At 48.5% G+C, this 57,671-nt stretch carries 57 protein-coding genes, 7 tRNA genes, 2 rRNA genes and 1 riboswitch (2 of these 67 cut by a window edge); of the genes, 46 read left to right on the plus strand and 20 right to left on the minus strand.

Features of this window, described 5'->3' with window-relative positions:
* The 19 genes from EXW93_RS00565 to EXW93_RS00655 form a co-directional block, all read left to right on the plus strand.
* A 23S ribosomal RNA gene (locus EXW93_RS00565) occupies window positions 1-1,210 on the plus strand; it begins 1,704 nt to the left of the window's first position.
* Between the two features lie 47 nt (window positions 1,211-1,257).
* A 5S ribosomal RNA gene (gene rrf / locus EXW93_RS00570) occupies window positions 1,258-1,373 on the plus strand.
* An 11-nt stretch (window positions 1,374-1,384) separates the two neighbouring features.
* Window positions 1,385-1,459 (plus strand) — tRNA-Asn (locus EXW93_RS00575).
* Between the two features lie 2 nt (window positions 1,460-1,461).
* Window positions 1,462-1,536: transfer RNA gene (locus EXW93_RS00580), tRNA-Glu, on the plus strand.
* A gap of 13 nt (window positions 1,537-1,549) precedes the next feature.
* Window positions 1,550-1,622: transfer RNA gene (locus EXW93_RS00585), tRNA-Thr, on the plus strand.
* A 38-nt stretch (window positions 1,623-1,660) separates the two neighbouring features.
* Window positions 1,661-1,744: transfer RNA gene (locus EXW93_RS00590), tRNA-Tyr, on the plus strand.
* Between the two features lie 4 nt (window positions 1,745-1,748).
* Window positions 1,749-1,821, plus strand: a tRNA-Lys gene (locus tag EXW93_RS00595).
* 6 nt (window positions 1,822-1,827) lie between these two features.
* Window positions 1,828-1,899 (plus strand) — tRNA-Gly (locus tag EXW93_RS00600).
* 9 nt (window positions 1,900-1,908) lie between these two features.
* Window positions 1,909-1,984: transfer RNA gene (locus EXW93_RS00605), tRNA-Ala, on the plus strand.
* A 211-nt stretch (window positions 1,985-2,195) separates the two neighbouring features.
* Window positions 2,196-3,104: an arginase gene (gene rocF, locus EXW93_RS00610; protein ID WP_023466659.1), complete on the plus strand. Its 909-nt coding sequence runs from the start codon at window positions 2,196-2,198 to the stop codon at window positions 3,102-3,104.
* 125 nt (window positions 3,105-3,229) lie between these two features.
* Window positions 3,230-3,793: an RNA polymerase sigma factor SigW gene (gene sigW / locus EXW93_RS00615; RefSeq protein ID WP_023466660.1), complete on the plus strand. Its 564-nt coding sequence runs from the start codon at window positions 3,230-3,232 to the stop codon at window positions 3,791-3,793.
* Between the two features lie 16 nt (window positions 3,794-3,809).
* The gene (locus EXW93_RS00620) at window positions 3,810-4,430 is read left to right on the plus strand and encodes an anti-sigma factor (protein WP_174315881.1); all 621 of its coding nucleotides are present in this window, start codon (window positions 3,810-3,812) and stop codon (window positions 4,428-4,430) included.
* Window positions 4,431-4,509: 79 nt separating this feature from the next.
* On the plus strand, window positions 4,510-5,370 hold the full coding sequence (gene cdaA / locus EXW93_RS00625) for a diadenylate cyclase CdaA (RefSeq protein ID WP_023466663.1): 861 nt from the start codon (window positions 4,510-4,512) through the stop codon (window positions 5,368-5,370).
* Entirely contained in the window at window positions 5,370-6,656 is a 1,287-nt protein-coding gene (locus EXW93_RS00630; RefSeq protein ID WP_174315882.1) for a CdaR family protein, read from the plus strand. Before cdaA ends, EXW93_RS00630 begins: the two co-directional genes overlap by 1 nt.
* Window positions 6,657-6,685: 29 nt before the next feature.
* Entirely contained in the window at window positions 6,686-8,041 is a 1,356-nt protein-coding gene (gene glmM, locus EXW93_RS00635) for a phosphoglucosamine mutase (protein WP_023466667.1), read from the plus strand.
* A 412-nt stretch (window positions 8,042-8,453) separates the two neighbouring features.
* On the plus strand, window positions 8,454-10,250 hold the full coding sequence (gene glmS / locus EXW93_RS00640) for a glutamine--fructose-6-phosphate transaminase (isomerizing) (RefSeq protein WP_023466669.1): 1,797 nt from the start codon (window positions 8,454-8,456) through the stop codon (window positions 10,248-10,250).
* A 75-nt stretch (window positions 10,251-10,325) separates the two neighbouring features.
* Window positions 10,326-10,892, plus strand: a complete 567-nt coding sequence (locus tag EXW93_RS00645) for a hypothetical protein (RefSeq protein WP_023466671.1) — start codon at window positions 10,326-10,328, stop codon at window positions 10,890-10,892.
* A 23-nt stretch (window positions 10,893-10,915) separates the two neighbouring features.
* Window positions 10,916-11,683, plus strand: a complete 768-nt coding sequence (locus EXW93_RS00650; protein ID WP_174315883.1) for an alpha/beta hydrolase — start codon at window positions 10,916-10,918, stop codon at window positions 11,681-11,683.
* A gap of 38 nt (window positions 11,684-11,721) precedes the next feature.
* Window positions 11,722-12,321: a short chain dehydrogenase gene (locus tag EXW93_RS00655; protein WP_174315884.1), complete on the plus strand. Its 600-nt coding sequence runs from the start codon at window positions 11,722-11,724 to the stop codon at window positions 12,319-12,321.
* Window positions 12,322-12,360: 39 nt separating this feature from the next.
* On the opposite strand, the gene EXW93_RS00660 is transcribed toward EXW93_RS00655, so the two are convergent.
* Window positions 12,361-12,534 (minus strand): hypothetical protein, encoded by a 174-nt coding sequence (locus EXW93_RS00660; protein ID WP_023466676.1) that lies wholly within the window; start codon window positions 12,532-12,534, stop codon window positions 12,361-12,363.
* A 129-nt stretch (window positions 12,535-12,663) separates the two neighbouring features.
* Here EXW93_RS00660 and EXW93_RS00665 point away from each other — a divergent pair, with 129 nt between their 5' ends.
* The 4 genes from EXW93_RS00665 to EXW93_RS00680 all read left to right on the plus strand — a co-directional run bounded on the left by EXW93_RS00665 (window position 12,664) and on the right by EXW93_RS00680 (window position 15,667).
* The gene (locus EXW93_RS00665) at window positions 12,664-13,224 is read left to right on the plus strand and encodes an isochorismatase family protein (RefSeq protein ID WP_174315885.1); all 561 of its coding nucleotides are present in this window, start codon (window positions 12,664-12,666) and stop codon (window positions 13,222-13,224) included.
* Between the two features lie 13 nt (window positions 13,225-13,237).
* Window positions 13,238-13,720, plus strand: a complete 483-nt coding sequence (locus tag EXW93_RS00670; RefSeq protein WP_174315886.1) for a GNAT family N-acetyltransferase — start codon at window positions 13,238-13,240, stop codon at window positions 13,718-13,720.
* A complete protein-coding gene (locus EXW93_RS00675) occupies window positions 13,717-14,610 on the plus strand; it encodes a phosphotransferase family protein (protein WP_174315887.1) in 894 nt (297 codons plus the stop codon). The genes EXW93_RS00670 and EXW93_RS00675 overlap by 4 nt, the downstream gene beginning before the upstream one ends.
* A 64-nt stretch (window positions 14,611-14,674) precedes the next feature.
* On the plus strand, window positions 14,675-15,667 hold the full coding sequence (locus EXW93_RS00680; protein ID WP_174315888.1) for an NAD(P)/FAD-dependent oxidoreductase: 993 nt from the start codon (window positions 14,675-14,677) through the stop codon (window positions 15,665-15,667).
* A 51-nt stretch (window positions 15,668-15,718) separates the two neighbouring features.
* Here the strand turns inward: EXW93_RS00680 and EXW93_RS00685 are convergent, their stop codons facing one another.
* Window positions 15,719-16,060, minus strand: a complete 342-nt coding sequence (locus tag EXW93_RS00685; RefSeq protein ID WP_255999198.1) for a winged helix-turn-helix transcriptional regulator — start codon at window positions 16,058-16,060, stop codon at window positions 15,719-15,721.
* A 122-nt stretch (window positions 16,061-16,182) separates the two neighbouring features.
* Between EXW93_RS00685 and EXW93_RS00690 the strand changes: the two genes are divergently transcribed.
* The 11 genes from EXW93_RS00690 to manA all read left to right on the plus strand — a co-directional run bounded on the left by EXW93_RS00690 (window position 16,183) and on the right by manA (window position 24,486).
* The gene (locus EXW93_RS00690) at window positions 16,183-17,037 is read left to right on the plus strand and encodes an SDR family oxidoreductase (protein WP_058713383.1); all 855 of its coding nucleotides are present in this window, start codon (window positions 16,183-16,185) and stop codon (window positions 17,035-17,037) included.
* Window positions 17,038-17,111: 74 nt separating this feature from the next.
* Entirely contained in the window at window positions 17,112-17,966 is an 855-nt protein-coding gene (locus EXW93_RS00695; protein WP_050676896.1) for a PPK2 family polyphosphate kinase, read from the plus strand.
* A 193-nt stretch (window positions 17,967-18,159) separates the two neighbouring features.
* A complete protein-coding gene (locus EXW93_RS00700) occupies window positions 18,160-18,585 on the plus strand; it encodes a DMT family transporter (protein ID WP_023466686.1) in 426 nt (141 codons plus the stop codon).
* 12 nt (window positions 18,586-18,597) lie between these two features.
* Window positions 18,598-19,260 (plus strand): Crp/Fnr family transcriptional regulator, encoded by a 663-nt coding sequence (locus EXW93_RS00705; RefSeq protein ID WP_035399306.1) that lies wholly within the window; start codon window positions 18,598-18,600, stop codon window positions 19,258-19,260.
* Between the two features lie 12 nt (window positions 19,261-19,272).
* A complete protein-coding gene (locus tag EXW93_RS00710) occupies window positions 19,273-19,743 on the plus strand; it encodes a DMT family transporter (RefSeq protein ID WP_023466690.1) in 471 nt (156 codons plus the stop codon).
* 2 nt (window positions 19,744-19,745) lie between these two features.
* Window positions 19,746-20,447, plus strand: coding sequence for a YjjG family noncanonical pyrimidine nucleotidase (locus EXW93_RS00715; RefSeq protein WP_174315890.1), 702 nt, complete (start codon window positions 19,746-19,748; stop codon window positions 20,445-20,447).
* A 107-nt stretch (window positions 20,448-20,554) separates the two neighbouring features.
* Window positions 20,555-20,992: a GNAT family N-acetyltransferase gene (locus EXW93_RS00720; protein WP_082487279.1), complete on the plus strand. Its 438-nt coding sequence runs from the start codon at window positions 20,555-20,557 to the stop codon at window positions 20,990-20,992.
* 37 nt (window positions 20,993-21,029) lie between these two features.
* Entirely contained in the window at window positions 21,030-21,512 is a 483-nt protein-coding gene (locus EXW93_RS00725) for a GNAT family N-acetyltransferase (RefSeq protein WP_055969848.1), read from the plus strand.
* Window positions 21,513-21,610: 98 nt separating this feature from the next.
* On the plus strand, window positions 21,611-22,678 hold the full coding sequence (locus tag EXW93_RS00730; protein ID WP_035399298.1) for a YcjF family protein: 1,068 nt from the start codon (window positions 21,611-21,613) through the stop codon (window positions 22,676-22,678).
* A 40-nt stretch (window positions 22,679-22,718) separates the two neighbouring features.
* Window positions 22,719-23,360, plus strand: coding sequence for a peroxiredoxin-like family protein (locus EXW93_RS00735; RefSeq protein ID WP_174315891.1), 642 nt, complete (start codon window positions 22,719-22,721; stop codon window positions 23,358-23,360).
* A 175-nt stretch (window positions 23,361-23,535) separates the two neighbouring features.
* A complete protein-coding gene (gene manA / locus EXW93_RS00740) occupies window positions 23,536-24,486 on the plus strand; it encodes a mannose-6-phosphate isomerase, class I (RefSeq protein ID WP_174315892.1) in 951 nt (316 codons plus the stop codon).
* A gap of 41 nt (window positions 24,487-24,527) precedes the next feature.
* On the opposite strand, the gene EXW93_RS00745 is transcribed toward manA, so the two are convergent.
* Complete coding sequence (locus EXW93_RS00745; RefSeq protein ID WP_174315893.1) at window positions 24,528-25,862, minus strand: sugar phosphate nucleotidyltransferase; 1,335 nt, start codon at window positions 25,860-25,862, stop codon at window positions 24,528-24,530.
* 40 nt (window positions 25,863-25,902) lie between these two features.
* Here EXW93_RS00745 and EXW93_RS00750 point away from each other — a divergent pair, with 40 nt between their 5' ends.
* Window positions 25,903-26,514 (plus strand): response regulator, encoded by a 612-nt coding sequence (locus EXW93_RS00750; protein ID WP_174315894.1) that lies wholly within the window; start codon window positions 25,903-25,905, stop codon window positions 26,512-26,514.
* Here EXW93_RS00750 and EXW93_RS00755 read toward each other — a convergent pair.
* Genes EXW93_RS00755 through EXW93_RS00765 form a run of 3 tightly spaced genes read right to left on the minus strand, consistent with a single transcriptional unit; the run spans window position 26,498 to window position 29,680 of the window.
* Complete coding sequence (locus tag EXW93_RS00755; protein ID WP_174315895.1) at window positions 26,498-27,364, minus strand: glycosyltransferase family 2 protein; 867 nt, start codon at window positions 27,362-27,364, stop codon at window positions 26,498-26,500. The genes EXW93_RS00750 and EXW93_RS00755 overlap by 17 nt on opposite strands.
* Window positions 27,361-28,500 carry a glycosyltransferase family 4 protein gene (locus tag EXW93_RS00760; RefSeq protein ID WP_174315896.1) on the minus strand — a complete coding sequence of 380 codons (1,140 nt, stop codon included), beginning with the start codon at window positions 28,498-28,500 and terminating at the stop codon, window positions 27,361-27,363. Before EXW93_RS00760 ends, EXW93_RS00755 begins: the two co-directional genes overlap by 4 nt.
* A gap of 1 nt (window position 28,501) precedes the next feature.
* Complete coding sequence (locus tag EXW93_RS00765; RefSeq protein ID WP_174315897.1) at window positions 28,502-29,680, minus strand: MATE family efflux transporter; 1,179 nt, start codon at window positions 29,678-29,680, stop codon at window positions 28,502-28,504.
* Window positions 29,681-29,729: 49 nt separating this feature from the next.
* Between EXW93_RS00765 and EXW93_RS00770 the strand changes: the two genes are divergently transcribed.
* Window positions 29,730-30,902, plus strand: a complete 1,173-nt coding sequence (locus EXW93_RS00770; protein WP_174315898.1) for a glycosyltransferase — start codon at window positions 29,730-29,732, stop codon at window positions 30,900-30,902.
* Between the two features lie 55 nt (window positions 30,903-30,957).
* Here EXW93_RS00770 and EXW93_RS00775 read toward each other — a convergent pair whose 3' ends face one another.
* Window positions 30,958-35,403, minus strand: a complete 4,446-nt coding sequence (locus tag EXW93_RS00775; RefSeq protein ID WP_174315899.1) for a polysaccharide biosynthesis protein — start codon at window positions 35,401-35,403, stop codon at window positions 30,958-30,960.
* Between the two features lie 183 nt (window positions 35,404-35,586).
* On the opposite strand from EXW93_RS00775, the gene ypfJ reads away from it, so the two are divergent.
* Together ypfJ and EXW93_RS00785 are read left to right on the plus strand one after the other, a co-directional pair.
* Window positions 35,587-36,429 (plus strand): KPN_02809 family neutral zinc metallopeptidase, encoded by an 843-nt coding sequence (ypfJ, locus tag EXW93_RS00780; protein WP_023466707.1) that lies wholly within the window; start codon window positions 35,587-35,589, stop codon window positions 36,427-36,429.
* 82 nt (window positions 36,430-36,511) lie between these two features.
* Window positions 36,512-36,679 carry a hypothetical protein gene (locus tag EXW93_RS00785; protein WP_156357225.1) on the plus strand — a complete coding sequence of 56 codons (168 nt, stop codon included), beginning with the start codon at window positions 36,512-36,514 and terminating at the stop codon, window positions 36,677-36,679.
* A 61-nt stretch (window positions 36,680-36,740) separates the two neighbouring features.
* Here EXW93_RS00785 and EXW93_RS00790 read toward each other — a convergent pair whose 3' ends face one another.
* Window positions 36,741-37,109: a nuclear transport factor 2 family protein gene (locus EXW93_RS00790; protein WP_174315900.1), complete on the minus strand. Its 369-nt coding sequence runs from the start codon at window positions 37,107-37,109 to the stop codon at window positions 36,741-36,743.
* 22 nt (window positions 37,110-37,131) lie between these two features.
* Entirely contained in the window at window positions 37,132-37,614 is a 483-nt protein-coding gene (locus EXW93_RS00795) for an Rrf2 family transcriptional regulator (protein WP_174315901.1), read from the minus strand.
* Window positions 37,615-37,822: 208 nt separating this feature from the next.
* On the opposite strand from EXW93_RS00795, the gene cydD reads away from it, so the two are divergent.
* The 3 genes from cydD (at window position 37,823) to EXW93_RS00810 (ending at window position 42,023) form a co-directional block, all read left to right on the plus strand.
* Entirely contained in the window at window positions 37,823-39,553 is a 1,731-nt protein-coding gene (cydD, locus tag EXW93_RS00800; RefSeq protein ID WP_174315902.1) for a thiol reductant ABC exporter subunit CydD, read from the plus strand.
* Complete coding sequence (gene cydC, locus EXW93_RS00805) at window positions 39,550-41,259, plus strand: thiol reductant ABC exporter subunit CydC (RefSeq protein WP_058713397.1); 1,710 nt, start codon at window positions 39,550-39,552, stop codon at window positions 41,257-41,259. The genes cydD and cydC overlap by 4 nt, the downstream gene beginning before the upstream one ends.
* 125 nt (window positions 41,260-41,384) lie before the next feature.
* Complete coding sequence (locus EXW93_RS00810; protein WP_174315903.1) at window positions 41,385-42,023, plus strand: cyclase; 639 nt, start codon at window positions 41,385-41,387, stop codon at window positions 42,021-42,023.
* 40 nt (window positions 42,024-42,063) lie between these two features.
* Here EXW93_RS00810 and kynB read toward each other — a convergent pair whose 3' ends face one another.
* The 4 genes from kynB to kynU are packed head-to-tail and all read right to left on the minus strand — an operon-like array spanning window position 42,064 to window position 46,231.
* Window positions 42,064-42,687, minus strand: coding sequence for an arylformamidase (kynB, locus tag EXW93_RS00815; RefSeq protein WP_035399239.1), 624 nt, complete (start codon window positions 42,685-42,687; stop codon window positions 42,064-42,066).
* Window positions 42,688-42,700: 13 nt separating this feature from the next.
* Window positions 42,701-43,540, minus strand: coding sequence for a tryptophan 2,3-dioxygenase (gene kynA, locus EXW93_RS00820; protein WP_174315904.1), 840 nt, complete (start codon window positions 43,538-43,540; stop codon window positions 42,701-42,703).
* A gap of 23 nt (window positions 43,541-43,563) precedes the next feature.
* Window positions 43,564-44,943 carry an amino acid permease gene (locus EXW93_RS00825; protein ID WP_035399235.1) on the minus strand — a complete coding sequence of 460 codons (1,380 nt, stop codon included), beginning with the start codon at window positions 44,941-44,943 and terminating at the stop codon, window positions 43,564-43,566.
* A 10-nt stretch (window positions 44,944-44,953) separates the two neighbouring features.
* Entirely contained in the window at window positions 44,954-46,231 is a 1,278-nt protein-coding gene (kynU, locus tag EXW93_RS00830) for a kynureninase (RefSeq protein WP_174315905.1), read from the minus strand.
* Window positions 46,232-46,339: 108 nt separating this feature from the next.
* Here kynU and EXW93_RS00835 point away from each other — a divergent pair, with 108 nt between their 5' ends.
* From EXW93_RS00835 to EXW93_RS00845, 3 genes are read left to right on the plus strand one after another with little or no spacing between them, the layout of a single operon-like run.
* The gene (locus tag EXW93_RS00835; RefSeq protein ID WP_064300475.1) at window positions 46,340-46,969 is read left to right on the plus strand and encodes a TetR/AcrR family transcriptional regulator; all 630 of its coding nucleotides are present in this window, start codon (window positions 46,340-46,342) and stop codon (window positions 46,967-46,969) included.
* Window positions 46,970-47,018: 49 nt separating this feature from the next.
* Window positions 47,019-47,471 carry a DUF4385 domain-containing protein gene (locus EXW93_RS00840; protein ID WP_023466724.1) on the plus strand — a complete coding sequence of 151 codons (453 nt, stop codon included), beginning with the start codon at window positions 47,019-47,021 and terminating at the stop codon, window positions 47,469-47,471.
* Window positions 47,472-47,506: 35 nt separating this feature from the next.
* Window positions 47,507-48,034: a DM13 domain-containing protein gene (locus EXW93_RS00845; RefSeq protein WP_055969882.1), complete on the plus strand. Its 528-nt coding sequence runs from the start codon at window positions 47,507-47,509 to the stop codon at window positions 48,032-48,034.
* Window positions 48,035-48,086: 52 nt separating this feature from the next.
* Here the strand turns inward: EXW93_RS00845 and EXW93_RS00850 are convergent, their stop codons facing one another.
* From EXW93_RS00850 to EXW93_RS00870, 5 genes are all read right to left on the minus strand, one after another.
* A complete protein-coding gene (locus tag EXW93_RS00850; protein ID WP_023466726.1) occupies window positions 48,087-49,283 on the minus strand; it encodes an MFS transporter in 1,197 nt (398 codons plus the stop codon).
* Between the two features lie 222 nt (window positions 49,284-49,505).
* Window positions 49,506-50,063: a nitroreductase family protein gene (locus tag EXW93_RS00855; protein ID WP_023466727.1), complete on the minus strand. Its 558-nt coding sequence runs from the start codon at window positions 50,061-50,063 to the stop codon at window positions 49,506-49,508.
* A gap of 121 nt (window positions 50,064-50,184) precedes the next feature.
* Window positions 50,185-50,742 carry a hypothetical protein gene (locus EXW93_RS00860; protein ID WP_023466728.1) on the minus strand — a complete coding sequence of 186 codons (558 nt, stop codon included), beginning with the start codon at window positions 50,740-50,742 and terminating at the stop codon, window positions 50,185-50,187.
* A gap of 130 nt (window positions 50,743-50,872) precedes the next feature.
* Complete coding sequence (locus tag EXW93_RS00865; RefSeq protein ID WP_023466729.1) at window positions 50,873-52,564, minus strand: DHA2 family efflux MFS transporter permease subunit; 1,692 nt, start codon at window positions 52,562-52,564, stop codon at window positions 50,873-50,875.
* A 12-nt stretch (window positions 52,565-52,576) separates the two neighbouring features.
* Window positions 52,577-53,233 carry an HlyD family secretion protein gene (locus EXW93_RS00870; protein ID WP_023466730.1) on the minus strand — a complete coding sequence of 219 codons (657 nt, stop codon included), beginning with the start codon at window positions 53,231-53,233 and terminating at the stop codon, window positions 52,577-52,579.
* A gap of 192 nt (window positions 53,234-53,425) precedes the next feature.
* On the opposite strand from EXW93_RS00870, the gene EXW93_RS00875 reads away from it, so the two are divergent.
* Complete coding sequence (locus EXW93_RS00875) at window positions 53,426-54,031, plus strand: TetR/AcrR family transcriptional regulator (protein WP_023466731.1); 606 nt, start codon at window positions 53,426-53,428, stop codon at window positions 54,029-54,031.
* Window positions 54,032-54,076: 45 nt separating this feature from the next.
* On the opposite strand, the gene EXW93_RS00880 is transcribed toward EXW93_RS00875, so the two are convergent.
* Window positions 54,077-55,168 (minus strand): diguanylate cyclase, encoded by a 1,092-nt coding sequence (locus tag EXW93_RS00880; RefSeq protein WP_235147612.1) that lies wholly within the window; start codon window positions 55,166-55,168, stop codon window positions 54,077-54,079.
* 137 nt (window positions 55,169-55,305) lie between these two features.
* A complete protein-coding gene (locus EXW93_RS00885; protein WP_023466733.1) occupies window positions 55,306-55,761 on the minus strand; it encodes a MarR family winged helix-turn-helix transcriptional regulator in 456 nt (151 codons plus the stop codon).
* Between the two features lie 165 nt (window positions 55,762-55,926).
* A riboswitch (Lysine riboswitch) is annotated at window positions 55,927-56,115 on the plus strand.
* Window positions 56,116-56,247: 132 nt separating this feature from the next.
* Between EXW93_RS00885 and EXW93_RS00890 the strand changes: the two genes are divergently transcribed.
* Window positions 56,248-57,671: the 5' portion of an amino acid permease gene (locus EXW93_RS00890; protein WP_029343164.1), read on the plus strand. Its footprint extends 58 nt past the window's final position; 1,424 of the gene's 1,482 nt are visible here — the first part of the coding sequence; the start codon lies at window positions 56,248-56,250; its stop codon lies beyond the right edge, outside the window.

Raw genomic sequence — 57,671 nt, forward strand, 5'->3', positions numbered from 1 at the left:
TAAGGAACTCGGCAAAATGGTCCCGTAACTTCGGGAGAAGGGACGCTCTACATGAGTAGAGCCGCAGTGAATAGGCCCAAACGACTGTTTAGCAAAAACACAGGTCTCTGCTAAATCGCAAGATGACGTATAGGGGCTGACGCCTGCCCGGTGCTGGAAGGTTAAGGGGATGGGTTAGCGCAAGCGAAGCTTTGAACCGAAGCCCCAGTAAACGGCGGCCGTAACTATAACGGTCCTAAGGTAGCGAAATTCCTTGTCGGGTAAGTTCCGACCCGCACGAAAGGCGTAACGATTTGGGCACTGTCTCAACGAGAGACCCGGTGAAATCATAGTACCTGTGAAGATGCAGGTTACCCGCGACAGGACGGAAAGACCCCATGGAGCTTTACTACAGCCTGATATTGAGGCTTTGTGCATGATGTACAGGATAGGCGGGAGACGTCGAGCCCGGAGCGCCAGCTTCGGAGGAGTCACCCTTGGGATACCGCCCTTCATGCATAGAGTCTCTAACTCGCAGCCGTGATCCGGCTGGAGGACCGTGTCAGGCGGGTAGTTTGACTGGGGCGGTCGCCTCCTAAACAGTAACGGAGGCGCCCAAAGGTTCCCTCAGAATGGTTGGAAATCATTCGTAGAGCGCAAAGGCAGAAGGGAGCTTGACTGCGAGACCTACAAGTCGAGCAGGGACGAAAGTCGGGCTTAGTGATCCGGTGGTTCCGCATGGAAGGGCCATCGCTCAACGGATAAAAGCTACCCTGGGGATAACAGGCTGATCTCCCCCAAGAGTCCACATCGACGGGGAGGTTTGGCACCTCGATGTCGGCTCATCGCATCCTGGGGCTGGAGTAGGTCCCAAGGGTTGGGCTGTTCGCCCATTAAAGCGGTACGCGAGCTGGGTTCAGAACGTCGTGAGACAGTTCGGTCCCTATCCGTCGTGGGCGCAGGAAATTTGAGGAGAGCTGTCCTTAGTACGAGAGGACCGGGATGGACGCACCGCTGGTGTACCAGTTGTTCCGCCAGGAGCATCGCTGGGTAGCTACGTGCGGACGGGATAAATGCTGAAAGCATCTAAGCATGAAGCCCCCTCCAAGATGAGATTTCCCTTTGAGTAATCAAGAAAGACCCCTCAGAGACGATGAGGTAGATAGGTCACGGGTGGAAGCATGGCGACATGTGGAGCTGAGTGATACTAATCGGTCGAGGCCTTGTTCTAGCAGATGCTTGTTGATGACTTCAGTTTTGAGGGCGCGAGCCCGATCGTCTGGTGACGATAGCCAAGTGGTCACACCCGTTCCCATGCCGAACACGGAAGTTAAGCACTTGAACGCCGAAAGTAGTTGGGGGCTTCCCCCTGTGAGGATAGGACGTTGCCAGGCATTTAATTTATTCCGCAATAGCTCAGTGGTAGAGCAACCGGCTGTTAACCGGTAGGTCGTAGGTTCAAATCCTACTTGCGGAGCCAATGGCCCGTTGGTCAAGCGGTTAAGACACCGCCCTTTCACGGCGGTAACACGGGTTCGAATCCCGTACGGGTCACCATTATACTTTTTGTGCCGGTGTAGCTCAGCTGGTAGAGCAACTGACTTGTAATCAGTAGGTCGCGGGTTCGACTCCTGTTGCCGGCACTGTTTTTTCTCAATCGTATAAGTTTCCTAGACAAACTGGGGGGGTAGCGAAGTGGCTAAACGCGGCGGACTGTAAATCCGCTCCCTCGGGTTCGGCGGTTCGAATCCGCCCCCCCCCACCATGTCGAGCCATTAGCTCAGTTGGTAGAGCATCTGACTTTTAATCAGAGGGTCGCAGGTTCGAATCCTGCATGGCTCATTTCTTGCGGAAGTAGTTCAGTGGTAGAATACGACCTTGCCAAGGTCGGGGTCGCGGGTTCGAATCCCGTCTTCCGCTTTTTCTTTCGGGGCCTTAGCTCAGCTGGGAGAGCGCCTGCCTTGCACGCAGGAGGTCAGCGGTTCGATCCCGCTAGGCTCCACCAATTTTATTTAAAGATCTTAAGCGAGTTTCGTTCGTCTTAAGTTTTTTTTATATGAAATGCCAAGCATAACCAGAGTACGTACGCAAGAACACCGTGATTCCCTTCACGGTGTTTTTTTGTATATTCATGCGTTTTTTTGTTGAGTTGAACCACTTGTTTGTTACCGCTTACAATACATGTAGAAGTGACTATGACATAGGGGGAATAACGAATGAACATCGCGTATATCAGCGTACCGTACCGTTATGGACAAGGAAAGCCAGGCACTGAACACGGACCTGCTGCTGTCGAAAAAGCCGGTCTACTCGCGACACTTGAAGCACGGGGACAAGAAGCAGTACGCTACGGGGAAGCGGCTGTCTTATCCGAGGATGCAGTCCGGGAAGAAGATCCGAAGCTAAAACGTCTTGAAGGCGTCGTCCATACGACGAATGACTTGCACCTGATCGTACGTGACGCGTTATCGGAGCAACGTTTTCCGTTATTAGTCGGTGGCGATCACAGCATGGCGATCGGAACGATTGCAGGGTTACGTCAGACTGTACCCCGTCTTGGTGTCATCTGGTTCGATGCACACGGTGATTTGAATACACCGGAAACATCACCGTCTGGCAATATTCACGGCATGCCGCTCGCTGTCGCCCTTGGGGAAGGACATCAGCGTTTAACGGAAGTCGGAGGAACCGATGTCAAACTGCAACCGGAACATCTCGTCTTCATCGGATTACGTGACGTTGATCCAGGCGAACAAGAGCTGATTGATCGTCTTGGTATTCGTGTCTATGATATGGAAGCGATCCGAACTCGGGGAATGGACGCGATCATGGAAGAAGCGATTGCCTATTTGAAGGAAACGACGGATGCGTTCTATCTTAGCTTTGATATGGATGGTCTCGATCCATCACTCGTCGTCGGTACCGGAACACGTGTCGCCGACGGTATTTTCTTAGACGATGCGAAGACAGTGCTCCAGCATTGCGCAACGGCAGAAGACTTCATTGCAGCTGAATTCGTTGAAGTGAATCCGTTGCTTGAAGAAGGAAACGGAACAGCAGAACTTGCGAATGAACTAATCGGAGATCTACTTTTGGCAATGGAAACACATCGCTTAGTAAAATAATGGATAGAACTTGAACTCTTTTCATCGGGGTTCAAGTTTTTTTTGTTACAATTTAAAAGGAGATGAAACATTTATCGGTCGACTTCGTATAAGAGATTGACCGCATAGAGCGGGGGGTATTCAAAGTGGAAGAAACGACACTACGCTTAATTGAGCGAGTGAAACAGGGAGACCGTGATGCATTCGCGGCACTTGTTGATCTATATAAGGAAGGTGCCTTTCTTGTGGCTTTCCGTGTCTTGCGCGATCGAATGGAAGCGGAGGATGCGACACAGGAAGCCTTCATCCGTGTATTTACGAAAATTGATTCGTATAATGCACAATGGAAGTTCCGGACTTGGTTGTACCGAATCGTCACGAACGTATCGATTGACCGATTACGGAAAAAGAAACCTGATTATTCTCTTGATGCTGAGATGTCAGGTACTGAAGGACTGACATTGTATTCACAACTCGAGAGCAAGGACACCTTGCCGGAGGACCAAGTGGTCGATAACGAGCAACGAAACGAAGTCGGGGACGCGATTGCGGCTTTACCAGAAAAATACCGTGTCCCACTCGTCCTGAAATATGTAGAGGATCTTTCGCTAAAGGAAATCAGTGAAATGATCGAATTACCTGTCGCTACTGTCAAAACTAGAATTCATCGTGGACGAGAAGCGCTGAAGAAGCATTTTGCCAAACGATGAGAAGGAGGAACTCACCATGTCACGAGAGCATGTACATGAACGGATCCAGGATTATTTAGACCAAAACCAACCACCTGAGGAATTCGAGCGATTAGAAGCAGAGTTACGAGAAGTAGACGCGATGGACGAGTTCGAAGAGTATCGGCTCCTTGATGCTCGACTGCGTCAACTTCCAGCGCCTAAATTATCGGCAGATTTTACATCCCGCGTGCTGGCACAATTGCCTGAACAGGTGGAGACGCCAAGCGCTGCTTTGCTGCAACAACCGCAACCGTCTCGTTTTGGAGGGAAGATGAAGCAATATCCATTGCTCGCGGCAGCGGCTGTTTTCTTACTTTTGTCGGTCGGTAGCCTTGGTGGTTATATGGCACAGGAAGAACATGACTTATCTTATACGAATGCACCAGGCATCGTCGCTCAAAATGGTGAGGTCGTTGTCCCGAAAGGTGTCACAGTCGATCAAGATCTCTATGTCGAAGGCGGGAACGTCCGCATCGAAGGGAAAGTCAATGGCGACGTCATGACCGTTGACGGGAAAGCGTACACGGCGAGTGCTGGTAGCGTGACCGGAGAAATCAAGGAAATCGATCAATTATTCGAACGCGTATGGTACGGAATCAAGCGTCTATTTCAATAATCAGCTGGGACGAGTCGAACTCGTCCCTTTGTGCTATAATGGAAACTGTTTAAATCAGATGAGTTAGGGGGCACGGTTGGTGAATTACTTCAGCTGGCAACCACTTCAATTTCAATTGTTGAAACTGGGAGAAAACGTACATTGGTACGATTATATTAATGACGTGATTGATATTGCGGTCGTGACGTTCGTCATTTACCGTCTCATGATCATCGTCAAAGGAACAAAAGCGGTCCAGCTCATTAAAGGGATCTCGGTCATTTTGATCAGTTGGTTCCTGAGTGGCTTTTTTGGACTCAAAACACTGCAATTCTTACTGAATCAAATCATCACCTATGGGTTACTAGGGATTATCATCATCTTCCAACCCGAACTCCGGCGTGGACTGGAACATTTAGGACGAACGAGTAAATTCTTCTCGCGTAGTGCGGTCAGTGATGAAGATGAACAAATTCGAATCGTCGATGCGCTCGTATCGTCTGCTCAGTACATGTCAAAACGGCGTATTGGGGCACTCGTGACGATTGAACGGGAGACTGGACTGAGTGAATACGTGGAGACGGGTATTCCGCTCGGCTCACAAATCACGAGTCAGTTGCTGATCAACTTGTTCATTCCGAATACACCCTTACATGATGGTGCCGTCATCGTCCAGCAAGGCAAGTTAGCAGCAGCCGCTTGTTACTTACCGCTGTCTGAGAGTGCACATATCTCAAAAGAGCTTGGAACACGTCACCGCGCAGCAATTGGTGTCAGTGAGGTGACGGATAGTGTCACGCTCGTCGTCTCGGAAGAAACGGGTGGTGTCTCACTCGCCATCAATGGACGTCTATACCGGGAACTCGACGAAGAATCCTTGCGGACGAAGTTACTTGAGACAATCGTCAAGGCCGAACCGACGAATACTTCCTTCTTGAACTGGATGGGGGCGAAAAAATAATGTTCGAAAAGTGGTTCAATGAACGCTGGTTTTTACGTATCGTTGCCGTTGCCTTAGCCGTCATGTTGTATTTGATGGTCGCAGGTTCGAATACGACGGGAAAAAGCGATGCGGCTAGTCTGTTACCGATCGCAGGACAAGGCTCGACGAAGTTTGACGTACCGGTCACGGTCCAGTATGATGAATCGCAATGGGTCGCCTATAATATTCCAAATACGATGGAGGTCACCGTTAAAGGTCCTTCGAGTAGCTTGACGATGCTCCGGCTTGTTCAGGATTTTGGATTATCGATTGATTTGAAAGGTCTCGACCCGGGCTATCATCGTGTCCGTGTCACACCGACTGGCTTTGGAAAAGATGTCGAAGTGACGCCGAAACAACAGACGATCGAAGTCTTCTTCGATAAGAAGATTACGAAAGAAGTACCGGTACAAGTCGCCTTACTCAATAAAAACAAAATCGCTGAAGGATATGTCGCTGGGGAAGCGCAACCGAACCAACAAACTGTTGAAGTTACGGGAGGCGCGGAGAAGTTACAGGCGATTTCAGCAATCCAAGTACCGATTGATGTGACCGGTCGGGCAGAGACGTTCAAAGAGACGTTCAATGCTAAAGCGACTGATGCGAACGGGAATACGATTAGTGCATCTTATCAACCGGAGCAATTAGAAATCACAGTACCGATCTATAAGGAAAGTAAGACGGTACCAATCAATGTGAAGACAAAAGACAACGTCAAAAAAGGGTATACCGTTGTCAAAATCGTTCCTGTCACGACGGAAGCTCGTCTATATGGAACAAAAGAAGAGTTGGAACGGATTGGTTCCGTTGATACAGAAGCGGTCTCGCTTAAGGGATTGACGAAGACGACGGAAAAAACCGTCAAACTCGTGGAACCGGAAAACGCGACGGCGATGGATCCAACACAGGTTACCGTCAATATCGTCGTTGAAAAGGAAAATGCGAAATCGACGACAGAAACCGTCGAGGATCGAGCAGAGAAAACGATCCCGGGTGTGACGGTCACGTTGAATGGGTTTGATGAGTCGAAGTATACGATTGATTATAACCAAACGATGGATGTCGTTGTCCGTGGGAAAGAATCGGATCTAGCATCGATTGATGCGACGGACATTAAAGCGGTCATCGACGTGACAGGACTAAAAGAAGGAACACATGGATTGCCGATTTCATACCAGACGTCGAAAGCCTTCGATGTCTTGCGTCCGGATAACATGGATGTCACGTTAAAAGCCGTGCCTCGGACATCCGTTCCGACCAATTAAAACAAATTAGTGAAATGAGGAAATAACATATGGGTAAGTATTTTGGAACTGACGGCGTACGCGGCGTCGCAAACGTAGAATTGACACCGGAACTGGCGTATCGCCTCGGTCGAACAGGTGGTTATGTGTTAACAAAACACGAAAGTACACGACCTAAAGTCTTAATTGGACGCGATACACGTGTTTCTGGTCAAATGCTTGAGAACGCACTTATCGCGGGTCTGTTATCGATCGGTGCAGAAGTCATGCGTCTAGGTGTCATCTCGACACCAGGTGTCGCGTATCTGACAAAAACAATGGATGCGACAGCAGGAGTCATGATTTCCGCGTCGCACAATCCAGTAGAAGATAACGGGATCAAGTTCTTCGGATCAGACGGCTTTAAGCTTGACGACGCAACAGAACTTGAAATTGAAGCATTACTCGATGAAGCAGAAGATACATTGCCACGCCCAGCCGGAAAAGAACTCGGCTTCGTTCATGATTATTTTGAGGGCGCACAAAAGTATCTGCATATGCTTCGTCAGACATCGGATGAAGATTTCTCAGGCATCCATGTCGCGATTGACGGTGCACACGGAGCGACGTCAAGCCTCGCACCACGTCTATTTGGTGACTTGGAAGCAGAAGTATCGACGATCGGAACGAATCCGAACGGACTCAACATCAATGATGGTGTCGGTTCGACACACCCTGAACACCTTGCTGCCTTCGTCAAAGAAAAGAGCGCAGATGTCGGTTTGTCATTTGATGGCGACGGCGATCGCTTGATTGCAGTCGATGAGAACGGCGATATCGTCGATGGTGATAAAATTATGTTCATCTGCGGGAAATACTTGAACGAACTTGGTCGTCTGAAAGACAACACGATCGTTGCGACGGTCATGAGTAACCTTGGTTTTCATAAAACCGTCAAAGAAAACGGGATGACGGCGCTTCAGACAGCAGTCGGTGACCGTTATGTCGTCGAAGAGATGCGTAAGAACGACTATACACTCGGTGGCGAACAGTCGGGGCACATCATCTTCATGGATTACTCAACGACAGGAGACGGCATGTTGTCAGGCGTCCAGTTGTTGCAAATCATGAAAGCGACAGGGAAGAAGTTATCAGAACTCGCAGCTGAGATGCCGATCTTCCCACAACGTCTCGTCAACATCCGTGTCTCAGATAAAAATGGCGCAATGAGCGGTCCTGCTGTACAAGCAATCATTGCGGAAGTTGAAGCGGAAATGGCGGGGAACGGACGGATTCTCGTTCGTGCGTCAGGAACAGAACCACTCGTTCGTGTCATGGCGGAAGCTCCGACACAAGAAGCGTGTGATGCGTACGTCGAGCGGATCGCGAACGTCGTTCGTGAGAACTATGCGTTACAAGAAAACTAAGAAACCCGAAGCAGAGCGATTGCTCTGCTTCTTTTTTTACAATTATTTTAGAAAAACAGCTTGAGATTTTTACAAAAAATAGGGATTATACGTATTGATTAGTGAAATATCGGGAATAGTTACAACTACGTTACCTTTCTTGCTTTTTCAAAGTAAAGTTCGTATGATGGTGAAGTCGGACAGAAACGGGGTCAGACGGAACTAAAAAGCGCCAGGGCTTTCTTCGTAGATTGAAAGCTGACGAGGTGGAGGTTTATCGAATCATTCGGCGGATGCCTCCCGGTACCAGATCCATACCGTAAATCGTTCTGAAATCGTCCAAGTGATTGGACGGACAAACAGACCGATCGGGATCCTCTCAACAAGAGCCGTTTCCTCTTTAGGGAAATACTTGTAAATGGAGAGATGTAACATGTGCGGAATCGTAGGTATGATCGGACAGGTCAACACGAAAGAAATTTTATTAAAAGGTCTCGAAAAGCTCGAGTACCGCGGCTATGACTCGGCAGGTCTTGCGTTCGTCAACGACGGCGTCCAAGTCCACAAAGAAGTTGGCCGGATTGCTGCGCTACGCGAAGTCGTTCCTGCTGAGGCAGACGGCACAGTTGGAATCGGACATACACGTTGGGCGACACACGGTGTCCCAAGCGTACCAAACGCGCACCCACACCAAAGTGCGTCAGCACGTTTCACACTCGTGCACAACGGTGTCATCGAAAACGATGAGCAACTAAAAGCAGAATTGAACGTCGATCTCCTGAGCGACACGGATACAGAAGTCATCGTTCAGATGATTGAAAAAAACTTCAACGAGACAGGTGACGTCGCGGAAGCATTCCGTCAAACACTCCGTGTCTTGCATGGTTCGTATGCGCTCGCGTTGATCGATGCTGAAAATCCAGACGTCTTATACGTCGCGAAAAACAAATCACCACTTCTCGTCGGTCTCGGTGATGGTACGTTCAACGTCGTCGCTTCAGACGCAATGGCAATGTTGCAAGTAACGGATCAATTCGTTGAGTTGCATGATGGTGAGATGATCATCTTGACGCGTGATAGCGTGACGATCCAAGATCTCGACGGGAACGTCCAAGAGCGTGAAGCGTACACGGCTGAAATCGATGCATCAGATATCGAAAAAGGAACGTACGCGCACTATATGCTCAAAGAGATGGATGAGCAACCAGCAGTCATCCGGAACATCGTTCAAAAATATCAAAACGAAGCAGGCGACATCACACTCGATCAATCAGTCCGTGATCTCGTACTTGGTCGTGACCGCGTCTACATCATCGGTTGCGGAACAAGCTACCATGCTGGTTTGATCGGAAAACAGTTGATCGAACAAATCGCAGGCATCCCGACAGAAGTGCACATCTCTTCTGAGTTCGGATACAACATGCCATTATTGACAGAGAAACCGCTCTTCCTCTTCCTTTCACAATCAGGTGAAACAGCGGATAGTCGTGCCGTTCTCGTCGAAGCGAAGAAACTTGGTCACCCGGCACTGACGATCACGAACGTTCCAGGATCAACATTGTCACGTGAAGCAAACGCAACATTGTTGCTCCACGCGGGTCCAGAAATCGCCGTTGCTTCAACAAAAGCGTATACAGCTCAAATCGCTGTTCTCGCTGTCCTTGCGTTTGACCTTGCTCAAGCAAAAGGGGTTGCCGTCAACTTTGATCTCATGAAAGAACTCGGTAAAATCTCAAGTGCGATGGAGTCGGTCATGTCTCAAAAAGATCGCTTCCAAGAAATCGCGACAGAATACTTGTCTGAGTCACGCAATGCGTTCTTCATCGGTCGTGGACAAGATGCATACGTCGGGATGGAAGGTGCATTGAAACTCAAAGAGATCTCGTATATCCAAGCAGAAGGATACGCGGGTGGAGAGCTTAAGCACGGTCCGATCGCTTTGATTGAAGACAACACACCGGTCATCGCGCTCGTGACACAACCACACGTTCATCTCAACAACCGTGGGAATATCAAGGAAGTCGTCGCACGTGGGGCAAATGCGTGTGTCATCGCAGCAGAAGGTCTTGAATTGCCAACAGATGCATTCGTCATTCCAGCAGTCGAGCCACTCTTGTCACCACTCTTGTCGGTCTTACCACTTCAATTAATCTCATACTACGCGGCACTCGGTCGCGACTGTGACGTCGATAAGCCACGTAACTTGGCGAAGTCGGTAACGGTTGAATAAGGAAACAAATCGACTCCAAATGACAGGCGTGTAAGCGTCTGTCGTTTGGAGTTTTTATATTAGGAGGAGAACGAGATGAACCGCTGGATCACCGCATTTCCTAAGAGATATGAACAGGACGTTCGGGTCGTTAAAGCATGTCTACCGTTTGGATGGACACGATTATCACCAGGGGCGATCGAAGTAAATATAGAACAGGAACACATACAGATTCCGATGCGTTTGTATTTATCAGAAATCGACTCGGAGCGGATCAAGCAACTGACGTCGACTCAGCAGACGATTTTATATTGCCTTTACACCCGTCACCATGATGGTCATGTTCGTGAGCAGTATCTTCAGCAGTTACTTAAAAACCATCCACACGACGGATGGGTTCTTGCCTATATCATCGAACTTGCTAGTGAATACGTCCGTGACATCGTCGACATCATCGTACCCGCAATCGAGCAATGGGATCCGGAAGTGAAGCGGCGATTCGTCGAGGATGATCCGGCATACATGAAGCGAATCGAAGACCGGATGATCAGTTACTGGAATGCTTATTATCGGTCAAGTGGCGAACGACGATCCGAAGCGAACTACCCAGGCTTTCGGATTATAGAGTCGTTACGGGAGGATGCTTCGGTGGAGGAAGTGTGAAGAGATGAAAAGGAGGGGCGCACTTGATTACGAAATCAAAGGATCTGTACTTAGAAGGACCCGGACCTGCTATTTTGTTGTTACATAGTTTTACGGGAAGTGCGAATGAGATGCGGGGACTCGCTCGTTTTTTACATGCAGCCGGCTATACCTGTTACGCGCCCAATTACGCCGGGCACGGGGAATCGCCGGAGCGCTTGTTTGAGACGACGATCGAAGACGTCTGGCAGTCCGCGCAAGTCGGACTCGCGTTTTTACAAGATCGAGGACACAAAGACATCTTTTTGATCGGACAATCACTCGGTGGAGTAATGGCACTTCGACTAGCAGAACAGTCAGGATGCGCTGGACTCATCTTACTCTCGACGCCGATTCTTGAGCGGACGATTGCGGGACTCGAGCACCGCGTCCTTCGTTATACAGAACGGTATTTTCAGTTTGACGATCGTTCACCGGAGTGGATCGTAGACTTTGTCGACCGTCATTTTCCACGCCCAGAAAAAGACTTATGGGCACTACAACAGTTCATTCTCGACACAGGAGTCGTCTTGCCGAAGATCACGCAGCCCATCGCCTTGTTCCTTGGCGCCTTAGATGATGCCGTCTATCATGCGAGTCTCGAGCGAATCGAAACGACGGTGCCGAGCCGAGATCAGAAAAAGGTTCTTCTTCCGAACAGTAAACATCTACTGACACTCGATCGGGATAAACAACGTTTGTTCGAAGAAATCCTCATCTTCTTGAAGACGCATCCGGTAGATTCCTTGAAACCACCATCTGCTGTGCAGTAGGCTAGATAGGTAAGTTAGACGAGAAAGGGGAAAGGATCATGCGAATTTTAGTAGTAGGAGCAAGCGGAACGATTGGGCAGGCAGTCGTCGAACGGCTGAGTGAGCGGCATGACATCATTCGTGCCGGACGAAGCGGAGCGGATGTACAAGTCGACATCACATCAGAGGAAAGTATTCGGGCGATGTATGAAACAGTCGGTTCTGTTGATGCCGTCATCAGTGCCACAGGTGGTGCTCATTTCGGTCCATTGACGGACTTAACACCGGAGCTTAATCAAATCGGAATCGACAGTAAACTAAAAGGTCAGGTCAATCTCGTCTTGCTTGGTTTAGAGTCCGTACGAGACGGCGGAAGCTTTACGCTGACGACCGGCATCATGATGGACGATCCGATTCGCCAAGGCGCATCCGCTGCGCTTGCGAACGGTGGGGTCAAAGCGTTCGTTCACGCATCAGCGATCGAGATGCCACGAGGCATTCGGATCAACAGCGTCAGTCCGAACGTACTGATCGAGTCGCTTGAGAAGTACGGACCCTTCTTCCGTGGTTTTGAAGCCGTTCCGGCGTCACGTGTCGCGACGGCGTTCGAAAAGAGTGTCGAAGGGGCACAGACGGGGCAAAATTACGAAGTCTATTAACTAAAAAAGCAGATAGCGAAAAATCGCTATCTGCTTTTTTTACAGACCGGATAGGACATAACGTTCGATCCCGAATAATAAGAGAGTGATCCCGAGACAAATGAGTAAGTTGCGGACGAACCAGCGACCTGTCATCGTCCGGTTCATGATCAGCTTCTCCAGTGTCAGATTGACGAGAAGCACACATAAGAAGATGACGCCAAACCAAATCATCCAGACACATCCTTTCCTTCTTCTTAACGAATCCAACAGCTAAAAAGTTTCGTGTCTGTCAGGAGCAGGAAATCATTCAGATGAACGGGAAGGAAACAAACAGTCGATTTTACAAGGAGGAACATGATGATGAAACAAGCAGTCCTAGTGATTGATTTTCAACAGGAACTCGTCGACGGGAACACGGAAGAACGTCCGGTATACTTAAAAGAGCAAGTCGCGCATGTCATCGAAGCGGTCGTACTTGAAGCAGACGAACGAAACGTTCCGGTCGTTTTCATTCGGGATTTGGACGTCGCTGGCGGAACAGGACCTGGGTTTGCAGTCCATGACTCGATTCCCGTTCCAACGTCCAGTGTCACGTTCGATAAAGCGGCGACGAATGCGTTTCATGGTACCCCCTTGCTCGATCATCTACGCCAAGCATCGATTGAACATCTGATCGTCTTAGGCTGTAAGACGGAACACTGCATCGATACCGCGGTGCGCAGTGCGACGGTGCATGGCTTTGATGTCACACTCGTTGCCGACGGGCATACGACGAACGGCTCCGATATACTGACGCCGGAGCAAATGATCGCTCACCATAATCAAGTCTTGCACGGTCATTATAACGTCGAACACTTTGCGATTGTTCGTCCGTCGACGGAAGATGTCTTCACCCCAATCCACAATGACTACCGGACATGAAGAGGAGAATAAGATGATTGAATTACGAAAAATAACAGCGTCCGATTACGATCGCTACGCGACGCTCGTCCAAGACGAACGTGTCATGCGTTACATCACGGAACAGGCATTAACAGATACGGAAACGAAACAACGCTTTGACCGAATCCTTGAACAACAGCAGCACGACCGACTCGGATCGTATCTGATTTATACCGAAGAGACATGGATTGGAATCGGGCACATGACCCGGAGTCAAACGCAACCGTTTGAAGCAGAGCTCGGTTACATGCTGTTACCCGATCAGTGGGGACGTGGATACGGCACAGCAATTGCAGAGCGTCTCTTACAGTTAGCGACAGAAGAAGAGCTACAGGTCGTCACGGCAACGATTGATCCAGCACATGAAGCGTCGCGCCGTATTTTGATCGGATTAGGTTTTGAATCGACCTATGTTGGACCGATTGACGGTCTACCAGGTGAAACGCTACAGAAAATAGTGGGGACGACAACATGACACGAGACGCATGGATTGAACATTTTCAACTCGACGTCGCAGCATGCGCGACTGTCGACGAATCGTATAGTTCTGAAGTCGATCGTCTCGTCCTAACGGATGGTCAGGTCGTTTTCTTAAAGCGCCCCTATACGGCTGAAAAGTGGTACCGGGAACGTGGCTGGATTCATGCACTAGAAGGGTTTGTACCCGTGCCGCACCTCTTAGCTGAAGCAGCTCCCGGGCAGACGACCGGGGCGTTCGTGCTTGCTGCCTTACCGGGACAGACACCGGTCACGATGACTAAAAAATTGGCGTACGAAATTGGTCGAACGCTCGCAATGCTGCATACGTGTACAGGAGAAGCTTACGGCGAGTATACGGAAGATGGATTTTATGCCTATCCGGTTCAAGACTGGCGACGCTTCCGGAATGAAAAGCTCGATGGATTCATGCCGTTCATCACATCCGAACTCGATTCCGTTTTTTTAGAGAACATCCAAACAGAGTTAGTCAGAAGAGAACAGTCGTTACCGGAGCCTTCACGTCCCGTTGCCACACATTGTGATTTCCGCCTAGCAAATTTACTGACGGTAGGTGATCAAGTCACAGGGGTGATCGATTTCGAGACGACCCGCTACGGGGCCGTCGAGATGGACTTCACGAAGATCGTCCGTAATCTCAATACGTTCGGTTCCATTTACGTCACGGCATTTCAAGAAGGATACGCGATGTTACACCCAGACGTGCCGATCGAGACGTATCTAGCATACTATCGTTTGTGGGAAGCACTCACGGCCGTTGGGTGGTGCATCAAACGTGGACTAGAAGAGCACCGGGCGTTCTTTGAGGAGAACATCGTACTTATCGAGCAGGAATTACAGACGACGAGCATATCGGACGGGTATTGATTCACCCATGTCTTGGAAGAAACCTCTATACTTAGGGAAATGAGGAATATGAGGGGGAAGCGAGATGACAGGGAAACGAATCGGAATCATCGGTGGTGGACTCGCCGGAATCTTTGCGGCACGTCAATTGCAGGCAGCAGGACATGCTGTTGAAATCATCGAAAAAAGCCAGAGCGTCGGGGGGCGAATGGCAACTCGTCGGATTGATCAAGGAACAGCGGATCATGGTGCCGTCTTCTTCACAGTTCGGACGGAAGAGTTGGAACGCGAAGTCGACGAATGGCTTGAGAAGGGATGGGTTCGTAAGTGGTTTGGAACGGATTTTCCACGCTATGTCGCAACGAATGGCATGAATCAACTCGTACAAGCGATTGGTCGAGGGATTCCCGTCCAGTTGAATGAACAGGTCACGCATATTACGGCAACAGAGGACGAACTCGTCACACAAGCGACGGATCATCAAGGTACGTATGATGCCTTACTCGTGACGGCGCCTGTGCCGCAAGCATATGAACTGTTGCAGTCTTCTGATCTGGCGCTTGGAGATGACGATCATGAGCAGTTGCGCCAAGTGACGTTCGAGCCGACATTCGTGGGTCTGTTTGAAATCAAGGAGCGACTGACGATCGGAGAAGTTGGTCTACAAGACGAACAACTCGTCGATGGGATGTTAAAACTCGTCAATAATGCCGAGAAGAAGATTTCGAAGACGACACTCTTGAGCGTCTATATGACAGCCCGCTTCAGTGAAGACTGGTACGAGCGTCCGGAAGAAGAGACACTCGCTGAAGTCGAGCGGCTGTTACAACAGCAACTCGGACCGGTGACGATTGTTTCGCGTCAGCTCAAACGTTGGCGTTACGCTCAGGCACGCGCGGTTTACCGGACACCGCATTTGAAACTGACGGCACACCCGCTTTGGCTTGCTGGTGATGCGTTCCTTGAAGCTGATGATGCGTCAGGGCGGACGCGCGTCGAGAGTGCTGTCATCTCCGGATTACGCGTCGCTGAAGCCATCGACACCCACTTACGTCAGACGGTGACAGCGACGGAATGAACGACAACATGCACTTCTTTTCTAAATTGAGAAGAAGCGCATGTTTTTTTGTTACTCACGATCATTCCCCTGGAAGTGCTGCTCACTCCAAGCTGCCATTTGGTCAAGAATCGGTAAAAAACTATGTCCGGCATCCGTCAGTGAATATTCAACGCGAGGAGGAACTTCGCCAAAGACGTGTCGTTGAATCAAACCATCCGCCTCGAGCTCGCGAAGCTGACGCGTCAATGTTCCTTTAGAGATACCTGTTAATTGTTGCAGTTCATGAAAACGATGCGTCCCGTGTGTCAGGTGCCACAGCAAGATGATCTTCCATTTGCCAGCGACCATCTGTTGGACCCGAGTGACTGGACAAGCCGTCCGTTGATTGGTCGTTGAATCAAATACAGCCACGTTCATCCTCTCCCATTGGTTCGTTTTGAGGGACCTAGTTTCAGATAAGTGCCTACTTTTTTTAGTGTATCACCTGGCGTATCATGAAGAACAACATCAAACTTAAAAGGAGTGGTTTCATCATGAAATGGTTAATTACAGGCGCAACCGGAAAATTAGGTGCGCGCATCGTGCAACATCTCAGTGAACAAGTCGGCAACGAACATGTAGCGGTTAGTGTCCGTGACGTTGAAAAAGCAGCGTCGCTTGCAGCGCAAGGAATCGACGTCCGGCATGGTGATTTCGATCAGCCAGAAACACTCGGACACGCGTTTCAAGGCATCGATCGTCTGCTGATCATCTCGACGGACGGTGAAGAAGCAACACGGATCCGGCAACACCAAGCCGCTGTCACGGCAGCACAAGCGGCAGGCGTCAAGCTGATCGGCTATACGAGCATCGCTAATGCGGCACACAGCACGAACGGACTTGCGCGAACACATCGGGTCACAGAAGAAGCGATTCAAGCGACAGGTATCCCGTATGTCTTTTTCCGCAACAACTGGTATCTCGAAAATGAACTCGGAACGATGGATGCCGTCGCACAAGGTGCAGACTGGTTAACAGCAGCAGGTGAAGGCAAAGTCGGATGGGCGTTACAAGAGGAGTATGCGCTAGCGATTGCGACGGGACTGACGCTCGAGCATCCAAAAGCGATCTATGAACTATCAGGTCCGTTGCATACACAAGCAGAACTCGCGAATGCAGTCGGAACAGTACTTAACCGATCGGTCGCTGTAGATGAAGTAGATAGCGCGACCTATGGCGAGCGGATGCAAGCAGCTGGCTTACCTGACTTCTTGATTCCAATGTTGACGGGTATCCAAGCAGATATCGCAGCCGGAACCCTTGCGGTGGAAAGTACTGATTTTAAAGAATTACTCGGTCGTCCTGTGACGACGCTAGAAGAGGGAGTCCGTCTCCTTTTGAAAAGATAAGTTCATCTGAACGTTTTCAGGATGAACGAGTAGGGTAAATCCCCTTTAGAAGCAATTAAAGGAGGAGCCCTACCATGAAACTGTCATCCTATCGTGTCAAGGAAGGCGAGCAAGTCTCGTTTTCGAATTACCCGACATCAGAAAAACATGAGATTTCGGAAGCGGAATTGCGAGAGAAGCGGATTCCGAAAAGTGTCGAGACGTTACAAGAGTTACACTGGCGTTTACATGCCGAAGAGAAGAACGGCGTCCTCGTCATCCTGCAAGCGATTGATGCAGCGGGGAAGGATGAGGCAATCAGCTACATCTTTTCTAATCTAAACGCACAAGGACTCCGGACGATTTCCGTCAAAAAACCGTCGGATACGGAGCAAAAACATGACTATCTATGGCGGATCCACGAAGGACTACCGGAAAAAGGCGAAGTCGGCATCTTGAACCGTTCCTATTATGAGGAAGTCATTGCGCCACGCATCCATGATTTGCTCGAGGAAGAGGAAAAGCCGGATGACGGAGATGTATGGCAGATGCGCTATCGCCAAATCAATGACTTTGAACGCTATCTCGTCGAGAACGGCTTCCGGGTCGTCAAGTTTTTGTTCCATGTCTCAAAAGAAGAGCAACGGCAACGATTATTGACTCGTCTGAAGGATCCAACGAAAAACTTTGAATTCTCGTTCAGTGATATTGAAGAACGCAAGCACTGGGACGAATACCATGAGATTTTTGCTGAACTCGTCTCGGCGACGTCGACATCGTATGCACCATGGTACATCTTGCCGGCAGATGACGAATGGTATTCTCGCTATATCGTCACCGAAGTCATGAATGACGTTTTGAAGGAAATTGATCCGCAATATCCGAAGTTGTCGGAAGAGGATCAGGAACAACTAGATGAAGCGATTAAACGATTGGAAGAAGAAGCATAAATCATTTACACCAAAAGCGATTGTTCTCTTGCTGAGAAGAATCGCTTTTTTTTTTGATGCATTTGGCTTTGTATGAATTTTTTTCAGTTATCCTGAAGCATGAACTTATTCACATCTCAGGACAAATGTCCTGTTCAAATCAGAAGGACTCTCGTTAAATGAAAGTATCATGGAACAAGAGAGGAGTATGCACATGCGTGGTGTCTTATTTGCGATTGCTGGTGGCTTTTTCTTGACGCTCCAAAGTGTCGCCAATGCCCGGATCAGTCAAACGATCGGGACGTGGCAAGCGGCGACGATCACTCAGATGACTGGGTTCATCGTTGCGATCCTCTTAGCAATCGTCTTACGGGATCGCAGTTTTTCAGCGATGCGACGTGTCAAACCACTCTATCTGGCAGGGGGAGCCTTTGCGGCGATCATATTATTCAGCAACATGACGGCTGTCCACCGGATGGGCGTGACTTTGACGATTTCGCTCTTTTTATTGGCGCAATTAGCGCTGGCACTCTGGATTGACGGAAGAGGCTGGTTCGGCGTCATGAAACGTCGACTGCGGGGTCCGCAGATCATCGGCATCTTGATGATGGTAGCAGGCATCTTCATCTTAAAGAGCTAAGGAGGAGAAGAAGTGACGGACATTGTGACCTATTTGGAACGGTATCAGTTAATGCATGTCTTTGATGCATCACTACGCAAGGCGATGCACATCCAGACGTTCGCACCGGGTGAGGCTTTATGCCGACAAGGCGATGTTGCGCATGAACTCTACCTGCTCGTCGAAGGGAAATTGAAGATCACGCATATGTCGGCAACGGGGAAACGTCTCGTGTTGTCCTTCAAGCATCCGTTTGATCTCGTCGGTGATATTGAGTTCGTCCGAAAGATTGATTTGATGAACACGGTCGAGGCAGTGACACCAGTGACCGTCTTACGCATTGCCTATCCGGATTTGGAAGAAGCACGTGTCCATCATTCTGCCTTTTTATTATTTTTACTCGAGACGATCACGAAAAAGTTTGAATTAAAATCGCATACGCTCAGCTTCAATCTGTTGTACCCGGTTGAAGTTCGGCTCGCCAGTTATTTGCTGTCGATGACACCTAATACGGATGCTTTTGCGAGTAAGGAACTCGTCGATGCGGCAGATTTGATCGGGACGAGTTATCGTCATGTCAATCGTGTCTTACGCCAGTTCGTCGATGATGGGTTGATTCGCCGGACGCAGCATACGATTGAAATCATTGATCGAGACGGATTGATGGAGCGCGTTGGAGAAAGCATTTACGAATGAAAGAGGTGTGATATGGTTACAGGAATCATTCTTGCCCTTTGTGGGGGCATGCTCGTCTGTATTCAAAATACGTTTAACGCAAAAGTCAAAGAACACGTCGGCGCTTGGGCGACGACAACGTTAGTCCTTGGACTCGGGTTCCTCGCTTCACTGACGATTGGTTTGATCGTCGAAGGATCACAACTGTTTGCACTAAAAGAGGCACAAACCTGGTTTTGGTTCAGCGGGATCATTGGTGTCGGTGTCGTCCTCTGTGTGACGCAAGGCGTTCAACAACTCGGACCGAGTCGAGCGATTTCGATCGTCATGGTATCACAAATCCTGTTTGCCTTACTCTGGGATACGCTCGGCTGGTTTGGTTTACAGACCGTTCCGTTTACGTGGACGAAAGCACTCGGCGTGCTATTGATTGGTGGTGGCGTGCTATTATTTCAACTAGGTGGCAAAACAACGACTGTACAACACGTACGAAAAGGAGCTTGACTATGTTTTACACGACGGTATTATTCGATATTGACCATACATTACTCGATTTTGAAGCGACGGAACGGATTGCCTTTCGCCGCCTGCTCGAGCAACAAGATTTGCAGTGGACACCGGAGCGAGAAGCGCGCTATAAAACACTCAATCAAGCGCTTTGGAAAGCACTCGAACGAGGAGAGGTGACACGCGAGGAAGTCATTCACTCACGGTTCGTGACGTTCTTCGCGGAAGAAGGACGGACGGTCGACGGACGAGAAGTTGACGAAACGTATCGCGGCTATCTCGCACAAGGAACAGAATTGATTCCGGGTGCGACGGCGCTGCTTGAGCAGCTAGCCGGAAACGTCACGATGTACGTCGTCACGAATGGTATCTCGAAGACGCAACGCGCACGGCTCGAGGGCGCCGAATTAACGGACTTCTTTGAAGCGATTTTCGTTTCAGAGGAGACGGGTTTTCAAAAGCCGATGGCAGGATTCTTCAATCATGTGTTTGCGCGAATTCCGCAATTCGACCCAGCGCGAACGATCATCGTCGGGGATTCCTTGTCAGCTGATATCGCAGGTGGCAATCAAGCCGGTATCGCAACATGTTGGTTTAATCCAGAAGGAAAATCAGCGACGGATATCAAGCCGACGTTTACGATTACGTCGTTAGCCGAACTACCTGCGGTGCTTGAAAACGCAGCAGTCCTTCAACAATGAATCAAACCAACCGATAGGAAAGAGAAGGAAAGGGGGCGATCACTGTGCAACGATGTGATCAACAGACGCTGGAGGCAACTCCCGTCTAACTAAAAGGGGAAATGAACATGATTCAACTTGTACCGGTAACAGCAGAAAACTGGGAAGCGTGTTGTGAGCTAGCACTGACAGTAGAACAGCAAGACTTCATGGAAGCGAATGTCTACTCGATCGCGCAAGCGAAGTTCGAACCGAGCCTTGTCCTTCGGGCGATCATTGCAGGTGAAGCCGTCGTTGGTTTTGTGATGTACAACACGGAGCTAGAAGAACTCAACGGCTACTGGATTTACCGCATCATGATTGATCAAGCGCAGCAAGGGAACGGAATCGGACGATTGGCGATGCAAGCCGTAATTGACGAGATGCGCGTGTTACCTGCAGCTAAACGAATCGTCGTCGGCTATCGGCCGGATAATCAGGCGGCACACCGTCTGTATGCAAGTCTCGGCTTCATCGACCACGGGGATCGATTCGGTCGGGAAATGGCAGTGCGATTAGAAGTATAAAACTTGATGAGATGATAGAACGAATAGAGGAGACACCATGCACATTCGACTAATGAAAGAATCGGATTATCCAGAAGTCGTTCGAATCTACGAACAAGGAATAAAGACGGAGAATGCGACATTTCGCACGGAAGCAATACCGTACGAAGAATGGACGAGGCATCACCACGCACACAGCCGCCTCGTTGCAATGGAAGACGAGCAACTGCTCGGCTGGGTCGCGTTAAGTCCATTCTCTTCGATTCCGGCATACGCCGGTGTCGCTGAAATCAGCCTCTATATCGCGGAAGAAGCACGCGGTAAAGGTGTCGGCACACGCTTGATGGACGACGTCATTCAAGCAAGTGAAGCAGCCGGAATCTGGACGTTGCAATCGCAAGTCTTTCCGGAAAATCAAGCGAGTCTACGCCTTCATGAACGTTTTGATTTTCGGGAAGTCGGTCGCCGAGAGCGAATTGGTCGGCTCGGAGGCAGATGGCGCGATACGGTATTGCTCGAGCGACGCAGCACATATCTCTAAAATTCGGCAAGTGGACACAATGTTCCCTTGCCTTCTTTGTGTTGAAAGCAAGGGATAATGGGAAAAGACAGACAGCAGAAGAAGGGGGAGGGATCACGATGGATGATTTTTTTGGTGAAGGACTTGAGACCAATCAGCAAAAACGGAAACGCAAACTGGAGGAAATCTTTGATCAGTCGTTTGAATCGGAGCGACGGGATTTCAATCAATCGCTGGAGCAGGACGTGACGGTTGCCTTGATCGGAGATGTCAATGCGGGAAAATCCTCGACCTTGAACGCGATTCTTGGTCGTGAAGTCGCAACGGTCGGAGCGCGCCCGGGTGAAACGGTCCGGATTGATCAAGTAAGGCAGCATCCGGAAGATAAAGTCATCTTCGTCGATACACCAGGATTGAATGATGCCAATACACAGAACTCGGAAGCGACGTGGACGTACTATCAAAGTGCCGATGTCATCCTTTATTTTTTAAATGCGGCAGGTACCGTCTTATCTGAGACGGAGACGAAAAACTTCCGTAAGATCTATCAACATAACCAAAATGTCTTGATCGTCGTTACGAAGATGGATGCGACGGATGATGTCGACACGATCGTTCAGCATATTGCAGAAAAATTACCAGGACCCAAAATCATTCCCGTATCAGCACGAGAAGGAACGAACATTGATCGGCTCCGTCGGGAGGTCCTCGATATCTTAAAAAAGTTCGACAAGGATAATGTGTTCGTTCGTCAGATGGATCCGACCGTTCGTGGCAAGATCGCCAACAACTGGATTGTGGGTGCCGGAACAGCCGCAGGTGCGATTGGTGCCGTACCGTTCCCGGGAGCTGATATCATTCCATTGACTTCAATTCAAATCGGCTTGATGCTCAAGTTATCGAATCTGTACGAACGACAGTTATCCAAGGAGAGTGCGAAGGAGTTGCTTGTCGTGACGATCGTCGGAAACTCCGGAAAAACCGCCTTTCGGCAAATGGCGAAGCTCGTTCCGGGGTATGGTGCCGTCATTGCCGCGGGCGTTGCTTCGACCGCCACCCTTGCACTCGGATATGGAACAAAATATGTCTATGAGAATAAGCTCGAGCTGACACCGGAACAACTGATGGGGTTCGTGAAACGATTCCGGAAGAAGGCAGAAGAGTCGTCAGAAGAGACAAACGAGTAATCTCCCTGTTATTCTATACAGCAATAAAGGGGGAGAACACATGACACGATTACTCGAAGAAATCAAACAGTATCAATCGGAATTCCGACAAAAGGCACCTGCTGAGAAACAACGGTTGATGGCGGAAGCGACAGCTGAGCTGGCTGCTTCTGGTATCGCTAAAGGTCTAGGTGTCGGTGATACGATTCCACACTTTACGTTACCCGATGTATCTGGCAAGTCTGTGGCGATCGAGACATTACTCGAGCAAGGTCCTGTCATCTTAACATTCTACCGGGGTGGCTGGTGTCCGTACTGCAATCTCGAACTTCGCGCGTATGAACGGGAAATCGACCGAATTCGTGCTCAGGGAGCGACCGTCGTTGCGATCAGTCCAGAGACACCTGATTTTGCTGAACAGACAGCAAACAAGAATGCGTTAAGTTTCCCTGTCTTAAGTGACGTTGATCTATATGTATCCCGTCAATTTGATTTGGTGTTCGACCTGCCAGCTTATCTGATTGAGATTTACAAAGCATCGGGACTCGATGTAGCGAAGCACAATGGAAATGAGGATTGGCAGTTACCGAAACCGGCGACGTTCATCATTGATACGGATGGTGTGATTCGTTTCGCAGAAGTATCATCGGATTATACGAAACGCGTGGATCCGCAGACGATCATCGATTACCTCGAACAATAAAAGAGCTAGCAAACTGTACGAAAACCAACTCCTAGTGATGCACTAAGAGTTGGTTTTTTATGATTCAATCTGTTTTATTTGGATAATATAGACATAAAAATGGGTATAAAGAGGTAACCAAACGTATAGATGGAGGTGAAGCGTCGCTCCTAGTCTATCGGGAGTCCGCGTCGATATGTATGCCATTCAACCAATTTTCAAAGAACGAATTTGGGGCGGTCGACGTTTAGAGGCGTTGTTTCAGTTTGAGTTACCAGAAGGACAAATTGGAGAATGTTGGACAGCATCTGCTCACGCGAGTGGGCGGACGTACTTCTTAGATGGACCTGATCAGGGGAAGACGCTAGATGAATTATGGCAAACGAAACGGACAGAATTATTCGGTGATTATCTGCTGGATGCCTTTCCGCTTCATGTAAAATTTCTGGACTCGTCCGCCTACTTATCCGTTCAAGTCCATCCGAACGATGAGGAGGCACGACGGCTAGAAGGAGAACCATACGGCAAGAATGAGTGCTGGTATATCTTAGAGGCTGCACCAGAGGCAGAAATCATTCTTGGTCACAATCTACAATCACGAGATGCCCTGTTTCGGTGCGCTCAAGAAAAGGACTGGGAGACGTCACTTCGGCATCAAAAAGTTAAACCTGGCGAATTCTATTACATTCCGAGTGGTACGATCCACGCTCTAGGACCAGGCATCGTTCTTCTTGAGATTCAACAGATGAGCGATCGAACGTATCGACTATATGATTACGACAGATTAGGAGATGACGGGAAACCGAGAGAATTGCACGTTGAGAAGGCAATCGCTGTCACGACGATTCCAGATGAGCCGTGGACGAACCAACCAGAGACGATCATAAAGGAAGAGGGCATCATGACGAAGTTGCTTCAAGTACCCTCCTTTACGGTGATCCGTCATGAAGTAACCGGTCGATACACATTACAGGATCATCCAGTCTTTCGATTATTGACTGTCATTGAAGGTAAAGGAGAAGCGCGACAGGGGAAGCGCGTGATTCCTTTACAGAAAGGTAAACAATTCTTTGTACCGCGTCGAGCGGGAGATTACGAAATAGCGGGATCCGTCACATTTGTGACGAGTGAAGTGTTTTTAGATTAGAGCAGACGAAAGGGCACCGATAAAAGGTGCCCTTTCTAACATCATGGTTTGGAACGAATCGAGGTCGGAAGTGGATAGTTATCTTGCTCCGTCCAATCGATGGAATATTTAATTTCAATCATGATCAGATCCTCTAGTGTGGTCAGCGTATGCGGAATACCTTGTGGGATATGCACAACAGAAGTTGGTCCGAGTTGCTGTGACTGACCATCGATCAGTGCCTCAGCGCGACCTTGTAAGATACTCCATGTCGAGTCGGTATGCGCATGATAATGATGACTAATTTGTTGATGCGCCTTGATATGCAGCCGTCGGGTCACGGCATAACGCCCGTCCTCTAGTTGCTGTTGATGTAAAATCGTCGCATAGCCCCAGCGTTTCCATTCAAATTGTGGTGGCAAAGTGTCATCCGTCAAATATTCCTTTAAGGCAGGTGTCTCGTCTTTGGACGCAACGAGGACACCATCTGGACTCACCGACACGATTAAGTTATCAAGTCCGATTCCAAGGACCGGAACCTGTAATTCATTGACGATATGCGTATTTTTCGAATGGAGCATCCGGGCGTTTCCATGAAGCGGATGCGGCATCTCCTCCGTTAATGTATTCCATGTTCCGAGATCTTTCCAGTAACCATCATACCGATGAACGAATAAAGAATCGGTCTTTTCAACAACCGCATAATCAAATGACGTCTTTTCTAATGCATCATAGTTCGAGTGGAGCGCCTCGAATGTCGTCGGCACAGCTTGTTCTTCTAGACACTGCATCAAGAAGTCAAGGCGACAGGCGAAGACACCACAGTTCCATAGTGCACCTTGTTCGATTAAGTCACTCGCGACTTCAACAGTTGGTTTCTCCTGGAAGCGATCGACGCTGGACATATTTTCGGAAGTCTGCGGAATGATATAGCCATATTTTGATGTCGGATGCAACGGTTCGACCCCCATTAAATGAAGCGCATCTGGATGTTCTTGAACGGCTTGGTCCAGTTGCTCAAAGCGTTCAAAGAAAGATAGTTCAACGTAAGGATCGACCGGCATGATAATGACCGTCTCTTCTAAATCGATCCGTTCTGCGAGATAACTTGTCGCAAGCATGATCGCAGGGAACGTATCGCGACGTGAGGGTTCTTGAATGATGGAAGTACGGAAGCCTAGCTGATTTTCAATCGCATCGACTTGTGAACTCGTCGTCGTAATGACGGTCCGGTCGTCCAGACCGACTTCCTGAAGTTGTTGGAAGACGCGTTCCATCATCGATTGTTTATTACCATCGCGATCTTCTAGAATCTTTAAGAACTGTTTCGAGTTTAAATCGTTCGAGAGCGGCCAAAGCCGTTTTCCGGATCCACCTGATAGTAAAAGAATATACATTGACGACCATCCTTTCTTTTTAAAACGGAGGCGATAGCATATGGCACTTTATCTATTAGTTGACTCACATGAACCGACACGACGGATTTTACGCCGTAAACTACTGGCAGCGGGACAAGACGTACAGGAAGCACGATCAGGAGAAGAGGCTTTGGAACAACTCAGCAATTCCGACGTTGATGTCTTGCTGACGGAACTTCGACTTCCAGAAATGGATGGCGTCGAGCTGTTGCGTGCTGCTAAACAACGGGCACCGTTAACGAAACAAATTGTCTTGACGGACTATATGCAAGTCCATACGTTGCTGGCGGCTGTGAACGCAGGAAACGTCAGTCGGATGATGACGAAACCATTGAAAATTGATGAGCGAATACTCTCTATCATGACTAAAATTGGTGATGAAGTCGTCGAGACGAAGCAACGGAAACGTAATTTGGTCAACCATTTTGAGAGCGTGCTTTTGAGTTCAGATCGTCCGTATTGTTTATTTTTTGAAGACGGAACGATTGCTAGTCAACGCTCTTTAATCATTAATCACTCCGAACAAGAGGTGCGTGAAGAAGATCAGATACAGCGTTTAGAATTCCCTACGCAGTTCGGTACCTACATCTTGTATCAATCAGTCGTCGGAAGCATTACGAAACCCGTTTGAAGAAGAGAGATTCTACACCAATAAAGCTAAGACGCAAGTACATGTAGATGACACCAGCGGTCAATAGTGGATGACGACTATATTTTTTTAAATTAGCCTGATGATAGAGAACGGGACGGAAGAAATACCAACGTCGTAAGGCTTTCATGAAGCCACCCTGTTCTGCGTCGAGCGTCGCAGGCATGACATCAAAGTAATAGCGTTTCTTTCGAAGCAGGTCACTTAATTCGACCTGCTTTTCGTTGTGGTGTACGTAAGTGAACGTCGCACGGCGAATGATTCCGCCTTGTTCTAAATAACGGATCGTCGGCTGCGTCTCTTCGAAACTGATTTGCGTCGGATCAATCTCGCCCGAGGCGACGTACGCCTCGAGCCGCCAGAAGCGCGCGGCTTCCATCGTATGCGTGTCGAGTTGATCCGTTGGGACGTTGAACAGGTTACGCTCAAAGACCTTCACTTGACTGAAGTAATTATCAAAATCACTGTACGCGCGTTCGGGAATGACGAGTGCTCCGACCTCTACATGTGCCTCGAGATACAAGAGGCAGCTTTTCAATAGCTGCTCTTCAAGTACCATATCGGAATCAATGATATAGAGGAATTCGACATCGTGTTGCTTTAAGCGATCAATCGCAGTCTTGCGGGCGATACCTCGTTCACCGTGCGGTAGCGCGAGCACTTCGAATCGCGTATCATTTGCGGTCAATTGACGCATCGTCGCGACGGTCGAATCGGTCGAACCATCATCCACGATGACACAAAGGAAAGAAGCCTGTTGTGCCTGAAGGGAGCGGATCGTTTCCGTGATGATTGCTTCATTTTCGTATGTGGACATAGCGATTCCAATCATGAAAAATCCTCCTTTAGTGCGACGGGTATTAATTCGCGTTGCAACCAGTTTCGAAACGCTTGACCTGTATGATTCCAGTGTAAGGTCTGAGCGAAACGATGACCGGCTGCTTGAATCATTTCGTATTCTTCCGGGTCACGTAAGCAGGCCCGCATCTCGGCAGCGAGTGCACCCGGCGTCTGACTTTTGGCCATGTAACCAGTCATGCCATACTGAACGGCGTCACGCAGTCCAGGGGCGTCATAGACGATCGTCGGTGTACCGACAGCTGCCGCTTCACTGACCGTCAGACCCCAACCTTCTCGTTTGGAAGGAAACAGGAGCGCCGTCGCGCGACTCATCCGTTCGAGCTTTTCTTCCTCACTGACGAATCCGAAATAGGTGATGGCGTCACGCATCTCTTCCGGGACGATTGGATGAAGGTGCTCGGTGATATACGCCTCGTCTTTTTTTCCAATGACCCAGAAACGAGCGTCAGGGTACTCCCGTTTGACGATGACGAAAGCTTGGAGTGCATCATTGATTCCTTTATAGGCAGACATCCGTCCAGCGTATAAAAAAGTCGGATGTACTTCTTTTGGCTTCCAGTCTTCTTCGTTCCATGGGGTAAAGGAGAGACCTTCCGGGAGAATCGTCACGTCGTCCTTGGAGAAGCCAACAGCAAGCAGGTCGTCCGCCGTGGATTGACTGACCGTCAACGCGCGACCAGTCCGGTACAGCTGCAGACGCGGTGTCTCCGTCCATTCGCCGACGTATGAAAACGGAGGGCGGACATTGATTTGCCAAATTTCACGTGTCAGTTGATGGATGAAGAGAGCGCGTTTCGCTAAAGGAACGTACAAGGGTGTGAAAAAGTGATGCGTGTTCATCTGATCGACGACTAAATCAATCGTCGCAGCATGCGACTGATAATAAGAAAAGGCGAGCGGAATGACGGAGAGTGCAGTACCTCTCCGAATATAAGTGATTCCGTCTAAATACTCGACATCGTGTCCGCCTTCGAATGCGGGAGAAAAATGGGTAATCTCATAGTCGTCACTAACACGTCGGAGCATCTCGTGGGTGAACACTTCTGCGCCACCTGCTTTCGGGTGTTTGATATCGCGCCAAGATAAAAAAAGTAGATGGGGTTTCATGTTATGCCTCCTTCACGGGATCGGGGTGCCGAGGTAAGGTGAAACGTAAGATCAGGGCGCCAAGTAAAAAGACACCTGCTTGTGCGAGCAACCAAATCTCGACGGTCGAGTGAAACGTCGTCAAGACAAGGACGAACAGAACCAGAATCAGCCAATAGCCTTTCAAGTAACCAGTTCGATGTAGAGAAAACTGAACGAGTGCCTCGTATTGAATCAACGTGATGCCCACATAAACGAAAACCATATATTTGATGTAATGGGTTGCCATGTCATAGCCGCTCCCAAATAGAAGCGGAATCAAGTAAGGAACGATCGTCCAGTACACCAAAACAGCAAGAGCGAGTCCACCTAATAAGATGCGGTAAAAGCGACGCTCCCAAAGAAGAAAGGCTTCGTCCTGACTTTTTTGACTTAAGCGTGGCAACAACAATTGGGCGAGTGATAACGCAACGAACAACAGGAGTTGACCAAACCGTAAGGCAACGGAATAATCTCCGGCTAATTGCGGGAAGTAACGGGTGACGAGAAGACTATCGAGAGTGAAAAATAGTGTCATGACGACCTGTGTATGGATCATATGGACGAGTCCGTTCGCATGAATACGCCCGCTACTAACCGGGAACGTGACTTGTATCAGACTTAATAGATAGGACGCGATCATGCCAGCCAAAATGAATAACAATGCATAGCTGACATCCGTTTGTTGAATCAAAAGCCATGTGGCTAAAACTTTGACGACGGATTCGATGTAATAAGAAAGGTTCAGGGCATAGAAGCGTTCAGTCGCTTGTAAGACACCACGGCGAAAAGACAGAAGGATATGAAACACGATGATGAAATAAACAATTAGTAGGTTTATTTTGGTAAAGGGCAGGAAATAAGGTAATGCATAAAGTAAAATAAGTAAGAAGCACCCTGTAACCACCAGTATACGAAAACGGAGCTTTTGGTAATCATTTGTCTTCTGTTGACTGTAGTCACGCGTCACGGTCCATTGTAAAGCGCCACCGATGATGAGTAGAAGACCCAAGAAAGCTAGATAAGCATTCAGTAATCCGTAGACAGCACTAGAAAGCTCACGGGCTAATAGTAAATGATAGGCATAGTTCACGAGATTCAACGCTACATCGAGAATCGGAAAAATCAACAGGACGGCATGTCGCTGAATGAAACTTGTCATGGAGCCACCTCCCATCAGTCAGAGCTGTTTTACGGAAAGGATGAAACTTATGAGTCAAGGACATATTGCTGTTTTCACCGATCACTCACGGCATATTCCATACGAATCATTGATTTCTTATTATCCGGTTTTGTTTTACACACAACCTGGTAGATGTCCCGCCTCATTCGAACAAATCGCTAGCACTGAAATTCAAGAAGCGGAAGAACACGAGATTCTGTTGTACGTCGTCGACTATAAGACGCGGGAAGAGGAGATTGCGATCGCCAATCAGATTCGAGCTGTACGTCCACGATCTAAAATCCTGTTGATTAAAGAAGCGATTCGTTTAAAGGGAGATTTCCCGTATCATACGGTTCAAGGAGACGGGATGCTTCGTCTGTTTTCTTACCGCCCAGCCTATCCAAATGAATTGTTTGCTGAAATCCAGCATATCATCCATCCTGAATATCCCATTTTAAAGGATACTATAGCCTTTATATTGCCAATATTTAACGAAGAGAAACGTTTTAATTATGTAAAAGATTTTTTAGAGTCGCTTGCGACCTTCATCAGCGAAGACTACATCCACGCTTCGATCAATTTCTTTGATGATGCCTCATCGGATCGATCGAAAGCACTCTTACAGGAGTATCGCTCGATCGTCATGGAAGCAACCGATACGTTGTTCACGGTCGGATATCTCGAAGTACATCAGGTCGAACAAAATACACGGAAGGCCGGTCTGTTCATCGAGGGAATGAAAAACGTCTCAAGTGATTATTATGTCTTCGTCGATGCGGATAACTCGTTTCGGATTGAGGACATCGCACGGCTGTTGACGATCGCCCAGGAAGGATATTATGACATCGTCGTCGGGACGAAGGATTTGACGATTGAAGATCGAGGAGCCGTCCGGCGTTTCATGAGCTTCGGAAAACGAAATCTGACACGGTTCTTCTTACCAAAAGGGGTGACCGATTCGCAGACCGGTCTGAAGATCATCAACCGACGGGTCGTCCATCGTCTGTTGCCTTATCTACACGTCGAGAGTGGTCTCGCAATTGATTTAGAGCTGATGTATGCAGCGAAAAAAGAACGCTTACGGGTCTACCAACAGCCCGTGACCTGCATCGAGCGCGAAGGATCGCATGTCAATCTCGTCAAGGATTCCGTCGCGTTCTTGAAGACGATGGTCAGCCTGTATCAGCGCCACCGGAAAGACGAAGTACCGGTCAAATGAAAAGGACAATGGGGATCCGAGGGGTCTCCATTGTCCTTTTAGCTTTTTAGATAGACTATTTCTGGTTTCGTTTCAGACGAGGAAGACGTTGCTTGAACACGGACGATAGGCGTTGTTGCACAGCCAGACCACGATTGCTTGTCATGAAATAAATCAACAAGATACTAAGTGGGAGCGCTAAGACGAGAATGGTCAGTCCAGCGTAATAAATCGGACGCAGCACGACGGTCACATGTGCCGTCTTTTCGTTCGAACGATATAACTGACTGACGCCGTTTAATGCCGTGTCACCACGCATCGTTTCCTGATCTGTCTGGAGCTTAAATAACGGTGTCGGAGAATCATTGACCGTAAAGCGACCGAGTGGCGCATCACCGTTTATATCCCGTCCCATCTGTGAGGCATCGACGTCAAGCGAACGAGCAGGTTCTGTTGCGAACAGTGTACCGCTTTGCTCGGAGAGAACGAGTTGATCGATTAGAATCAGTTGATCGTACGGTAGCACTTCTAAATTCTTCAGACGCAATTGCCCAGCCTTTTTCTCATTTCCGCGCGTCCAGATGTGCAACTGCATCCGGACAGTCTTCTTCGGTGGAATGACAATTTGTTCGTAATGGTTCCACTGCTTCTTTTTCTTTTCTTCGACTTCATTGATGAAATCCGTACCGATGACCCGATCATCTTTATCCAGGTAATACACTTTGAGGTGTCGTTGACGGACGTTCTTGCTGACGGCGTCGAACTGGATCAAATATTCGTGATATGGTTTCACCTTCATTTTTTGCGAGGCATAAATATACCAATCACACGAGCAGGTCGGCTCGTAATCAATCGTGTAGCCATCTTCAGTCTCACTCGCGTCGAACATATCGTCCGTGATCGAGACACACGTCGCACAATTCGCTGCCGCTTCCGGAGCGGCGAGGGCTTTATCGGTGACGATCTCGTTTGGGTCGAACTTGTGTAGATCCTTCCAATTGACGAGTGACGGCACCTTGCTCGCATAGGATAGTTCTAGCTGATAGCGTCCCTTCTCGAGAGGGATATCGGATAACTTCACATCGTACAACGTTTGGTAAACATCACTCAACTCGGTCATCCGGTACGGAAACGCTAAGTGTAACGGATCGTACGTCACCGTTTGATTACCGATCTGTTGTTGGTGTTTTTGACCATTTAGAATATCAGCACGAGACAAGGCGCGTTCGAAGACGACCTGTTTTCCGTCTCGGATTTTGACAGTGATTCGACCATCGTTTCCTGGCGGTGGAGTCAACATCAGTTGGAGTTGATAATCGGTCGCTTCACGAATATCGATCGAACGTTGTAAACGTCCCCGTTGCGCAGCGATTCCTTTTCCAAAGCTCAGTCCAGGATAGTTTCGTTCCGACTGCAAGTGACCGGTGTAATCGAATCCGGTCTCTGCCTCGAGTACCATCAAGGTCTTCGTGAAAGCGAGTGTATCATCGACGCGTTTTCGTAAAGCAGTCAGCTTTTCTTCCGGAATCAGAACGATATTTTGGATGGCATTGAAGCCTTCCGTGTTCGTCACACTGAGCGTCGCAGGACCGCTCGGCGTCGTAAACGAACCGAGCGGAACCCAAGCGAGTTTAGCACCGGATCGTTGTCTAGTTGGAATCGTGACGCCTCGTTTATTGAAGGTTAAATCGAGTTGTCCACCTTTTTGGTTCAGCAGCACGCGGGCAAATCCAGCGTAACGACCGGCTGGCAGGTCTTTCGTCATCGTAAACGCGTTCGGAATCATATAATCCTCATAGCTGAATATTTTAATATCATGGACCCACCAGTACGTTTTCCGCTCAGGACGTTGGAAGCTGAGTAGATCAATCCGCATCGTTTTTGCGTTTCGTGGCGTGACATATTCACCTTGTAAGTGAATCGCGTCGACATCACCGGAATCACGCGGAGCGACGACGTACGTTTGATTCAGCTCGCGATCCTTCGCATCAAAGAACCGGACCTTGACGTGGAGCCGGTCGACCCCGCGACCGCTCGCTGTAATATCAAAGCGGTAGGCGTTATTCGGTCGTGCCGGTAGCTTACCGGATTTCGCGACTTGCCAGATGTATTTTGGGTCGCCTTCTGCGACTTCCGCATGAAGGACAGGCAGGTTATTATCTTTTGACATCGGATTCGGAGATAAGTCGACGATGTCTGGGTTATCGGCTTTGAAGAACGTCTCATCCTCAAGCATCGAATTAAAGGAGGCGACCTGTTTCGCCTTTAATCCGTCTAATTTGTAGACCGGCGCGTCAATCCGGGCGGAAGCAAACGAGAGACCGATCCCATCTCCAAAATCGAGGTCAAACGACGGGTTCGTCATACCTTGCGTCCGCAAATACCAGCGCCAGTCATTATTTCGGAGGAACGTCTTACCCCAGTTTAGGAAAGCATTCGCTGAATCAATCGCTTCGAATGGTTTCCAGTAGTATTCTTCCGGTACCTGACTGAGAACAAGATCATTTTCCTCGACCATCTCAACGATATCACCCTTTTTCATCCAAGAGAGACTATCCTGATGTGCTTGTGTCGCATACAAAATCGATTGACGACCGAGGTTGTAGCCATCCAGTGTCGGATAACTGATTGACCGTTCGAGTCCATAAGGGGTCAAAATCAATTGTGGAACGGTTCGGGTGTCGAGCGGTGCAATCAAGTCGAACAAGGTGAACAAGCCGACTTGTTTCGTTTGTACGAGATCACGTTGTTCCTGTAGAACCTTTAGATTGAAGTCTTGTCGGTCCTTCATCCCCGTGTACTCATCCCGGTAAGCGAATTGTTTCAGTCCGAATGCTTTTGCGATCTGTCCGGCTTGTTCTGAGCGACCGCTGTCGAGTAGATATTGCATGAACGTCATCATGTAACCAATCGTCGGTGACGCTCCTTCATGATGGAAGACGGTATCGTGTGCCGACGTATAGACTTGCACGTCACCTGTTGCTTTGATTTCGCCACCTTTTCGTGGATTTTGATTCCAGCGTGGAGTCGCGATGCCGGTACTCGGTTGCGTCATCTCGTCTGCAATCGGGAATTGCAACCATTTCCCATCGACTTCTTCTTGGATAGCCGTGTACTCCTTAGGCATTTTGACTGGATGATAAAAACCTTCCATATAGACAGTCCGGTAAGGGAGGAAAAAGCAGGCGACGACGATCAGCGTACCGATGATCGAGACGCCCCGGTACAACTTCAGTGGAATCGTTCGGGACGCACGGATAAAGACGGCATTTAATCCGACGGCGAGCAACAAGCTGTAACTGACCATCAAGAGACCAACTAGCTTATTCGGATCGCGGAACATCGCACCAATCAACGGTGTCTTCGTCACGAACAGGACAAACGCATCGGCAACTTGTTCATGGGTACCGGTCGCAAAGACGATCAGCGGAATCGCAAGCAGACTAAAGAACAGATGGATCGGTTGCCGATACGCGACGACGGCTCCTAGCAAGATGAGTAAAAGTGTAATCGCACCACCAATCCAAAACGTCAGCGGTAACGTCGTCAAATCAAACATCGGCCACCAGTAGCTCGTTAAAAATAAAACGTTCGTCCAGCTCGAGTGTCGGCTGAACAACATCAACGTATCAGAGACATTGATATTGTGTTGTGAAGCTTGTGATCCAGTCAGGATCGAGCCGACGTACATCAAGAACCAATATCCATTGAATAGTAGAAAAACGAGACCAAACGCACAAGTCGCCCGAACATAAAACCACAGTAACGACGACCAAATCCGTTCTTTGCGAAGGGTCCAACTTGTCTTTAAGAAAATGAGTCCGACCATGATTCCCATATAGATCAGCGAGAAGAAGAAATAATGGATCCCCGCCGCCATGAAGGCAAAGACGATCGATAGTCCGGTGATATCAATCCATGTCCGTCGACTCAATCGATCAGACAAACGGAAACCAGGATCGAGCTGTTCCCGAAACTTCGGGTCGAAGATGTTGAAGAACAACATCAAAGCGTAAGGGAAGACGGAATAGCCACATAATAAATAGATATGTTGAATCCGCGTAATCACCCACGGGTTCAAGGCATAAAACAACGCGGCAATCGCAAAGGCAATCAGTGAGAGATAAGAAAAGTGCTTCGAGACATAAACCGAGTGGAGCCGTTTCGTAAAAGCGAACATCGATAAAGCAGAGATCGTCAACAGTCCGATGATGAATGACTTGATCAAGACGGGACCGGATGAGCCAAACAATAGACTGAGTACATAAAACGGTAGGATGTAGAGCAATCGTGCGACATTCAGAAGCGTCGTCGTGCTCCAGCGGTTGTTCCAAGCCCCATAAATTTCTTCTAAGTAGCGATGGGAGGACAGTCCGAAGGATAGATCGCTAAACGTCACCATACCGGAACGAAACAACGGAAAGCTATAAATTAGGATGAATACAAACATACCAGATAGGACAAGGATGTCCTTACGGTACGTATGCATGAAGTTCTTGAGGTGTTGACGGAACGAGTGCATCGGACAACTCCTTTCTGCGAAAATCCGTGCTGAACTTCTTCTCTACAGGAGGGCGATATTCCTAGAAATGGATGTACTTATTTTAGCAATGAATACGAGAAGGAACGTCCATCCTAAGACGGAGCGTTACGGACGAATGCTTTCGGGTAAAGACCTACAACGAAACGAGTAGGAGGAAAGCGCATGAAATGGAAGGGAAGAGAACGGAGTTCAAACGTTGAGGATCGGCGAGGAATGGGTGGGAAAGGAATCGCCGGCATCGGTGGTGGTGTCGGAATCATCCTGCTGATCGTCATCACCTTGATGGGCGGTAATCCAGCTGAGTTACTCGGAGACTTAACCGGTGAGGATCAGCAAAATACGACGTACGAAGAAACAGCACAGGAAAAAGAAGCAGCGGACTTCGTCTCCGTCGTTTTAGCGGATACGGAACGGGTCTGGACGAAGGAATTCAAAGAAGATGGTAAGACCTATAAAGAACCGAAGCTCGTCTTATATACGGATCAAGTCAGTTCGGCTTGCGGACAAGCAGGGAAGTCCGTCGGTCCCTTTTATTGTCCCGGTGATCAGAAATTATACATCGATTTAAGCTTTTATGACGAACTACAGACGAAGTACGGGGCACCGGGCGATTTTGCGATGGCTTATGTCATTGCGCACGAGGTCGGACACCACGTCCAGACGTTACTCGGAAAGTCTGATGAGATCATGCCCCTTCGAGAGCAAATGAGTGAGGAGAAGTTCAACAAGTACCTCGTTCGATTCGAACTACAGGCCGATTATTATGCCGGCGTCTGGGCGCATCATGCGCAAGGCGAAAACTTGCTCGAAGAAGGCGATCTTGAAGAAGCGTTGACGGCAGCGAATGCTGTCGGGGATGATACGTTACAAGAGAAGGGACAAGGATATGTCGTACCGGAGAGTTTCACCCACGGCACATCGGCGCAACGAGAACGTTGGTTCCAAAAAGGCTTTGATAACGGCACGATCGAAGGCGGAGATACATTCAAAGCGAAGAATCTATAAAACGAAGCAACGACAGTCCTTTGAAACATCTTCCAGTCATTTCCGTAAAGAAGAGGGAAGGATTCAAAGGGGAGTGTCGAAGTTGAAGCACATCAGTCTATTTCTATTGTTCTATACGGCTGTCGTCGGATTGACGTACATCGTGTCACGATTTGCGCCAGACTTGTTGGTCTACATGGTCTATTTCGCCATTGCATCATTACTTGTCATCACAGGCTATTTGTTGAAACGACTCGTAATGAAGCGCTAAATACCAAAAAACCTGTGTTCTGCTTGCGCGGAACACAGGTTTTCGTTATTTAAAATCCATCTTATGAACGGAACATCGTCGGATCATCTGGAACGTTCTCCAGATAAGCGATCCGTCCGTTGTCATCGAGACGTGCGATATCTTTTCCGTCTTGCGTGAAGACACTACCGTCTGCCCGTTTTCCGCAAACTGCCCAGCGTGTTTCATATGTTCCTGGTGTTGTTTCTTCCCAGCCTGCGTACATGTGCTTAATGTCTTGATTCGCCGTAAACACATGACGGACGAACTGTTTCCAGGCGTCGATGCCGTGCTTTGGTTGTCCGTTCAGGACGAACGTGATGTCTGTCGTGAATAAGGAAACGAGATCCTCGAAAGCTTGTGCGTCTGTGCGTGACGCGTCGAATAAGTCGAAATAACGATTCAATACCATAGTAAAAACCTCTTTCTGTACATTAAAGTGTCATCATCCGGTCTGTGATTAACGCATGCAATCGTTCTAAATGCTCCGGTGGACAGGAGGCATCAATCGCTTGACGGATCGAGCCGATCGATTCGCGCTTCAACGTCGATTGCCACGCCTCTTCCGCCTCTGTCATCAGATTCGAGAGTAGACCGATTTCCTGTTCTTGAATTCCCATCAAATCCTCGAAGACACCGCTTGACGCATACAACGTTTGTTTGCCCTCGATCGCTTGATAGACGTCAAAGATTTGAATTTCCTCTGCCGGACGTCGTAAGCGAAAGCCACCTTTGACACCGGGTACGGAATACAATAGATCCGCCTGGACGAGTTTTCGTAAGAGCTTTTGAAAATAAGTCGGCGAGGCACCGAGTTGCTGGCTGATGAATTCACCGGGCAACACAGCGCGATCCGGAAGGAAGGTCAAAAGCAACATCGCATAGACGGATTGCTCGACCCCGGTTTTCATTTGCATGAGAAATCTCCTTTCGTTAAACGTGGATAATATATATCCATAATAGTTTTATTCGAAAGAATTGTCGAGTCATATGCTCTCACAAAACCGTCACACCTTTTCGACAGCATCTGCATGGCATCCCCGTTCCGGATTCGGTATACTAAATGTACGATATGTGAAAATATTCACTAAAAGTCGTTCACACTTTGTGAAAGGACGTTTGTATATGAATCCATTAAAAGGAATCGTTCAGATTCCACGTAGTATTCTCATTCAATTCATCATGGCAGCTTTCCTGATGGGGGTTGCGGTCGTCGGTCAATCGTATGGTATCGTGTTGACGGTCGATCGGATTTTCCTGAAGGAACAACCGTTTGAAGCCGTCATTCCGTTACTACTCGTCGTCCTCGGGATGCTGTTGCTCCGGGTCGCCGTGACGTATTGGAACGGTCGTCTCGGTACGACGTTATCGGCACACATGAAGCAGGCGCTTCGGGAAGCACTCGTCGCGAAATACACAGGTCGTTCGGTCGAGATGATGCTACAAGGGCAAGCGGGACAGAAGGTCAGTGTTTTGCTCGACGCTGTAGACGAGATGGACAGCTATTATAGTCAATACTTGCCGAAAGTCGTCCAGACGACGATCGTTCCCTTGATGGTCTTGATCGCGGCATTCAGCTATGACTGGATCACTGGTCTCGTCATGATGATCACGGCACCGTTCATTCCGTTGTTCTACATCATCATCGGCATCATGACGCAAAAGCGGGCGGATGCTCAACTCGAGAAGATGACGGCATTCTCGGGAACGTTCCTTGATACGTTGCAAGGACTGACGACCTTGAAGTTATTTGGTCGTGCGAAACGACAACGTGACGTCATCGAAAAAAGTAGTCTTGATTTCCGGGATGCGACGTTAACGGTCTTGAAGCTCGCCTTCTTGTCGTCGTTGATGCTTGAGTTCATCTCGATGCTCAGCATGGGAATGATCGCACTTGAAGTCAGTCTACGCTTGATTCTGTTCCAAAGCATCACCTTCATCCCGGCATTCCTGATGCTCGTATTAGCACCAGAGTACTATCTTGCCTTAAAAGAGATGGGTGCTGCCTTCCATACAGGACGCGGTAGTGTCGCGGCAGCGAAACAGATTGCAACCGAACTAACGGCAGACGATCGTCCTGTTGCCTTTGGTCAATCAGAACTTGCGATGAACCGTCCACCACGAATCGTTTTGGATGAAGTTGATTTTACGTATCAAGAAGGACGTTTTGCCTTACAAGACGTGACACTTGCGATTGAACCGTATCAAAAGGTGGCGTTGATTGGTCGCAGTGGTGCCGGTAAGTCGACTGTCTTACAGTTGATTGCCGGACTCGCGGATCCAAAAGAAGGACGGATTCTGCTCGACGGGATTAATCGCAGTCAGGTGGAGGAAGCGAGCTGGTTCCGTCAGTTGAGCTACATCTCGCAGCATCCGTATCTGTATGCCGGAACGCTGGCAGAAAACATTGCGATCGGTGAACTCCGTCAAGCGACGCCGGAAGAGATTTTTGAGGCGGCGCAGGCGGCAGGACTCGAGGAGTTGATTGCGACGTTACCTGAAGGGATTGACACGGTGATCGGAGAAGGTGGACGTGGTCTATCAGGTGGCGAGAAACAGCGCGTTGCGTTGGCACGAGCGTTCTTGAAACGACCGAACGTCATCGTCTTTGATGAACCGACGACAGGACTCGACGTCAAAACGGAGCGATTGCTTCAACAAGCGATCGAACAGCTTGGACAAGCAGCGACAGTCATTACTGTCGCACACCGCCTGCATACGATCGAGCGCTCAGATCAAATCGTCGTCCTCGATGGCGGACGAATCGTCGATCGTGGCACTCACGATGAACTGCTTGGACGTGATTCGGAATATGCTCGGATGCGCAGCGTCCAGAGAGGGGAGGAAACACGATGAAGGAACTACTAGGAGTTTTTCGGTTGATGGTGCATCAAAAACGCGATATCGCCTGGTCGATCTTCTTCGGTGTCCTCGCCGGAGTGACAGCGGTCGGTTTATTCGCAGCAAGTGGATACCTGATTTCAAAGGCAGCCTTGTTGCCACCGATCCAGACGCTTGCCGTCTTGATTGCGCTGCAAAAAATCTCGAGTCTGACGCGTGCCGTCAGTCGGTATGCGGAACGTTATTATTCGCACCGGGCGACGTTTACGATCCTCAGTGATATCCGGACGTCGTTCTACCGGAGACTCGAGCCGCTCGCGCCAGGAATTTTCGGCAAATACCGGAGTGGGGATTTACTTGCCCGAATCGTCGGGGACGTCGAGAGTCTGCAAAATACGTTTTTACGTGTTCTTTATCCACCAATCGTCTTGTTGCTGGTCTTCTTCTGTACGATCTTTTTCGTCAGTTTCTTCTCGTGGACGATTGCCGGACTGTTATTGCTTGGTCTGATTCTGACCGGCTTTTTGATTCCAGGTTGGTTCGCGTACCGCGAACAACGTTTCGCACGTTCAGTTCGTGTCCGCCGTGGTGACTTGTCGACAGAAGTGACAGAGTTGTTCCAAGGCTATCGTGACTTAAAGATTTACCAGCAACTGGATCAAAAAGAACAGGACTTGAATGCCGTCGCGAAACGGTATGTCGAGGAAGAAAAGCGTAATGGGTTACATGCCGTCTCGAACCTTGCTTTGAATACGATGGTGACGCTAATCATCTCTTGGCTCGTTCTGGGTGTCGGTGCCTATCTCGTCGCGAGTGGACAACTCGAAGGGGTCTTCCTCGCTTTACTCGTCATGACATCGCTGACCGTTTTTGAAAACGCCGCACCGATGGCGATTTTACCAGGCTTCTTTGAAGATAGCCGCCATGCTGCGAAACGACTCGATGAAGTCGTGACCGAGCAAGAGGAGCCAATCTATGACACGTTCGTTCTCGATCAGGCACCATCCTTTGAAACGAATGCATTGACGTTCACGTTCCCTGATGCACCTCGCCCGGTCTTACGTGACGTTACCGTCTCGATTCCTGCCGGCAAGAAGACGGCAATCGTCGGGGCGAGTGGTTCCGGGAAATCAACGTTACTTCAATTGATGTTACGGATGTATCCGACGGACGGATTAACGATTGCTGGTCAAGAGAGTCGGACGGTTGATCCGGAAGGACTGTGGCAACACGCAAATGTTGTCTTGCAACAGAATCATTACTTTTATGGAACGCTTCGCGATAATCTATTGCTCGCAAACGAAGCAGCGACGGACGAGGCGATGCGTCAAGCGCTCGATGATGTTGGGTTAACGACGTTCGAATTAAACGATCGTGTATTTGAAAAAGGCGAGAACTTGTCTGGAGGAGAAAAACAACGCTTAGCAATTGCGCGTGTGCTTTTGCGGGAAGCGTCGCTTTACTTGCTTGACGAACCAACGTCTTCCGTCGATGCTTTGACGGAACAGATGATTCTCGATCGACTGTTCGCACGGGCAGCGGACGCGACACTTGTCCTTGTTAGCCACCGGTTAGCAGGTCTTGAAGCGATGGATCAAATCATCGTCATGGATCAAGGTCAAGTCATCGAAGTCGGAACGTATGCCGAATTGATGGCGCGACAAGGGGCGTTCTATGAATTAAAACAAGTCGAACAGTCCGTTTTTGCTCCGATTGGATAAAGATATAGGATTGGCGGTGACCAAATGTGGTGCATCGCCTTTTTTAGTTTATAAGCGAGAGCCGAAAAAGACATGACAGTCTACTTTTGAAATGGTAAAGTCTAGAAAAAACGTGGAGGGATTTCATGCATATCGAACAATCATCCATCGTCGTCGATCAGACGACCGTTTCATATGATCATTTTCAAATGGGGTCCAAACAGGTCTGCTTCTTGATCTCGGGAGCATCGTACCTATACGACCATCCTTACTTTTACTACAGCCGGATGGCGCTACTAGCTCGAGACATCGATGTCATCTGTATTCACTATGTGACAGAAGAGCTATTTTCGATGTCAGACGCTGAATCGAATGCTTGCATGACACGCCGGGTCGACGCTGTCGTCTCAGAAGTGCTTGCGACACATACATACGAAAACGTCCAGTTTATTGCGAAGTCACTAGGAACGATTCCTTTAGCGGCATTACTTGCTAAGCCGAATCTACAGACAGCACGCTTTGTCTTCTTAACACCCGTCCTGACTGAAGTGGCCGAACAAATCGCCACCTCGTCGCAAGCTGGACTCCTCGTCATCGGGACAGCCGATAAGTTTTATGATGAAGTGGCACTTGAAACGTGTCACACCTCGCAACTGACGATTGATGTCATGGAAGGAGCCAATCATTCCTTGGATCAAGGATTCGAGGTCGATCAATCGCTTGCGGTTCTCGGACATGTCGTTCGTCAAATTGAAGCGAGTTTGTTCGAACCACTACCTAAGTAACAAAAAATCCGTACAGCAGATGCTCTGCTGTACGGATTTTTTAGTATGGACGAAGTAAGGCACGAACAGGACTACCGTCGCCGTCGACGAGCGGAAGTGGGACGGCGTTGAGGTGGTAATCACCAGGCGTGATCGCATCCAGGACGAGTCCTTCGAGGATATGGACTCCATGCTGCGCCAGTGCGTGATGGGCCGGCATTTCCTTGCTATCGATCGCATCGACGCTTGGTAAGTCGAGACCAATCAGCGAAATCCCGAGTTCCCCGAGACGTTCAGCAAGACTTGGCGTCAAGACGGGAATCGTTTCTGGGAACGTTGATTTGTCGATCCAGCCATCCGTTTTGATGATCAAGCGCTGGACGTCATTTAGCTCAAAGCCATCTAAATCAGCGGCTGTTATTTCTGTACGACCTGGTAAGTAAATGACGCGCGCATGTCCGATGTAGAGATCCGGATCAAGGTCGATGATTTTTTGTCCGGCATCGTCAAAATGAAACGGCGCGTCGACATGAGTGCCAGTATGCAGACTCATCGTTACCTTTCCGACGTTGACGGAACCGGTGTCTGCCTTATTCCATGTCAATATCGCGTCAAACGGTGTATCTCCCGGCCACGTCGTGACGTGGCGATCAAGTGGTTGTGAAACATCAATCCATCGTGTCATCGCTTCATCCTCCTCATAATGTCGTGCGGACTGACCACAGTTCCGGGAAGAATCGGTGGTCGAGCACACGTCGTAGATAACTGACGCCAGAAGAACCGCCCGTTCCTGGCTTTTGTCCGATGATCCGTTCGACGGTACTCATATGGTTAAAGCGCCACATCTGCTGCTGGCTCCCGATATCGAGTAGTTTTTCACCGAGTTCATACAAATCCCAGTATTGTTCAACATCACGATAGACGGTCGCCCAAGCTGCTTCGACACTTGCATTCGGCGTCCAGTCTTGCGTGACATCACGTTCGAGGACAGACTCGTCGATTGGTAGACCATGTCGCGCCATCGCTCGGACCGTTTCGTCGTAGATGCTTGGTGTCTTCAGGTCTTCGAGTATCATCGGATAGAGTGTTTCGTCATGCGCATACACTTTTAGCATCTGCTCGTTCTTGAAGCCGAGCGCAAATTCGATTTGTCGGTTTTGATAGGACTGGAACCCAGATGAGTGACCGAGTGAATCGCGGAATTCTAAATACTCGGCAGGAGTCAAGGTCGACAAAACATTCCACGACTGAATCAATTGGTGCTGAATCTTTGAGATGCGTGCGAGCATCTTAAAGGATGATTCGAGATCATCGTTTGCGACCGCTTGAGTCGCCGCACGCATCTCATGCAGGATCAGCTTCATCCATAGTTCGCTCGTTTGATGAATGATGATGAACAGCATCTCGTCATGATGCCCAGATAAGCGATGTTGACTCGTAAGCAATGGATCTAGTTGCAAATAATCCCCGTAGGACATATCTTTCTTAAAATCCGTTTGAATCGATGCTTCAATAGACGTAGGATCTGTCTTTGTCATTCCCATTCATCCCCTTTATCGAGTTAATTCAGTTTTCGTTTTTCAGCGGTCTGTGGTTGTTCCGGATGCGCCCGTTTCCAGAAGAAATAGGCGATCGATAAGAACACTAACCACGGTACACCAAACTTCAAGACGATTTGGAAATCCGTGAACCACGTCGTCAGGACGAGTGCGAATAATAGCAACGCACCGAGAGCTGTCAGATACGGATAGCCCATCATCCGGACCGGTAACGTCCGTCCGCCTTCGCGTTCCCACGCTTTACGGAAGTAGAGGTGGGAGATGAAAATCATGAACCACGTGAAAATTGCCCCGAACATCGAAATCCCCATCATGAACGGATAAGAGACGCTCGACTGACTGCTGATGATCGCAGCAAGGAAAATCCCGATCGTTGATACGGCGAGTGCGAAGAGTGGCACGCCTCTATGGTTTAAACGACCAAACACTTTCGGCGCATATGTTGCCTTCGATAACGAATACATCATCCGTGTCGAAGCATACAGTTGACTGTTCATCGCAGACAGTGCTGCCGTCAGGATGATGAAGTTCATAATGCCTCCTGCATACGGAATCGATAGCATCTCCATTACTTTAACGAAGGGACTTTGATCGACACCGCCTGCTTGTTGCCACGGGACGATCATCAACATCAAAGCAATCGTGATGACATAAAACGTCGAGAGACGGAATACTGTCGCTTTTAATGCTTTCGGTACGGCGACATCTGGATCCTTCGCTTCACCAGCGGTTACGGCAATCAATTCCGTTCCGAGGAAGCTGAACAGGGAGATGAAAATCGCGATCCAGAGACCTGAGAAACCGAACGGCATGAAGCCACCGTCATTCGTGAAGTTTTGTGGACCAATCTCAGGACTTGGACTACCGATGACCAAGTAGGCACCAAGCAGGATGAATAGCAAGATGGCACTGATCTTAATGACCGAGAACCAGTATTCGAAGGTCGCGAACGTGTTGACTGTCGTTGCGTTGATGTAAATCAACGCGGCAGCGAATACGAGAATCCAGACGAATCCGGGAACGTCCGGGAACCAGTATTTCATATAGATCGCAATCGCACTGACTTCAACACCAATCGCTAGGACGTTTGCAATCCAGTACGAATAGCGGACGAGGAAACCAGCGTAGGGACTAATATAACGCTCTGCAATCGTCCCGAACGAGCCGGATGTCGGATGGGCGACTGTCATTTCAGCCAGACAGCCCATTAAAAGTAGGACGATGAAGGCGCCGACCGCATAACTGATCAGAACGCTCGGACCAGCAAGCCCGATCGCAAGTCCACTTCCGAGGAAAAGACCGGTACCGATCGCACAGCCCATTGCAATCATCGTGAGTTGGCGTGTCTTGAGTTCACGCCGTAGTTCAGTAGGTTGTTCCATGGTGTACTCCTTAAGCAACGACTTCGCGTTCATTCGCGAAACGTTCGTATTCTTTATCTTTCATGATTCGTTTGAGTGTCGCGACGACGTCATAGACATCGGTGAACGTATTATAGAGCGCGACGGGTGCTAGACGGACGATGTTTGGCGCCCGGAAATCGGGGATAATCCGATTTTCCTTGAGTGCTTTACAGATCCGTGCTGCTTCCGGGTGCTCGAGGCTGAGATGCGCCCCGCGGCGTTTATCATCGATCGGATTTCCGATGACGAAACCGTACGGTGTGAGTTCCTGCTCGACGAGTTCCATCATGTACTGCGTCAACGCGAGTGATTTTGTCCGAACGGCTTCGATACCGACTTCGTCAAACATCTCTAATGCACCGATTTGTGGAGCGAGACTTAAGACGTGTGGTGTCCCGATTTGGAAAGCACCGGCATGCGCCGCCGGTGTCATCGTATGATCCATATCGAACTGCTTATCCTTCCGTGAACCGAACCAGCCTGTCAAACCAGGCAACGTTCCGAAATGACGTTCGTGGACGAATAATCCACCAACTGTTCCAGGACCACCGTTCAAGTGTTTGTAATTACACCAGTAGGCAAAGTCGACACCCCAGTCATGGAACGCGTGGGGAACGGCTCCGACGGAATGACAACCATCAAAACCAATCAGGATGCCGCGGTCGTGTGCCGCTTTCGTCAAACGCTCCATATCGAGAATTTGTCCACTTCGATAAAGCACGGCCGGCAAGACGATCAACGCGATATCATCCGTCATCGCGGCGATGATATCATCTTCTTCTAAAAAGCGACCATCCCGACTCGGTACTTGGATGAGGTGTGTCTCCGGGTCCAGGCCACGTAAGCGAAGTTGGCTTTGAAGGGCATAGATGTCTGACGGGAACGTCAGCGCGTCCGCTAAAATCTTGTCTCGACCTTCCGTTGGTTGGAAGAATGTCGCGACGAGTTGATGGAGATTGACGGTCGTCGAACCAGTGACCATGACTTCTTCTGCTTGTGCGCCGACGAGCGGAGCGTTGAGAGCAGCGAGACGTTCCGATAATTCGAACCAAGGATGACGTCCTTTCATCCAGCCATCGATCCCGAGTTCTTTCCAGTCTGATAGCGACTCGAGCAACGTCTTCTCGGCACGCTTCGACAATAAGCCGAGCGAGTTTCCGTCCATATAGATACTACCCGGTTGCAGATAAAACTCATCACGATAGGCGGCGAGTGTATCTTGCTCATCCCGAGCAACAGCATCGGTCCGTTTTGCTTGCAGTGTCATATGTCATCCTCCTCAAATGAATGCTCAATCAATTTTGACAAAAGCGTAGCAAACAAATTGACATTGTGTCAATATTATCGAATAGAGAAAACAAAAGGAGTGAAGGACATGTCATCTTCTCAACCAGAAAAAATCGATAAACGTCATCTGCGCACGGTGCGGACACGCGAGAAACTGTTGAGTGCGGCACGTGACGTCTTCTTAGAACAAGGGTTTCAAACGGCAACGATTTCACAAGTAATCAAACAAGCTGGCGTCGGCTACGGAACAGCCTATGTCCATTTCGAAGGGAAAGATGAGCTGCTCGTCGTCCTGATGGAAGATGTCATGAGCCGCTTCCACGCGATCGCGGAACGAACATTCGAACCGACGACGCCGCTAGAGGCAAAGGAACGCATCGTGACGCAAGCGACGGATTTCTTACGTCTCGCGGAAGAAGAACGAGCGATACTACGGATTGTCGAGCAAGCAATCGGCGTGTCTTACATCGTCCGTGCAAAATGGAAAGCGATTCGGGAACGGTTCATTGATCGGATCAGTCAGGATATCCAGTATGCGCAGGAGACAGGACTTGCGCGGCAGGATGTCGACTCGAAACTCGTCGCCCGTGGTTGGTTCTTTGCGAATGAGATGTATTTATTCGAAGTCGTCCGTGAAGAGGCGACAGCGACGATCGAAGAGATTGCGCACGTCTTAGCGACGATTTATACGCAAGGGCTCTACCGGATCGAGGATTGATGAACGGACGGGAAGGGAACGTTTCGAAGTAGAAGGGAGCGTGACCGGGATGCCGTTTGATTACGATCTCGATTTCAAGACGACGGATTTTCGTAAGGAGCCGGAAAAGTACCGGGTTGGACGCGGGGAGCAAGGGGTCTTACTCGTCGAACCTTATAAAAGTGAGATTTTGCCGCATTGGCGTTTTAAGACGCCGGACATCGCGAAGGAATCGTCTGAGAAAATTTATGAGATGTATTTAGCTTATAAAGAAGACGGAGACTTCGTCGGCATGGATATGGCGCGGAAGTTCATTCAGATGGGACATACGCGCGCACGACGTTACGCGAACTACAAGGGTGGGCGTAAATATAAAGATAAAGAGACCAAAGAATTACACACGCGCGAGATTGACGAAGAAAAAGCAAAATCTGCGGCCATCTTCCAAGAAAAATGGGATTTGATCCGGGCGGATGAAGAGTATTTGGCATTAAAACGGGAACATCAAAAACAATACGGTTAAACGGAAGTCATGCTTTCTCTCAATGGAGGAATGGAGTGGAGACGGTGCGAACAGGATCGAAAATTATCGTCGGAATCGTCATTGTTTGCGTACTGGCTTTAGTTTGGTGGCTCGCATCACCTCTTTTTTTGAATGAATCAGTCGATGAAGGACTGCCGCCAGGTTCTTCAACAGTGGAACAAAAGGAGGAGGAAAACAACTCCGAAACGTCACAACCTTCTCCTGAAGAAACGGAAGCTGAATTATCAGGCCAATTCATGGACGGTGAAAAAAATTACAAAACATCAGGGAACATCAAGACGCTAACTGTAGACGATACGTTGTATCTACGTTTTGAAGATTTTCAAACGACGAATGGTCCGGATTTGTTTGTGTACTTGATCGAGCCCGGTGAAGATACAGCAGACGGCATTCGTCTCGGCACCTTAAAAGGAAATCAAGGAAATCAGAACTATATGATTCCAAAAGACGTCGATTTGACGAAACATAGCCGTGTCGTCATTTGGTGTCGTGCTTTTGATGCTGACTTTGGAACAGGTGATTTAAAAGCAATGAATGAATGAAAAAGCAATGCGCTTCCGAATAAAAAATCGGGAACGCATTACTTTTTTGACGTTAAGAAGTTTGTTCGACTTTTTTAATTAAACGCGATTGACGTTTCTGCCAGATGAACGATCCGATGAACGTCACGACGAGGAAAATCAGACCGAGTGCAAACGGATAGAGAATGTTGACGTCATACAGGACACCTGCAAGCGTCGGTCCGAGTACGTTCCCGATGCTCATGTAGGCGTTGTTCATTCCCATAGCAAAGCCTTGCTCATTACCAGCGAGCTTTGAAATCATCGTATTCAAGACGGGACGTAAAATCGATGTCGCAAGGAAGATGACGAGGGTAATCGCAAAGAATCCACCGTAACTTGATGTCAATAATGACAACAGGAAACCGAGTGCTGCGATGAACAGGAATAGGTTCAAGACCTTTCCTTCTCCGAGACTACGTGACAGCTTATCGACGATGAAGATTTGAGCAATGACGCTGATGATACCGGTCGACGTTACCATGATCGCGATGTCCTTCGGTGAAGCACCGAATTGGTCATCGACGAATAGACCAAGTACTGATTCGTATGCCATGAGACCGAAGCTCATGACGAGTGTAATGACGAGCGGTACGAAGTACGGTTTCTTAAACGACGTGCCGAGTTTTCGAAGCATCGACCCTTCGTCTGGTGCCATCGCTGTCGCATCGTGTTTTTCGCTTTCTTGAAGTAACAGGACGCTGAACAAGACGGCTGCCCCTGAGACGATCGCTGAGACGAGTAGTGGCAATTTTAAGTCGTATTCGGCAAGGAATCCACCAATTCCAGGACCGATGACGATTCCGAGTGACATCGCAGCTGAGACGTAACTGTTTCCTTTTGCGCGCTGATCCATCGTCGTGATGTCCGCGACGTAAGCAAAAATTGCGGGAATCAGGAGTGCAGCACCGGCACCACCGATTGCGCGCGAGATGTAGAGGACCGTGACGGAATTGGAGAAGTAGAAGACGAACATCGAGAGCGTCAAGCCGATCAATCCATAGATGATCATCTTGCGACGACCGTATTGGTCCGCCCATTTTCCGGCAATCGGTGACATGACGAGTTGTGCTCCGGCAAAGATGGCGATCATTAATCCAGCCGCCGTTCCACCCTGTCCAATCGATGCTAAGTAAGCGGGTAGAATCGGAATGATGATCCCGAAGCTCCCGACCGCAATGAACATGTTGATCATGAGGACCGTTAATTTTTTTCGTTGATCCGCGTGCAAGGGGACCCCTTCTTTCGACCCGCTTTCTGTAAGCGGTTATTTGTTTCACCTTCATAATCTTAGATTCAAGCTAAATCACCTGTCAATCATGAAGGGTTTCTCTAACAGAAAAACGTTCCGATTGCGTCTCCGTTTGGGGAGAGAGACGTCATCGGAACGTTTTTATTTTTGAATTGGGGCTTGATTGGCGCGAGCAGGGGTAGCTCGCAGAATGCGCACCTCTTAAAAGTGCGTCAACTTGTCCTTTGCGGACGTTCTCGGTTTGACAGGTGGAACGATGGCAGGCCAGCCGATTTGAATGACGCCGAGAACGCGTTCGTTTTCAGAAGCGTCAACGAGTGAGGCATACTCTGGTGTGAACCAGTGTTTTCCGCTCTTCCAGCAACACCCAAGACCTCGTTCTGTTGCTACCAACTGCAGATTTTGAATCATCGCAGCCGTTGCGAGAGTATCCTCTAGCTGTTGATCCGGTGTCCCTTGTACCTGACAAAGTACTGTTAAGTAAACTGGGACTTCCCGTAATTTTTGTTCAGCCTGTTGACGTTGTTCAGACGTTTTCGTCTCGAATTGACCACGCGCCGTCAGTAACTCCATTAAGGCATCGACATACCGTGTTTGTCCGTCTTCGATTGCGAGAACAAAGCGCCAAGGCTCTCGTAATTTATGATTCGGAGCATAAATCGCTGTATCGAGTAATGCTTCTACCAATTCGACCGGAACCGGTTGTTCCGTGTAGGATCGGATCGAGCGGCGTGTTTCAATCACTTGTTGGGCATGCATCCGTTTCATCTCCTCACTGAGTACTTTTTCACTATAAATGATAACGATTATCATTGTCAACGTTATTTATCAGAAAACAAAAAGACGATTCCCAAGAGGAAATCATCTTTCGTTTTCGTATTTAAGAGGCTTTTCGTTCCTCGTCTTGATCTTGAGCAACGGTCGTTAGCTTCTTTTTCATGAGGCGAATCCGATATAGGGCAAATAGATAATGAGCGAAATAAATCGTAAAACCAAGGAAAATCGTTAACGCTACATGAATTTGAACGCCAGGAACAGCATGAAGCTGAATGAAGAGTAAGACAGCCATTGCCATCGTATAAAGCACCATTTCCACCGATTGTGGCATGACGCGTTGACGTTTTAAGAAAAAGGAACGCATGAGTGGCAGGACGACGAGACTGACGAGACGATCAACCAGTCCGATGACGAGCACGCTGATCACCATCGCTAAACCATTTTCAAAAGCGATTAACCGTGGGAAGACAAGATAAGTGACGAGTAATAGTGGTCCAACTAATAAAAAGATTGAAATCGAGGCACGTGCGAATACGAAGAGCCCGTTGACACTTGTTAAAAAGGCACGAACGATCTTTTGTGACCAAGGGGATGGTCGACCAACTTGCCAAGCAAAACAACAAGCAAAGATGAACGCATAAAATTGCAGAAAGGCAACCATAAAGCATCTCCTTTAGATATGAAACTCATTGTCCCTAGTGTATCGATTTTAAGGCTGAAGTGCAAAGAAGAACTTTTCGTAAAGTATAAGAAAAGACCAGCTGATAGGACATCAACTGGTCTGTCGTCAATCAATCCAGATTCGGTTCTTTTTTTCCGTGCAAGAAGAAGGACAGAATCAGTGCAAGCGCAGATAAGACGGTCGCAATCCAGAACGCATCGGTGATCCCTTGGATCGTCGCTTGTTTCGTCAGCATCGTAAACCAACTCGTCGAAGCAGCTTGGGAGCTACCCAGCTGTTGACCAAGATCGTTTAAATGTTGCGAAAGCGTCGGGTCGAGCGTCGTGAACTGATTCGCATCGTCTGCCAAGTGAGCCGTCGTTTGACGGGTCATGACGGTGACGAGAATTGCCGTTCCGATGGAGCCGGCGACTTGACGAAGTGTGTTTTGGGTCGCGTTTCCGTGTGGGATCATCTTCATCGGTAAAGCGTTCATACCAGCAGTCATGATCGGCATCATGATAAATGCCATACCGAATGACCGAAGCATGTAGATACCCATGATGGAATAATACGACGTATCCATGTTTAATTGCGTCAATTCCCATGTTCCGTACGTCATCAACGTCAAACCGAAGATAGCAAGCGGACGAATACCGAAGCGGTCAAATAAACGACCGGCAATCGGTCCGGTGATACCCATGATCAGTGATCCGGGTAAAAGGAGCAGACCTGAATCGACCGGTGAAAAACCGCGAATGCTTTGAAGGTAAATCGGTAAAAGTAACATCCCGCCGAACAAGGCCATCGTGACGATGACATTGATGAAGAGGGTGAACGAAAATTCCGGTACCTTTAACACACGAATATTCAACATCGGATCTTCCATCGACAGCTCACGCATCGCAAAAGCAGCAATCCCGATTAAACCGATGACGATCGTGCTGATGACGATCGGGCTATCCCAGCCGTCATTCCCGGCTTCACTGAATCCGTAAAGGAGACTCCCGAATCCGATCGTACTAAATAAGACGCCCAGTGCGTCGAAAGAAGGTTTCGAGAGTGGCTGCGTCAGGCGGAACCAGGCTGTACCGAGTAACAATGTCACTAATCCAAAGAACGACATCGCATAAAACATGACGTGCCAGTCATAGTTTTGGATGACATATCCCGTGATCGTAGGTCCGACAGCAGGAGCGAGAATCATCGCGATTCCGAGCATTCCCATGGCAGCACCGCGCTTATGCGGTGGGAATAATGTCATGAAGACGTTTGATCCGAGTGGCATCAAGATACCAGCCCCCGCTGCCTGAACGACACGACCAATCATCATGACCGGGAAGTTCATTGCCATCGAACAGATGACCGATCCGAAGAAAAACAGTGTCATTGAAGCGAGAAACAGCTGGCGGAACGTATAGCTTCGCATCAAAAAGGCACTGATCGGAATCAAAATCCCGTTAACGAGCATGAAGCCTGTCGTCAACCACTGGGCAGTGGACGTCGACACGTTGAAGTCATTGATCAGAACTGGTAATGCGACATTAATCAACGTTTGGTTCAAAATAGCAATGAACATACCGATGAGTAAGACCGTCAGTACTTTCGGAATACTGACGTTTTCAGTCGATACCTGTTTAGAAGGTGTTGCGACTGGTGGTGTCACGGTCATCGTCGGTTCCGTCTCGAGGGATTCCTCAAGAGTCGGTCCGTCCGTCGCAAGTGCTACGTCGGATGGGCGACTTCGACGGGCAATCCAGTTGACGCCGATGATGATCAGAATCGTGAACGCACTGTATCCGAACAAGAAGGTAGTAGACATGAACGTCCCTCCTTAATCCTTATGAATGCGGACGGTCACATTCATACCAGGTCGAATGTCGAGTGATTTTTCTTGCGAGAGTGAGACTTTAACAGGAATGACTTGTGCGACTTTCGTGTAGTTCGCGTTTCCGTTTGAAGAAGGCATCATTGAGAACGTGGAAGCCGTCGTCATACCGATTTGCTCGACTTCACCAGAAAGTGTCGTGTCCGGGTAGCTGTCGACATAGACATCCACTGTTTGTCCGACTTTGATTTCATCGATTTCTGTTTCTTCGATGTTCGCTGTGACCCAAAGGTCGTTTAAGTCAAAACCATAGGCGAGAGGTGTACCTGCTGCGACGAAGCCGTTCTTTGTCGCCATCGACTGAACGATCGTTGCTTTTGAGGGCATTGAAACCGAGAAGTCCGTCGGTTTTTGTCCGGCTTGTGCCGTCATGACGTGTCCGACTGTTGCCCCACTGGCAAGTGATTCGCCTGTTTTCGCAGACCAGTCCGTTAATTTACCAGCGCTTGGGCTCGCAACTGTTATCATCTTACCGTCGATTTTCGCATTGTCTGTTTTGACATAGCTCGTTGCTTGATCGTAATAGTAGTATCCGACAACACCACCACCGATTAAAACGATGAGTGTCACGATATTGATGATCAATAATTTTTTCATACTCATGGGTGTGTTAGCATCCTTTCTTGTGTACAATCGATTCAAAAAAAGTACTCCTCTGGGGGGAGGAGTAATTAATATAGTTAATTATATGGATCGTTAGCTAACAAACAACCGACAATTTCCGACAAAATGTTGGAAAAATAGATGATAACGGATTCATTAATGAAAAGATGATGAAAAAGGAGTGAAATATGGATGAATGAGAGCCGTGATCCCCGACCAAAACGGTCACGTGACCGTATTACAATGGAATTATTTCGTTTACTGAAGACGCACAGCTTTTCAAGTATTACTGTCAAAATGCTGACGGATGGAGCCGGTGTGAATCGTTCAACCTTCTACGCACACTATACGGATAAGTATGATTTGCTCGACCAAATCGTTGAGGAGCAAATGAAGGCACTTGAACAAGCGATTCGGATCACGGGTACAGGAACTGTCTTTCCGACAGTCGAGCAGGTGAGTCGCTATTTTGCTCGTTTGTTCATTCATATCGAAGAAAATGAATTATTCTATCAGACGATGCTCGTTCAAGGACCGATCAAAACGTTCATCTCTCGTTTTCTCGATACATTGAAAGAGAATTATCGAATTGTGTTTCGACCGCAAATCACAGAAGAAGCTACGTTCGTCGATCGGGACTTATTATTAAACTATGTCATTGGTGGACAGTTGGGATTGTTGATTTCGTGGTTACGAAACGGTCGACCGTATTCATCAGAATACATGGCAGAACAATTAAGTCGGATGATTGTCTTTGGAACGGTTGAAAGCATCGGTTTTCCTAAAGAGACGGAATGAAGACGTAAAAGAAAAGACACTCCCCTACGGAAGTGTCCCATTAGTTTAAGCTTGTCGGAATGCAAGTTCTTTCGTATAGATCGTACTCCGGTTCCGTCCGCTTTCTTTTGAGTAATACAACGCTTTATCTGCCTGTTGTAATGCTTCAAGTGACGTATGCGAACCACTGGAATGGGAAATCCCAAGTGAGATCGTGATTTGCAGATCAGGTACATCTGCTGTCGGGAACAGGTTACGTGCGACCGTCAGCCGAGCTAGTTCTGCTATTTTTTGCGCTTCTTTCGCTGAAGTACTTGGTAAGATGATTAAAAATTCTTCACCACCGTACCGTCCGACGAGGTCGTCTGGACGCGTTAAGGAAGCGAGAGTCATGCCGAGTTGGCGTAACACATCATCGCCCGCATCATGACCATATGTATCATTGACATGCTTGAAGAAATCGATATCGATGAGTACAAGCGAATAGCCTTGGTCGGTCGAACCGACAAGCGAAAGCGAGTCATCCAGACGACGACGATTGGCGAGCCCTGTCAAAGCATCCGTCATGGCGAGTTTCTGCTGATACTGGATGTTTTCGAAGTGACGGCGTAATTCCGTCAGTAATCGATAAGCGACAAAGCCAGCTAATAAATTAAAGAAGACGTACGCAATCGAGATTTTAAAGAATGTCGACCAGCTGTTCGTCAGGATGTAGATGGCGGGCAACGAATAGAGAATACCGACCAACACCATAAGCTGAAAATGACGCATCGAGACATGGATGAATCGACGAATGATCCCAATCGTCGTGATGAACAAGACGATGATCAGCGTCGATAAATAAAATCCTTCCATTTGATCAACTGGTGTTAAAAAGTAACGTGTCCCGATGATCATTGCACCAGCAACGATGGCGCTTGGGAAACCACCGATCAGCATGGCGATTGCGACAGGAACGATACGTAAATCAACACGGGCGACGTCGATTTGAATCCCGTTAAACATCAATAAAACCGCAATCAGACCAGAGACTGCTCCGAGTATAAGTCGAATGCTCCATTTGGAGTTCAATGAAATACGCGGTTGATTCCGAAACGGTAAGAACAAGAGAGTAATCGTTGTGAACAGTAGACAAAAGTTAATGATGAATTGATTCATGATGGCCAACAAATCCTCCCAACTCCCCCAGCTAACAGATTTCCATATATATACTTCCAGTATACTCAAGTAGATAACGGTTAGACATAGAGAAATCTTTAGACAAAATAGAAAAAACGGTAGAAAATCTACCGTTTTTAAGAAGATGAAGTAAGAGTATCCTCATCCATCGTCTGTAAAATTTTATCAAAGACACGAATCATCGTTTCGAGCTCTTCTTCCGTCAATGTACCGAAGCGATCTTGTAAATAGTTTTTCCGAACGATTTCGAGATCTCGAAATGCACGTTCCCCGTCCTCCGTCAAAGCGAGGACGATCGAACGACGATCTTCCGTCGAACGTGTCCGTGTGACGTATCCTTGTTTATACAGCTTATCCGTTAAAGCAGTGACTTGACTCGTCGCGAGCTCAAATTGTTCCGCGAGAAGCGTCGGGCGCTGAGGCCCATTTTCAGAAAGGCTTCGTAAGATGAAAAATTCACTCCGGGTCGCCGTTCCTTCAAATAGCCGGTTAAGTTCACGTCGCAGGGTACGAAGAATGACACGCATTTGTTCTTCGAGTCGATAAGTTAGCAAATCACGTTCCTGTGGCATGCAAGCAGCATCCTTTCTCTCAGTGGACTTCTACCATTTAGTGTACTAAACATATCGGATTTTTACCATCTACTACCCCAGATTCGAAAAAGGCAATTGACAATTTCGTGGCGTTTTGTGTAATATGGCGTAGTAATAACTAACTTAATTCAGTTCTCACTCAACCAGTGGGATGGAGGTTGCAGTTCTTAAGAGTACGGTTACGGATGTCGTCAAGCGACAGATGAAGTGACCTGAAAGGAAGAATTGCCGAAATCAATCATCGCTTTGAAGATGATCGATTGGGATTAGATCGAATAGGTCTAATACTGTCACAAGTCGGGTATCACTTACTTGTGGAGAGCTATCTTTCACGACGGTAGAATGAGGCGCATCCATTTTATTATGTTGCGTTCTCATCTTCCATCTGGAAGATGAGGACGCTTTTTGTTTTTTTCATTCAAAAAGTGTCCTCTCAAAAAATCTAAACAGAGAGAAGCGAACGAAATGAACAATCTAGATGTAAAACAAACAACAGATTCGACAGCAGAAGGATTAAAACGTGGATTACAAGCCCGTCATATGTCGATGATCGCCATCGGTGGGGCAATCGGAACAGGACTCTTCATTGCGTCCGGTGCTTCCGTCGCAGCAGCAGGACCAGGTGGGGCGCTCCTATCGTATGCAATCGTTGGTCTGATGGTCTACTTCCTCATGACAAGTCTTGGTGAAATGGCGGCGTACATGCCTGTCGCCGGATCCTTCTCGACATATGGAACGAAATTCGTCGATCCATCATTCGGCTTTGCACTTGGCTGGAACTACTGGTACAACTGGGCAGTCACGATCGCAGTCGAGCTCGTCGCAGCACAAATCGTCATGACGTATTGGTTCCCGGACGTTCCTGGATTTTATTTCAGTGCTTTGTTCCTCTTACTCATGATTGGCTTGAACTACTTCTCCGTTAAAGGATTCGGAGAAGCGGAGTATTGGTTCGCGATGATTAAAGTCGTTACCGTCATCGTCTTCTTAGTCGTCGGTGTTGCGATGATTTTCGGTGTCTTTACATCGGAGCCACCGGTTGGCTTTAAAAACTTTGCTCTTGGCGATGCGCCGTTCGTCGGTGGTATTCCTGCCGTCATCGGTATCATTCTCGTTGCCGGATTCAGTTTCCAAGGTACAGAACTGGTCGGGATTGCAGCGGGTGAATCGGAAGATCCGAAAAAGAATGTTCCAAAAGCAGTCAAACAAGTCTTCTGGCGCATCTTGCTTTTCTACGTCTTCGCGATTTTTGTCATCGGAATGCTCATTCCGTATACAAGTCCGAACTTGGTTTCGAATGACATTACGGACGTAGCGGTGAGTCCGTTTACGCTCGTCTTTGAAAAAGCAGGTCTTGCGTTCTCAGCAGCACTCATGAACGCCGTCATCTTGACGTCTGTTCTATCTGCCGGAAACTCAGGTATGTATGCTTCGACACGGATGCTGTACACACTGGCGCGTCAAGGGGATGCACCGAAGTTATTCGCAAAAGTATCGAAAAACGGTGTACCGCGTAACGCTTTGCTCGCAACAGGAGCAGTCGGTGCCCTCTGTTTCTTGACGTCGATGTTTGGTGGACAAGTCTACTTGTGGTTACTCAATGCTTCCGGGATGACAGGATTCATCGCATGGCTCGGGATTGCGATCAGTCACTATCGTTTCCGTAAAGGATTCGTTGCACAAGGTCACTCGTTGAAAGACTTACCATATGTTGCACCAGCGTTCCCGTTCGGTCCGCTGTTCGCATTCGGTCTTTGTTTCCTCGTCATCGTCGGTCAAAACTATGCCGCATTCCTCGCTGATCAAATTGATTGGGTCGGAATTGCCGCAACGTATGTTGGTATTCCATTATTCCTTGCTTTCTGGTTAGGACATAAATTCAAAAACCG

This window comes from Exiguobacterium sp. JMULE1 (genome assembly GCF_013337175.1).
GTDB classification, from domain to species: domain Bacteria; phylum Bacillota; class Bacilli; order Exiguobacteriales; family Exiguobacteriaceae; genus Exiguobacterium_A; species Exiguobacterium_A indicum.

Coding starts and splice junctions, on each gene's coding strand:
- rocF (WP_023466659.1), top strand. CDS start 2,196: ATGAACATCGCGTATATCAGCGTACCGTACCGTTATGGACAAGGAAAG.
- EXW93_RS00620 (WP_174315881.1), top strand. CDS start 3,810: ATGTCACGAGAGCATGTACATGAACGGATCCAGGATTATTTAGACCAA.
- EXW93_RS00630 (WP_174315882.1), top strand. CDS start 5,370: ATGTTCGAAAAGTGGTTCAATGAACGCTGGTTTTTACGTATCGTTGCC.
- glmM (WP_023466667.1), top strand. CDS start 6,686: ATGGGTAAGTATTTTGGAACTGACGGCGTACGCGGCGTCGCAAACGTA.
- glmS (WP_023466669.1), top strand. CDS start 8,454: ATGTGCGGAATCGTAGGTATGATCGGACAGGTCAACACGAAAGAAATT.
- EXW93_RS00645 (WP_023466671.1), top strand. CDS start 10,326: ATGAACCGCTGGATCACCGCATTTCCTAAGAGATATGAACAGGACGTT.
- EXW93_RS00655 (WP_174315884.1), top strand. CDS start 11,722: ATGCGAATTTTAGTAGTAGGAGCAAGCGGAACGATTGGGCAGGCAGTC.
- EXW93_RS00660 (WP_023466676.1), bottom strand. CDS start 12,534: ATGATTTGGTTTGGCGTCATCTTCTTATGTGTGCTTCTCGTCAATCTG.
- EXW93_RS00665 (WP_174315885.1), top strand. CDS start 12,664: ATGAAACAAGCAGTCCTAGTGATTGATTTTCAACAGGAACTCGTCGAC.
- EXW93_RS00670 (WP_174315886.1), top strand. CDS start 13,238: ATGATTGAATTACGAAAAATAACAGCGTCCGATTACGATCGCTACGCG.
- EXW93_RS00675 (WP_174315887.1), top strand. CDS start 13,717: ATGACACGAGACGCATGGATTGAACATTTTCAACTCGACGTCGCAGCA.
- EXW93_RS00680 (WP_174315888.1), top strand. CDS start 14,675: ATGACAGGGAAACGAATCGGAATCATCGGTGGTGGACTCGCCGGAATC.
- EXW93_RS00690 (WP_058713383.1), top strand. CDS start 16,183: ATGAAATGGTTAATTACAGGCGCAACCGGAAAATTAGGTGCGCGCATC.
- EXW93_RS00695 (WP_050676896.1), top strand. CDS start 17,112: ATGAAACTGTCATCCTATCGTGTCAAGGAAGGCGAGCAAGTCTCGTTT.
- EXW93_RS00700 (WP_023466686.1), top strand. CDS start 18,160: ATGCGTGGTGTCTTATTTGCGATTGCTGGTGGCTTTTTCTTGACGCTC.
- EXW93_RS00710 (WP_023466690.1), top strand. CDS start 19,273: ATGGTTACAGGAATCATTCTTGCCCTTTGTGGGGGCATGCTCGTCTGT.
- EXW93_RS00715 (WP_174315890.1), top strand. CDS start 19,746: ATGTTTTACACGACGGTATTATTCGATATTGACCATACATTACTCGAT.
- EXW93_RS00720 (WP_082487279.1), top strand. CDS start 20,555: ATGATTCAACTTGTACCGGTAACAGCAGAAAACTGGGAAGCGTGTTGT.
- EXW93_RS00725 (WP_055969848.1), top strand. CDS start 21,030: ATGCACATTCGACTAATGAAAGAATCGGATTATCCAGAAGTCGTTCGA.
- EXW93_RS00730 (WP_035399298.1), top strand. CDS start 21,611: ATGGATGATTTTTTTGGTGAAGGACTTGAGACCAATCAGCAAAAACGG.
- EXW93_RS00735 (WP_174315891.1), top strand. CDS start 22,719: ATGACACGATTACTCGAAGAAATCAAACAGTATCAATCGGAATTCCGA.
- manA (WP_174315892.1), top strand. CDS start 23,536: ATGTATGCCATTCAACCAATTTTCAAAGAACGAATTTGGGGCGGTCGA.
- EXW93_RS00745 (WP_174315893.1), bottom strand. CDS start 25,862: ATGTATATTCTTTTACTATCAGGTGGATCCGGAAAACGGCTTTGGCCG.
- EXW93_RS00750 (WP_174315894.1), top strand. CDS start 25,903: ATGGCACTTTATCTATTAGTTGACTCACATGAACCGACACGACGGATT.
- EXW93_RS00755 (WP_174315895.1), bottom strand. CDS start 27,364: ATGATTGGAATCGCTATGTCCACATACGAAAATGAAGCAATCATCACG.
- EXW93_RS00760 (WP_174315896.1), bottom strand. CDS start 28,500: ATGAAACCCCATCTACTTTTTTTATCTTGGCGCGATATCAAACACCCG.
- EXW93_RS00765 (WP_174315897.1), bottom strand. CDS start 29,680: ATGACAAGTTTCATTCAGCGACATGCCGTCCTGTTGATTTTTCCGATT.
- EXW93_RS00770 (WP_174315898.1), top strand. CDS start 29,730: ATGAGTCAAGGACATATTGCTGTTTTCACCGATCACTCACGGCATATT.
- EXW93_RS00775 (WP_174315899.1), bottom strand. CDS start 35,403: ATGCACTCGTTCCGTCAACACCTCAAGAACTTCATGCATACGTACCGT.
- ypfJ (WP_023466707.1), top strand. CDS start 35,587: ATGAAATGGAAGGGAAGAGAACGGAGTTCAAACGTTGAGGATCGGCGA.
- EXW93_RS00790 (WP_174315900.1), bottom strand. CDS start 37,109: ATGGTATTGAATCGTTATTTCGACTTATTCGACGCGTCACGCACAGAC.
- EXW93_RS00795 (WP_174315901.1), bottom strand. CDS start 37,614: ATGCAAATGAAAACCGGGGTCGAGCAATCCGTCTATGCGATGTTGCTT.
- cydD (WP_174315902.1), top strand. CDS start 37,823: ATGAATCCATTAAAAGGAATCGTTCAGATTCCACGTAGTATTCTCATT.
- cydC (WP_058713397.1), top strand. CDS start 39,550: ATGAAGGAACTACTAGGAGTTTTTCGGTTGATGGTGCATCAAAAACGC.
- EXW93_RS00810 (WP_174315903.1), top strand. CDS start 41,385: ATGCATATCGAACAATCATCCATCGTCGTCGATCAGACGACCGTTTCA.
- kynB (WP_035399239.1), bottom strand. CDS start 42,687: ATGACACGATGGATTGATGTTTCACAACCACTTGATCGCCACGTCACG.
- kynA (WP_174315904.1), bottom strand. CDS start 43,540: ATGACAAAGACAGATCCTACGTCTATTGAAGCATCGATTCAAACGGAT.
- EXW93_RS00825 (WP_035399235.1), bottom strand. CDS start 44,943: ATGGAACAACCTACTGAACTACGGCGTGAACTCAAGACACGCCAACTC.
- kynU (WP_174315905.1), bottom strand. CDS start 46,231: ATGACACTGCAAGCAAAACGGACCGATGCTGTTGCTCGGGATGAGCAA.
- EXW93_RS00835 (WP_064300475.1), top strand. CDS start 46,340: ATGTCATCTTCTCAACCAGAAAAAATCGATAAACGTCATCTGCGCACG.
- EXW93_RS00840 (WP_023466724.1), top strand. CDS start 47,019: ATGCCGTTTGATTACGATCTCGATTTCAAGACGACGGATTTTCGTAAG.
- EXW93_RS00855 (WP_023466727.1), bottom strand. CDS start 50,063: ATGCATGCCCAACAAGTGATTGAAACACGCCGCTCGATCCGATCCTAC.
- EXW93_RS00860 (WP_023466728.1), bottom strand. CDS start 50,742: ATGGTTGCCTTTCTGCAATTTTATGCGTTCATCTTTGCTTGTTGTTTT.
- EXW93_RS00865 (WP_023466729.1), bottom strand. CDS start 52,564: ATGTCTACTACCTTCTTGTTCGGATACAGTGCGTTCACGATTCTGATC.
- EXW93_RS00870 (WP_023466730.1), bottom strand. CDS start 53,233: ATGAGTATGAAAAAATTATTGATCATCAATATCGTGACACTCATCGTT.
- EXW93_RS00875 (WP_023466731.1), top strand. CDS start 53,426: ATGAATGAGAGCCGTGATCCCCGACCAAAACGGTCACGTGACCGTATT.
- EXW93_RS00880 (WP_235147612.1), bottom strand. CDS start 55,168: ATGAATCAATTCATCATTAACTTTTGTCTACTGTTCACAACGATTACT.
- EXW93_RS00885 (WP_023466733.1), bottom strand. CDS start 55,761: ATGCCACAGGAACGTGATTTGCTAACTTATCGACTCGAAGAACAAATG.